The following is a 55,769-nucleotide window of genomic DNA, read 5'->3' on the forward strand; positions in this document are numbered from 1 at the left end:
TTGATGATGGTCTGACCGATAGCGATCCGAAAATTCTGATATACGGTGCCATTTTTGTTCCCGTCATATTTGTATTGCGTGGTTTATTTAACTTCATTTCGACTTATTTTTTGAACTGGGTCGGCTTTCGGGTCGTTACCACCATGCGTCAGCAGTTATTTGACCATATGGTCAAACTACCGGTGTCGTTTCATGATCGCCACTCAACCGGTGACCTGCTGTCGAAAGTAACTTACACCACGCAACAGGTTGCTGAGGCGACCAGTCGCGCGGTACTGATCCTGATCCGCGAAGGCGCCTATGTGATCGGCCTGCTGGCACTGATGTTTTATCATAGTTGGCAGCTGTCGCTGGTGTTTTTGTTGATTGGTCCGGTCATCGCCAAAATTGTCGCGGTGGTATCAAAACGTTTTCGTAAAGTTTCCAGCCGTATCCAGAACGCCATGGGTGATGTTACGACCACCGCCGAGCAAATGCTGAATGGCCATAAAGTGGTAGTGATGTACGAAGGGCAGAAGCGTGAATCCAAGCGCTTTGAGACGGTCACCAATATCACCCGTAATCAAAATATGAAGCTGATCAATGCGCAGACGCTCAGTACCTCTGTGATTCAGCTTATTGCTTCATTCAGCCTGTCGATGGTACTGGTGCTGGCAAGCTATCCGCAAATGCTTGAACAACTGACTGCAGGTGCATTTACCACCATGCTGACAGCGATGATTATGCTGCTGCGGCCGTTAAAACAGTTGACTACAGTGAACAGTGATTTTCAGCGCGGGATTGCGGCGGCGCAAAGTATTTTCAGTATTCTCGATGAAAAAGCGGAAGATGACTCAGGCAAGAAACAGCTAGATCGCGCTCGCGGCGAAATCAGTTTTGAGCATGTCACCTTTCATTATGATGCTACCGAGTCGCCGGCATTAAAAGATGTCAGCTTTCGCGTAGCGCCAGGCAAAACATTGGCGTTGGTCGGGCGCTCGGGCAGTGGCAAGTCGACGATATCGAATTTGCTGGCCCGTTTTTATACCCCGCAACAGGGCGTTATCAAGCTTGACGACACAAATATTTATGACTACAAGTTGAAGTCATTGCGCCGCCAGTTCGCACTGGTGTCGCAGCATGTGACCTTATTCAATGACAGCATTGCCAACAATATCGCTTACGGCGCGCGCGGCGAGGTTACCCAAGAGCGTCTGCGTGAAGTCGCTGAACTTGCCTATGTGACTGAATTTACCGACAACCTGCCCAATGGCCTCAATACCATGGTGGGCGAGAACGGCGTCATGCTATCCGGCGGTCAGCGGCAGCGTATCGCCATTGCCCGCGCGTTGCTGCGCGACGCGCCGATTCTGATCCTGGATGAAGCCACCTCGGCACTGGATACCGAGTCGGAACGGCATATTCAGACAGCACTGCAAACCCTACAGAAAAACCGCACCTCGATTGTTATTGCCCATCGTTTGTCCACCATTGAGAAGGCGGATGAAATTTTGGTGCTGGAGGACGGCGCGGTGATCGAGCGTGGCAACCATCAGCAATTGCTGGAACAGGAAGGTGCTTACTATCAGCTGTACAGTCTGCAATTTAGCGGCGAGCTCGGCTAATGGCTCTTACCCGCGCCTGGTATCGTAAATCAGTCGCTCCGTGGTTGTGGCTGTTATTGCCTCTGCATGCTTTATTTGTGGCGATCAGTACATGGCGACGCAAACGTTTGCAGGCGCAGAACCTACCTAAGTTAGCGGTCCCGGTCATTGTCGTTGGGAATATTAGCGTCGGTGGGACGGGAAAAACACCAGTCACGCTGGCGCTGACCCGTTATCTTAAGGCGCAGGGCCAGCGGCCAGCGATTATTTCGCGTGGCTATGGCGGCAGTGGTCCATTTCCGTTACGGGTGACGCCGGAGACATCGGCGGCAGTCTGTGGCGACGAGCCATTATTACTGGCCCGCCGTAGCGGCGTACCAGTCGTAGTTGCCCCCCAACGTCTGGCGGCGGTGGCGGAAGTTTTGCGAAGCGCACCAGAGACAACGGTAATCATCAGTGATGATGGACTCCAGCATTATGCGCTGCCCCGGCAGTTTGAGATTGCCGTGGTGGATGCCGCACGTGGTCTGGGGAATGGCTGGCGTTTGCCCATCGGTCCGTTGCGCGAGCACAAAACGCGGCTCGAATCAGTCGATGCGGTCATTATCAATGGTAAATTACGTCCTGACACGCTGCCCGGGGTTCGTCCCCCCGCTGTTTATGAGATGCAACTGCAACCGCGGGGTTGGCGCCGGGTCAGTGATGATCAGCCTTGCCCGCAGTTACCCGCAGGGAAAACACTGGCGCTGGCCGGCATTGGTCATCCACAGCGCTTTTTTGATACCGTTGCCACAGTGACGTCACGCGCGTTTGCGACCCGTGCGTATGCTGATCACTACGCATTTAATGAAGCAGATGTGAAGCAAGTGGCAGACTATGAAGTGGTGTTGATGACCGAGAAAGACGCTACCAAGTGGCATGGTTTTGCCCCACAACACTGCTATTATTTACCGGTGGAAGCAGAGCTTCCTGATGCCTTCTGGCAACAACTTGATGCTGCTATTGCGAGGTTCACAAATGACACTTGATGAACGAACGTTGGCGCTGGTGGTTTGCCCTTTGTGCAAAGGGCGGCTGGTGTGGCATGCCGCCACCGCAGAGCTGATTTGCCGTGGTGATCGTCTGGCTTACCCGGTTCGTGACAACATTCCCTATTTACTCAGCAGCGAGGCGCGAGAGTTAAGCGCCACAGATCTGGAGCAACTACCCAAATGAGTTTTACTGTAATTATACCCGCACGTTATGCCTCGAGTCGTCTGCCTGGTAAGCCGCTTGCCATGATCGGGAATAAGTCAATGATTCAGCGGGTTTACGAACGCGCCGCCGCAGCGGGTGCCGCTGAGGTGATTGTCGCCACTGATGACCAGCGCATCGTCGATGCGGTGGAGGCGTTCGGTGGTCGCGCCATGATGACTGCGCAGCACCATCAGTCAGGTACTGAGCGGATTGCCGAGGTCATTGATTATCTGGCGATTGCCGATGATCAGGTGGTCGTTAATGTGCAGGGGGACGAGCCTTTTATTCCACCAGAGATTATTCGTCAGGTGGCGGATAACTTAATGAATCAGCGTGCCGCGCATATGGCGACCCTGGCGGTGCCGATCAGTAACCTCGAAGAGGTCATGAATCCAAATGCGGTGAAGGTGGTTACCGACGCGAATGGCTATGCGCTGTATTTCTCCCGGGCTCCTATTCCGTATGAGCGTGATGCTCTGAATGATGACAAGCTCGGCGCCCGCGCGGCGTATAAACGCCACATCGGCATTTATGCCTATCGCGCCGGTTTCGTCTGGCGTTACGTGGAGTGGGAGCCAAGCCCGTTGGAGGCTATTGAGTCGCTTGAGCAGTTACGCGTGCTCTGGTACGGCGAGCGTATTCACGTCGCCGAAGCCATCGCCAATCCGCCGGCTGGCATTGACACACCAGCCGACCTTGAGCGCGCGAACCAACAGTTACTTACTGAGTCCTAAACGCGTGACCGTCATTCTGGCACGCGCGGTCAGCGCGTGCCAGCGTTCACGCCACCACAATAAGCGAGCATAGACATAGGGAACCAGGAACAAACTGGTCAGAGTCGACAACAATAGCCCGCCAATGATAGCAATCGCCATTGGCGCGTAAGGAGGCCCGTCACCGCCAATCTGGGTGGTGCCAAACGCCAGCGGGACCAGCCCCAGTACCGTGGTCGCCACCGTCATTAAAATCGGTCGCAACCGGCTGACGCTGCCTTCGATGACCGCTTCTTCAAGTGATTTACCGTCAGCCAGCAACTGATTAATCCGATCCACCAGTACAATACCGTTGTTCACCACAATCCCCATCAGTATCAAAATACCGATCATCGCCATAATGGACATCCCCTGACCGGTAAGCATCAGCGCCCAGAACACGCCGACAATGGAGAACAGCAGTGAGCTGATGACCGCGGTCGGCAACAGTACCGACTCAAATAAGGCCGCCATGACGATGTAAATCATCACGACTGCGAGCAATGTATTAATCAGCATTACATTCTCTGCTTCTTGCTGGCGTTGGAAGCTACCATCTAACGACCAGGTATAGCCATCGGGCAGGGTGACCTGATCAAGTAAGACGGTAATTTGCTTACGCGCTTCTGAAACCGTCAGCAGTTCGTTATCAAGGTTGGCCTGGATAGCCAGCGAGGTGCGGCGATCGAGGCGACGAATGGTTCCCAGCCGTGGTTCAATGCGAAAATCTGCCACTGCCGCGAGCGGCACCACACGACCATCTACCTGACTGATGGGCAGGTTTTGTAAGGCCTCCAGCGAGCTTTCCAGATCTTTATCAAAGGCCACGCGCAAAGGTACTTCGCCGGTCGGGTCGCCCCGGAATGAGCGCAGGCGCTGGCCGCGCAGGGCGGTGGCAACCTGCTGGGCCACTGCAGCTGAGCTTAATCCCAGACGATGGACACGCTCGCGGTCAATCTGAATCAGGTACTCATACTGGCCAGCTTCGGTTTCGCTGCGCACATCGTTCAGCCCCTCAATTGAACTCAAAAGAGGAATGAAACGCTGCGCCAGTTGCTGAAGCACTTCAGTGGATTGACCGTTAAGCGTGATGCGCACGCCTTCACCGCCACCACCCCAGCCAAACTGTGGCTCACTGCGTAGCATTTTCGGGAAACGGGTACGCATGTCATCCATCAACGCACTCATTTTAACTGGCCGTTCGGGCTGTAATAGCACTGTTGAGACGGCATAGTTTGGCGTGTAATAGCTGTAAACCGCATCAATATAAAAGTCTTCTGTATTGGCATAGAGAAAGTCTTCAAGCCGTGAAACCTCGTCTTCAACTTCCTTCAGGCTGTACTGTTGATGCAGATTGTAGTTAATAAACAGCCGGTCATTAAAGCCCTGAGGTTCCTGGTCACCACTTACCGCACCCATAGGTACCACGATACTTGCCAGTATCAGCAGTGCGAACAGACCGGTCCAACGCGGGTGTCGCCAGGTCCATTGCAGGCAAGCGCGGTAGCGCGAGGGGCGCTGTTGCTGTTGTTTACGTCCCATGACGTGGGTCAACTTGCTTGCCAGTAACGGAATCAGCGTTTGTGCGATGAGCAGTGAGGCAATCAGTGACAGACAAATTGCAACGGCGGTATGCTCCAGGAAAATCGTGATATCAATTTTTTTGCCAAAGATGTTAGGCAAAAAGACAATAGCGGTAGTCAGGGTCCCGGCCAGTACCGCCAGTGACACGTTGCCCACCCCCTGCAGCGTTGCTTGTTCTTTACTAGCCCCTTGCTCGACTTCGTACTGAATACTTTCGGTGATCACCACCGCATTATCTACCAGCATACCGATCGAGAGCATCAGTCCCATCAACGACAGCACATTGAGCGAGTAACCCAAAAAGTACATGCCACCCAGCGCAATACAGATGGCGATGGGAACCGATAGCACCACTACCAGGGTGGTGACAATATTGCGTAAAAACAGATAGAGCACGATAAACGATAGTAGCGCCCCGATCAGACCCGCCATCAGCAGGTCATGCAGTGAGGTTTTGACGCTGTTCGCGGTGTCGTCCATGATAAACAGGTTGATGCCGTCAAACTGTGGGTCCTGACGGATTTCTTCGACGACGCGCATGACCCGCTCAGAAACCTCAACCAGATTAGCGGAGGACTCTTTAAAGACATCCATTCCAATGGCATAGGTTTGATCCAGATGGCGGCCATCCGTTTTACGCGGCATTTCACGTTGTACCGTGGCAATGTCTCCTAGCTTTAATGTCGGGGTAACAGGAAACTGACGAATTTCGTATTCGCTCTGGAACTCACCGACCGGGTTGACCAGAATCCGCTCATTGGCATTTTCGATGTAACCCGCGGTCAGCGAGAAATTTGCCGCACGCAAGCGCGCGGTAATATCGGCAGCATTAAGCTGATGCTGGAGCAGGCGTTGCTGATCGAGACGAATGACAACCTGCTGCTTCTCAACCCCATATAAAGTGACCTGCGAGACCCCTTCAACGCGCTCAATCGGCCGCCGCAGGCTGCGATCCAGTAAGTCATAAGCGTTATTCAGATCCCGTTGACTGGAAATACGCAACTGAAATACCGGCATATCTTCAGTGTTGAACTGCATTACCTGTACCCGATCGACATCATCGGGCAGCAGGTGCTTGATACCATCGACTTTTTCCCGTGCTTCAATGCTTTTCGCGTTAATGTCTTCATCCCATTCAAATTGCAGGACGACTTCGGCACGATCACCGCTGGAGAAGGAACGCATCCGCTTAATATTAGGGATGGTTGCCAGCGCCTCTTCCAACGGTCGGGTGATCAGCCGCTCGACTTCTGCCGGGGTGGAATTAGGGTATTGGACACTCACCACCATCTCCGGAATTTCAATGCCCGGAAACTTCTCCAGTGGCAGTAGCCGCGAGCTGATCGCGCCAAGCAATAGCATGGACAGAAACAACATACAGATGGTCACCGGACGTCTGAGGGCCAGGCGTGCCAGACTTGCTCCGATTTCGGCCGCGCTCATGCTTTTGACTCCTCTGCGACGGTGGTTACCTGTTTGCGGTCAATCAGCAAGTACAGACACGGAATAAACAGCAGTGTCAGTAACGTCGAGAACAGCAAGCCGGCGATGACACTGATCGCCATCGGTGATCGGATTTCTGCGCCTTCACCTAAGCCCAGTGCCAGAGGTAACAGGCCCAGCACCGTGGTAAACATGGTCATCAGAATCGGCCGTAATCGTTGCTGCGCGGCCTGGAAAACCGCGTCATAACGACTGGCGCCAAGGGCGCGTAATTGATTGATACGATCGACCAGAACAATGGCGTTGTTCACCACAATACCGGCTAACATAATTAAGCCGATAAAGACGATAACACTCAGCTCAGTGTTCAATAGGTATAAACCCAGTACCGATCCCGCACCGGCTAAGGGCACGCTGAACAGAATAAAGAATGGATGAAGCAAGGATTCAAATTGCGACGCCATAATTAAATAGACCAAAAAGACGGCCAACATCAGTGCCATTTGCAACGATTTAAAGGACTGCTGCATTTCTTCATTCTGACCGGCAATCTCAGCATCTACCGTTAAGGGTAGCTGCACATCGGCCAGCGCCTGTTCAGCCGCGATAACAGCTGCGCCCAGGTCACCAAATGCAAGGTTGGCACTGATCACCGCGGTACGCTCCTGATCAATGCGCGTGATTTCGCTGGGTCCGATAATCTGACGGATCTCGGCCACGGCCTGCAACGGAATTTCACGCTCAGCACCGGGGTTGACGACCATCTGTTGCAAATCACGCAGGGAATCACGATCTTGTTGCTGACTACGCACCAGAATATCGATTTTACGATCCTGTAAACTAAACTGCGTGGCAACCCGGCCACCGATCTTGGTCGCTAATAACTCTGACACCGCCGAACTCGTCAGCCCGTACTGTGCCAGGCGCGCATGGTCGAAGAAAATGGCGATTTCCGGCTGGCCTTCCGTCATATTGGTACGGATATCGGTAAAGCGGCTATCTTCAGCCAAAGCTGCGGCCACTTTAAGCGCTGACTGTTGCAACTGGTCGATGTCATAACCTCTGATCTCAATTGCCATCGGACTGCTGAAGCTGAATAACTCAGGGCGACCAAACTTAACGCTGACGCCGGGCAGACGCTGTACGTAGTCGCGCAGGTAGCTTTGCACCTGTTGCTCGGCAAAGACGTCGCTGGCATCCGTCATCACCACATTAAAACGGCCCCACTGATTGCCATTTTGGCCGGGCGCCGCGTTCAGCAGACTGCCGGTGCCAGCAATGCTGTAAGCTTGTTTCACTTTTGCGGCAAGCTGCGGATGACGCTCAAGGTGCTGCGCCAAACCGTTAAGTACAGCGTCGGTTTCCTGAATGGTGGCGCCCGGTTGTAGTTCCACTTCAACGTAGAATTCACCTTGCGCCATACTTGGCAACAAGCTCACCGGTAATAGCGGCACCAGCGCATAGCAGGCGGCGGCAACGAGGACGATGCTTGCCAGCGTCAGCCGGGCATGGGCCAGGGCGAGCTGTAGCAGTTTTTGATAGGTGTTCGCCAGGCGTTGATAGCTCCAGTCAAAGCCGCGCAGAACGGGCCGCATCAGCAGGCCAAGGGTTTTTGCCAGGCTGCGCCAGAGTGCCACTATGATGCTAACTATGGCCAGCGGTAGCCAGCGAAATATCAGTAATATCGGCGTCATTAACCAGAAGCGCCAGCCGCTGCGTTGTTGCGCGGCAGGGAAGTGTTGCCGCGCAGTAATAGCTGCGTCTGCGGTTTTCTGTTTGGCTGACAGCATCGGGATCAGCGTGAGCGCCACCAACAATGAGGCCAGTAAAGAGAAAGTAACTGTCAACGCCTGATCAGCAAACAGCTGACCGGCGAGGCCTTCGACGAAGACCAGCGGAAAAAATACCGCCATGGTGGTCAGCGTCGAGGCGACAATGGCGCCGGTGACTTCACTGGTGCCTTGTTCAGCGGCGGTTGCGGCGTCGCTTTGCTCGCGGTGACGGGCAATATTCTCGAGCACCACAATGGCATTATCCACCAGCATACCCACCGCTAACGCAATACCACCCAGTGACATCATGTTCAGTGAAATCTGATAGCCATGCATCAGGTTAAAGGTGGCGATAATCGACACCGGAATTGCCAGTGAGATAATCACCGTTGGCCAAAGTCGCTGCAGGAACAGATAGATAATGACCATCGCCAGCAGACCACCGACAATGGCTGCATCTCTTACTTCAGCAATCGCTGCTTCAATAAATACCGCCTGATCTGAAATAGGCGTGATTTCAAACTGCGGCGGAATCACCTCGCGCTGTTGCAGATAGGCGAGATGACTCTGAATCGCTTTCGATACCTGAACGGTATTCGCGCCACCTTCTCTATAGAGCGAGACTTCCACCGCCTCACGCCCACTAATGCGGCTAATGGAGTCACGTTCCTGATAGCTATTACGGACCTCGGCCAGATCGCTTAATAAAATCGGGCGACCATTACGGGTGGCAATATAGATAGAGCGGATATCGTCCAGGCTGCTGAACTGATTGATCGTACGCACCAGATATTCAGCGCGCTGGGCCTCCAGACGACCGCCGGAAAGGTTAATATTTTCCTCTTTCAGACGGCTCATGATAAGACTCATGGGAACTTTTAACTGGGTCGCTTTTTGTTCATCGACCAGCACCTGAATTTCGTCTTCCAGACCACCGCCTAAGCGTACTGAGGCGACGCCTTCAACGCTCTCCAGATGGCGTTTTAGTTCTTCGTCGGCAAAGGTGCGTAAGCGCTTAAGTTCGGTCACATTGGGGTTGCTGAGCTCAGCATAACCAAGCGCCAGGCGGAAAATGGGTTCCTCAGCCGGGTTAAAGCGCAGTAGCGCGGGCTTTTCAAGATCAAGCGGCAGGGGAACCAGATCCATTTTTTCGCGCACGTCGAGACTTGCCATGTCCATGTCAGAGCCCCAGGCAAACTCAAGTAATACATCGCTTTGACCAGCACGGGAAATCGATTCGATGCGACGCACGCCTTTCACCGTGCCTAAGGCTTCTTCAATTGGTTTGCTGACCAGCTGTTCAACCTCACTGGGCGCACCACCGGGGTAGTCAGTACGCACAGTCAGCGTGGGGTAGGATAAATCGGGCAGCAAGGTCACAGGAATACGTCCTAATGACACCATTCCGAACAACAACACCGCCAGCGTAAACATAGCGACCGTGACCGGTCGCCGTACAGCTAATTTCGCCAGACTCATGATTGCTGCTCGCTCTCGATAACTTCAACCAAGGCAGCATCTTTCAGGTTCGCCTGACCACTGATAACTAACTGCTCGCCAGCAGTCACGCCGTTGACAATCTCTACATGCGTTTCATCTTCAAAACCCAGTGTCACATCGACCTTGTGCGCCACGCCTTCGCTATCAACAGTAAAAACGCTGTGTTTACCATCGAGGCTTTGCACCGCGTAGCGGGGCACGGTAATGGCATCGTCATGGGTCGCATAATGTAATTTCACATGCGCGAACATACCGGCTTTTAATGCCATTTCAGGGTTGGGCACACTCAGTACCACTTTAAAGGTGCCTGACTCGGTGTCGACCACCGGGCTGATACGCGCCACTTGTGCCATCACCGTGCGCTCGCCAAGGGCACTCACCTTTAATTCGGCCATTTGTCCCGCCCGGACAAACTGTAACTCGCGCTCAGGCAGGTAGACGTTACCTTGCAGTTCGTCCAGCGCAACAATATGGAATAACTTTTGTGGCTGATACTGACTGATCATATTCCCGGTTTTGGCATAGCGGTTCGCTATAAAGCCGGCAATTGGCGCGCGAATCTCAGTTTCAGCCAGGTTCAGCTTCGCCATGTCATAGCGTGCTTGCAGTAAGTCGGCCTGAAATTTAAGTTTGTCGTAAGCGTCGGCGCTGATCATGTCACGCTCGGCCATATCTTTGACGCGCTTAAGTTCTTGCTTGATGCTGTTCAGCTCAGCCTCGGCCTGTGCCAACTGAATGCGATACTCATCATCGCGTAACTTCGCCAGTAACTGACCGGCTTCAACCCATTCACCTTCTTCAGCAAAAATCGCTTCAACAATGCCGTTGGCTTTACTGATTACGTCGGTTTCTTCACGTGCTTCCAGGGTCGCCGTAGTGCGAAAGCTCGAAGTAATAGCACTGCGTTCAACGGTCTGTGTGGCGACCGGAATGCGTACCGCTACTTCTTCTTTGCTTTCTGCTTGATTTGAGGCGCCGGCCTGACCGCAACCGTTTAGCAACAGACTTGAAGTCAGAATTAAAGCAGCCAAGCCGGCAAAGCTTGTTTTAGAACCTAATGTCGTATTCATCTTAAACACCCCAGTTGTTATTTTTCGCATCGGCGTAACAGCTCGCAGCCCCCACGGCTACTTATTACGACGAAGCAGACTTTAAGAAGGTTTATGCAGGGACTGTGCCAAAACTAAAAACAAATTGAAGAGCAGGGCAGTAACGTCAGCCAACAAGCGGTTTATCGGGATGTGGTCATGGATGAGGCGAGTGGCTCAGAGAGGTAAGAAACAACTTTTTCGGATATAAAAAAAGCACGCCGAAGCGTGCTTTTTACCAATAATTAGCGTAATTCGCTATTAGTCGCTCAGCGGTTTGAATTCGCGCTGCGCTTCGCCAGTATAAAGCTGACGCGGACGACCAATCTTCTGGTTAGCTTCACCCATCATTTCGTGCCAGTGCGAAATCCAGCCAACGGTACGCGACAGGGCAAAAATGACAGTAAACATATTGGTTGGGATACCAATCGCTTTCAGAATAATACCGGAATAGAAGTCTACGTTCGGGTACAGCTTCTTCTCAACGAAGTAGTCGTCTTCCAACGCGATACGCTCAAGTTCCATTGCAACATCAAGCAACGGATCGTCAATGTTCAGTTCTTTCAGTACTTCGTGCGCACTTTCACGCATCACCGTAGCACGCGGGTCGAAGTTCTTATAAACGCGGTGACCAAAGCCCATCAGACGGAACGGGTCGTCCTTGTCCTTCGCTTTTTCAATGTAGCGTGGAATATTGTCGACCGAGCCAATCTCTTTCAGCATGCGCAAACAGGCTTCGTTGGCACCACCGTGCGCCGGGCCCCAAAGTGAAGCGACACCTGCGGCAATACATGCGTATGGGTTGGCACCTGAAGAGCCCGCCAGACGAACGGTTGAGGTGGAGGCGTTCTGCTCGTGATCAGCATGCAAAGTGAAGATGCGGTCCATTGCTTTGGCGATGACCGGGTTTACTTTGTAGTCCTCAGCCGGTACCGAGAACATCATGTTGAGGAAGTTCTCTGAGTAGGACAGATCGTTTTTCGGGTAAACGAACGGCTGGCCGATACTGAATTTGTAAGCCATTGCTGCAATGGTCGGCATTTTCGCGATTAAGCGATACGCGCTGCGCAGACGCTGCTTTTCGTCATGAATATCAAGGTCATCATGGTAGAACGACGACAGGGCACCGGTCACCGCGCACAGCATTGCCATCGGGTGCGCGTCGCGGCGGAAGCCGTTAAAGAAGTTGTGCAGGCCCTGATGCACCATGGTGTGTTTAGTTATGGTGGTTTTAAAGTCCCGGTATTGCGATTTATTTGGCGCTTCACCGTGGAGCAGCATGTAACATACTTCGAGATAATCTGCTTGCGTAGCCAGCTGATCAATTGGATATCCGCGGTGCAGAAGGATGCCTTTCTCACCATCAATGTAGGTGATTTTTGATTCACATGAACCTGTGGCTAAGAAGCCAGGGTCAAAGGTAAAGTACCCGTGTTTTCCTAAAGTACGCACGTCAACTACATCATAGCCGGCTGTACCAGATAACACTGGTAATTCAATGGATTGGCCGTCAATCTGCAGGGTGGCTTTACGATCAGCCATAAGGAAATCTCCTTGCTTTAATCTGCTTCATCACTAAAAAAGAGCGCTAGAATTTACTTGATCTTAACCACCAATGTCAATTCAAACGGGTGTTTAATTGCGGCAGTACGACCCAGCTAACGCCAGATAAAAGTTTCATTGTTACGCATAAGTATGGCATTTGGATGACAGATCCGCACACTTATCATGCAAGTTGTTTTGTTTATACGGTGAAACCCCGAAAGTGTGTATACGACTAAGGTAGTGTTGCATCAAGTTCGAGTTTGGAGTCTGTTGATCTAAACCGAAAAAAAACACGTTTTTCTTGGAAAGTCGGCGCCAGAGAATTGTAATTCATAGTCATGGCTTATATACTTTGGCGGCGATCTCACAGGGTCCTCTGCAACGAGGATGTTTGAAGTTCCGAGCATGTTAACAATGCTTTTCCAAAAGGCACAACAATCGTGAAAAAACAAAGACCTGTAAATTTAGAACTTACAACTATCAGCTTTCCAGCTGCAGCCATCAGTTCCATTCTGCATCGGGTTTCAGGCGTTATTACGCTGATCTCCGTGGCATTACTGGTCTGGGCGCTAGCTGTTTCACTGCAGTCAGCCGAGGGCTTTGCAATGGTGCACGACCTGTTCACCAGCTTCATTGCTAAGTTTATCGCCTGGGGCATCCTGACCGCCTTAAGCTACCACTTATTAGCCGGTATTCGTCATATGTGTATGGATTTAGGTTATTTCGAAGAGCTTAATTCCGGCCGTATCAGTGCACAAATTACCTTTGTGCTGACGATCGTGCTTTCAGTCTTAGCAGGGGTATGGTTATGGTAAAAGTAGCTACAACATTTGGCCGTAGCGGCACTACAGATTACGTTCTGCTACGCGCATCGGCAATTATTCTGGCGTTGTACGCCATTTTCATGGTGAGTTTCCTGGTTTCTGCGGAAACCGTTAATTATGCCGTGTGGACGAACCTGTTCGCCGGTCTTGGCATGAAAATTTTCACCATGTTAGCTCTGACCTCTGTGTTAATTCACGGCTGGATCGGTATCTGGCAGGTTCTTACTGACTACATTAAACGGTCGGGTTTACGAGCTTTCATTCAATTCGTTGTATGCGTCATGCTTATCGTGTGCTGGTTCGCCGGCCTGCTGGTAGTGTGGCCTGTGGAGGGTGTGTAAGTGAGCGTACAAACACTCGAATTTGATGCAGTAGTCATTGGTGCCGGTGGCGCAGGTATGCGCGCGGCATTGCAAATTTCAGAATCAGGCATGAGCTGTGCGCTGATGTCTAAAGTTTTCCCGACCCGCTCGCACACAGTGTCAGCACAGGGTGGTATTACCGTTGCCTTGGGTAACGCCCACGAAGATAACTGGGAATGGCACATGTTCGATACCGTCAAAGGTTCGGACTATATCGGTGACCAGGATGCCATCGAGTACATGTGTAAAACCGGTCCGGAAGCTATTTTAGAACTGGAAAACATGGGTCTGCCATTCTCGCGTTTTGAAAACGGCAAAGTCTATCAGCGTCCGTTTGGCGGTCAGTCAAAAGCCTTTGGTGGCGAGCAGGCAGCGCGTACCGCTGCGGCTGCTGACCGTACTGGTCACGCTTTGCTGCATTTGCTCTATCAGCAAAACGTAAAGAACAAGACCACGGTTTTTTCTGAGTGGTATGCGCTTGATCTGGTGAAAAACCAGGACGGCGCAGTGGTCGGTGTGACCACCCTCAATATTGAAACCGGCGAAGTTTTCTATGTCAAAGCCAAAGCCGTCGTGCTGGCGACAGGTGGCGCGGGTCGTATCTATGCCTCAACCACCAACGCTCACATTAACACCGGTGACGGTGTTGGTATGGCGCTGCGTGCTGGCGTTCCTATGCAGGACATGGAAATGTGGCAGTTCCACCCAACCGGTATTGCCGGCGCCGGTACCCTGGTGACCGAAGGTTGCCGTGGTGAAGGTGGTTACCTGTTAAATAAAGACGGCGAACGCTTCATGGAGCGTTACGCACCAAATGCCAAAGACCTTGCCTCACGTGATGTCGTGGCACGCTCAATGATGACTGAGATCCGCGAAGGTCGTGGCTGTGAAGGTCCCTGGGGACCGCACCTGAAACTGAAGCTGGACCATTTAGGCCGTGACGTTTTAGAAAGCCGTCTGCCGGGCGTTTGTGACCTGGCGAAAACTTTTGCTCACGTGGATCCGGCCGAAGAGCCAATTCCAGTGATTCCAACCTGTCACTATATGATGGGTGGTATTCCTACAGATGTGAACGGCCAGGCGTTACAAATTGACGCCGAAGGTAAAGCGACGCCGATTCAGGGCTTGTTTGCCTGTGGTGAGATTGCTTGTGTATCAGTACACGGCGCGAACCGCCTGGGTGGTAACTCACTGCTTGATCTCGTGGTCTTTGGCCGCGCGACCGGTCTGCACCTGGGTGAAGCACTGGCAGCGAACACTGAAGCACGCGAAGCTAGTCAGGATGATATCGATGCGGGTCTGGCTCGCGTCAATCGCTGGGAAAATACCAAGCAGGGTGAAGATCCGGTACAAATCAAGAAAGACCTGCAGAAGTGCATGCAAATGAACTTCTCGGTCTTCCGTGAAGGTGAAGCAATGAATGAAGGTTTGGCGGAGCTGAAAGAAATCCGCGAACGCCTGAAAAATGCCCGCCTTGATGACAATAGTGCCGAATTTAATACCCAGCGTATCGAGTGCCTGGAACTTGATAACCTGATGGAAACTGCCTATTCGACCGCAGTATCGGCTATCTTCCGTACCGAGAGCCGCGGCGCCCATAGCCGTGCTGACTATCCGGACCGTGATGATGATAACTGGCTGGTACATAGCGTTTACCGTCCGGAAAAAGAAGACATGGTAAAACGTGAAGTGAATATGCAGCCGAAACTGCGTGAAGCATTCCCGCCAAAAGCGCGGACTTACTAAGGTTAGGTGACAACGATGAAGAAGTTAGTTATTTCAGTTTATCGTTACAACCCGGATGTTGATAACGCACCTTACATGAAGGACTACGCCCTCGAAGTTGAGGACGGCCAGGACATGATGGTGCTGGATCTGCTGCTTAAACTTAAAGAGCAGGATCCTACGTTAGCATTCCGTCGCTCATGCCGTGAAGGTGTGTGTGGTTCTGACGGTTTGAACATGAATGGTAAAAATGGTCTGGCATGTATCACCCCAATGTCTGCTCTTAAGGGCAACAAAATCGTGATTCGCCCACTACCTGGCTTACCGGTCATTCGTGACTTGATTGTTGATATGACGCAGTTCTATCAGCAGTACGAGAAAATCAAGCCGTATCTGATTAATGACGACAAAACGCCACCTGCGCGTGAGCGTCTGCAGTCACCGGAAGAGCGTGCTAAGTTAGACGGTCTGTACGAATGTATCCTTTGTGCATGCTGCTCAACCTCATGTCCGTCATTCTGGTGGAACCCGGAAAAGTTCATTGGTCCTGCAGGTCTGCTGCAAGCCTATCGGTTCCTTATCGATAGCCGTGACACGGCAACAGAGGAGCGACTTGGTGACCTTGATGACGCATTCAGTGTGTTCCGTTGCCACGGTATTATGAACTGCGTCAGTGTTTGTCCGAAAGGGCTGAACCCGACAAAGGCTATTGGACACATCAAATCCATGCTATTGAGTCGCGCGATTTAGTCTAATCGCGTTGATTTGCTATAGTAGTGGCCGAGCTGTATCGAAATAGCCATCCAGCTTGGATGGCTATTTTTTTATAAAACGAGTGTGAAGGAACAGCGATGCAAGATGGCGTAATGCAAGCCTGGCTAGAATCCTCCCACCTGGCTGGTGGTAACATGGCTTATGTCGAGGAGCTATTTGAAGTTTATCTCGACGATCCTACTGCTGTTGGTGATGAATGGCGCGAGTTTTTCGACCAGTTGCCGCGTGAAGGTAGCGGCCAGGACACCAAGCACAGTGAAATTCGTGAGCAGTTCCGCAAGCTTGCCAAAGACAAGCTGAAGCAAGCTGGAACCGTGGTCAGCGGCGCACCGGATCAACAGCAAGTGCGCGTGTTACAAATGATCAACGCTTACCGTTTCCGTGGTCATCAACATGCGAACCTGGATCCGCTCGATTTATGGAAGCAAGAAGAAGTTCCGGACTTAACGCTGGAGCATCACGAGCTTTCCAAAGACGACTACGACAAAGAATTCAATGTCGGCTCTCTGGCTGTTGGCCAGGAGACCATGAAGCTGGGTGAAATTCACAAGCTTCTGGAACAGATTTATTGTGAGTCGATTGGTGCTGAGTACATGCACATCGTCTCGACCGAAGAAAAACGTTGGATTCAGCAGCGCCTTGAAGGCATGCGTGGTCGCCCGGAGTTTAAGAGCGAGCAGCAAAAGAAAATTCTGAAAGAATTGGTTGCCGCAGATGGCCTGGAAAAATATCTTGGCTCAAAATTCCCGGGTGCGAAGCGCTTCTCCCTTGAGGGCGGCGACAGTCTGATTCCGATGCTTAAGGCGCTGATTAGCCGCGCTGGCGAACAGGGCACCAAAGAAGCCGTGATTGGTATGGCTCACCGTGGCCGTCTGAACGTGCTGGTGAACGTACTGGGTAAGAAACCGCAGGACTTGTTCGACGAATTTGCCGGGAAACATGGCCAGGGCAAGGGCTCAGGCGATGTGAAGTACCATATGGGCTTCTCGTCTGATTTTGCGACCCCGGGTGGCGACGTTCACCTCGCGCTGGCATTCAACCCATCCCACCTTGAGATCGTCAACCCGGTAGTAATGGGTTCCGTGCGTGCGCGTATGGACCGTCTGGGTGATAAAGATGGCTCAAAAGTGCTGCCGATTACCATCCACGGTGATTCGGCGATTGCCGGCCAGGGCGTGGTGCAAGAAACCTTCAATATGTCGCAGACGCGTGCGTTCCAGTGTGGTGGCTCCATTCGTATTGTGGTGAACAACCAGGTTGGCTTTACCACCTCGAAGCGCGAAGACACGCGTTCAACGCAGTACTGTACTGACATCGCCAAGATGGTGCAGGCACCGATTTTCCACGTGAATGCTGATGACCCTGAAGCCGTGGTATTTGTGACCCAGCTGGCGATTGATTTCCGCAACGAATTCAAACGCGATGTCATGATTGACCTGGTCTGCTACCGTCGTCACGGCCATAACGAGGCAGACGAACCAAGCGCGACCCAACCGTTAATGTATGCGAAAGTGAAAAAGCATTCGGTGGCGCGTAGTATTTACGCGAAGCGTCTGGCCGATGCTGGCGTTGTTGATAAAGACCTTGAAGACAAGCTGGTGGATAATTATCGCGACCTGCTTGATCAGGGTGAGATCGTGGTCGACGAATGGCGTGAAATGAAGTCGCACTCGAGTGACTGGTCTCAATACGTCGGTAACGAGTGGGACGTGGAATACGACGCAAAAATCAGTAAGACCCAGTTAGAAGAGCTGGGTGTGAAGATGAGCAGTATTCCTGACGACCACAAATTGCACTCGCGGGTGAAGAAAGTCTACGACGAACGCATGAAAATGGCGAAGGGCGAAAAGAAGGCCGACTGGGGCTTTGCTGAGACGCTGGCTTATGCTTCGCTGGTCGATCAGGGCGTACGCATTCGTCTGACCGGGCAGGACAGTGGCCGTGGTACTTTCTTCCACCGTCATGCGGTACTGCACAACCAGAAAGACGCTTCGACCTACATGCCGCTGAATAATATTCGCGAGGGGCAGGGGCCGATCGAGATTTATGACTCGGTACTGTCCGAAGAGGGCGTGGTGGCGTTTGAGTACGGCTACGCAACCGCAGAGCCGAACGCTTTAGTCTTGTGGGAAGCGCAGTTCGGTGACTTCGTTAATGGTGCGCAGGTGGTGATTGACCAGTTCCTGAGCTCCGGCGAGCAAAAATGGGGCCGTTTATGTGGTTTAACCCTGTTGTTGCCGCATGGTTATGAAGGTCAGGGTCCTGAGCATAGCTCGGCGCGATTGGAGCGCTTCTTGCAGCTTTCCGCGGATCATAACTGGTCGGTGTGTGTACCCACGACACCTGCTCAGGTATTCCATATGTTACGGCGCCAACACCTGCGTCCGGTTCGCCGGCCGCTGATTGTTATGACGCCAAAATCACTGTTACGTCATCCGTTGGCAGTTTCGGAACTGGATGAGTTGACCGACGGTGTGTTCCAAAACGCGATTGGCGAAATCGATTCTTTAGAAGCGAAAAAAGTTAAACGCGTGGTATTCTGCTCGGGCAAAGTTTATTACGACTTGTTAAAAGAGCGTCGTGAGCGAGAGCTGCAAGACGTGGCGATTATTCGCATTGAACAGTTGTATCCATTCCCGGCAGATGAAGTGGCTGAAATCTTAAAAGATTATAAGCACGTGAAGGATTTTGTCTGGTGTCAGGAAGAGCCACAGAACCAGGGTGCATGGTACAGCAGCCAGCATCACTTCTGGGCGGCAATTCCGAAGGGCGCTAACCTGGTTTATGCGGGCCGGGAAGCATCAGCGGCTCCGGCCGTTGGTTACCTCTCTGAGCACAACAAACAACAGCAAAAATTAGTCGATGACGCGCTAACCATTAAATAGGTGATAATTGACCATGGCTATTGATATTAAAGTTCCACAACTCCCTGAATCTGTTGCTGACGCAACAGTCGCTACCTGGCACGTCAAACCAGGTGACAAAGTGTCACGCGATCAAAATCTGGTCGATATTGAAACCGACAAAGTAGTGTTAGAAGTCACTGCACCGGAAGACGGTGTCATGGGCGACATCGTCGCTGACGAAGGCACCACGGTCGGCGCTGAAGAAGTCATCGGTAAGCTGGAAAAAGGCGATGGCAAAGGCGACGGCTCTGATGACAAAGCGTCGAAAGATAAATCTGATAAGTCAGACGACAAGAAGTCAGACGACAAGAAGTCAGACGACAAAAAATCTGATGACAAAAAGTCTGAGAAGTCAGATAAATCAGACAAAAAAGAAAGCAAGTCAGGTTCAGGCGAAAAGCATGAAGTTAAAGTACCGCAACTGCCTGAGTCAGTGGCGGACGCCACCATCGCGACCTGGCATGTGAAAGCGGGTGAAAAGGTCTCGCGTGATCAGAACCTGGTCGATATCGAAACCGACAAAGTGGTACTTGAAGTTGTTGCTCCGGCTGATGGCGTACTTGCTGAAATTAAGCAGGACGAAGGTGCCACTGTAGGTGCTGATGACGTCATCGGTATCGTTGAAGCGGGTGGTGAAGGCAAAGACAGCTCTGCTGATGATAAATCAGCAGACAAGTCGCAAGCAAAAGAGGACGACAGCGGCGATAGCGACGACAGTGATAAAGAAGTCGTGGGTCCAGCCGTACGTCGCTTGCTTGCCGAGCATAACCTGAAAGTAGCGGACGTGAAGGGCACCGGTAAAGGCGGTCGTGTGACCAAAGAAGACGTAGAGAAGCACGTGAAAGAGGGTGGCAAGAAAGATTCTTCTGCTGCTAAAACCGAAAGCAGCGCACCAGCTGCCGCAGGCGACCGTGATCAGAAACGCGTTCCTATGACACGTTTGCGTAAGACCATTGCTAAGCGCCTGCTGGAAGCGAAAAATGCGACGGCGATGCTGACCACATTTAACGAAGTCAACATGAAGCCGATCATGGACTTGCGTTCTAAGTATAAGGATGAGTTTGAGAAGCGTCATGACACGCGTCTTGGCTTTATGGGCTTCTATGTTAAAGCCGTGACTGAAGCACTGAAACGCTTCCCTGAAGTGAATGCATCGATTGACGGTGATGACATCGTTTATCACAACTACTTTGATATCAGCATTGCAGTGTCAACGCCACGTGGCCTGGTGACCCCGGTACTGCGTGACACCGACAAGATGAGCATTGCTGAAATTGAAAATGGTATCCGTGACCTGGCGATTAAAGGCCGTGACGGCAAGTTGACCATGGACGACATGCAAGGTGGTAACTTCACCATTACCAACGGTGGTGTATTTGGTTCATTGCTGTCAACACCTATCCTGAACCCACCGCAGAGCGCGATTCTGGGTATGCATAAAATTCAGGATCGCCCAATGGCGGTCGACGGTAAGGTTGAAATTCTGCCAATGATGTACTTGGCTCTGTCGTATGACCATCGCATTATCGACGGTAAAGAGTCGGTGGGCTTCCTGGTCACCATTAAAGAGTTATTAGAAGATCCACAACGCTTGTTGCTGGACATCTAAGCGGAGTAAGGCCGCATGTTGCATTCTGTGGACATACACATGCGGCTGTCTTTTTTGCGCGCAAAACTGTAAAATATGCGCGAAATTTTCGGGTAAGCAGCATTAGGCTGCTTTTGTTGTTCAAACGAATCGGAAGATCATCATGAATTTGCATGAGTATCAGGCCAAACAACTCTTTAAAGAGTTCGGTTTGCCAGTATCTGAAGGCTACGCAGTAGACACTGCTGACGAAGCCGTTGAAGCTGCCAAGAAGATTGGCGGTGAGCGTTGGGTGGTTAAAGCACAAGTTCACGCCGGTGGCCGTGGTAAAGCGGGCGGTGTAAAACTTGTTTCCAGCCTTGACGAAGTACGTGACTTTGCCAGCAACTGGTTAGGTAAGAACCTGGTCACTTACCAAACGGACGCGAACGGTCAGCCGGTTGCGAAAATTTTGGTTGAGAGCCTGACTGATATCGCTTCAGAACTGTACTTAGGCGCAGTTGTTGACCGTGCTACACGTAAGATCGTGTTCATGGCGTCAACCGAAGGTGGTGTTGAAATCGAGAAAGTCGCTGAAGAAACACCTGAAAAAATTCTGAAAGCAGTTGTTGATCCGACGGTCGGTGCACAGCCGTTCCAGGGTCGTGAGCTGGGCTTCAAATTAGGTCTGAACCCAGACCAGGTGAAGCAGTTCACCAAGATTTTCCTGGGTCTTGCGAAAATGTTCGAACAGTACGACTTCGCACTGCTCGAGATCAACCCGTTGGTCATCACTGAGCAAGGCAACCTGCACTGTCTGGACGGTAAGATCAATATCGACAGCAACGCGCTGTACCGTCAGCCAAAAATCCGCGAAATGCATGACCCGTCACAAGAAGACGAGCGTGAAGCGCAAGCGGCGAAGTGGGAACTGAACTACGTAGCGCTGGACGGCAACATCGGCTGTATGGTTAACGGCGCGGGGCTGGCCATGGGTACCATGGACATCGTTAAGCTTGCAGGCGGTCAGCCGGCGAACTTCCTGGATGTTGGTGGCGGCGCTACCAAAGAGCGTGTTACTGAAGCATTCAAAATCATCCTGTCGGATGACGCAGTACAAGCCGTATTAGTAAATATCTTCGGCGGTATCGTACGTTGTGACATGATCGCAGAAGGCATCATGGGTGCAGTTGAAGAAGTAGGCGTTAAAGTTCCTGTAGTTGTTCGCCTGGAAGGTAACAACGCAGACTTAGGTCGTCAGAAATTAGCAGAAAGTGGCCTGAACATCATCGCAGCAGAGAGCTTATCTGACGCTGCTGATAAAGTGGTTGCTGCGGCAGGAGGTCAATAATGTCTATCTTGATCGATAAAAACACCAAAGTTATCTGCCAGGGTTTCACTGGTGGTCAGGGTACGTTCCACTCTGAGCAAGCTATCGCGTACGGTACGCAAATGGTCGGTGGTGTAACGCCAGGTAAAGGCGGTCAGACGCATCTGGGCCTGCCAGTGTTTAACACTGTGCGTGAAGCGGTTGAAGAAACGGGTGCAACTGCATCTGTTATCTACGTACCAGCACCTTTCTGTAAAGACTCAATCATTGAAGCTGCTGACGCAGGTATCGAACTGATCGTTTGTATCACTGAAGGTATCCCAACGCTGGATATGCTGTATGTGAAAGAATACCTGACGCACAAAGGCGTGCGCATGATCGGTCCTAACTGCCCGGGCGTGATTACTCCAGACGAGTGCAAAATCGGCATCATGCCAGGTCACATCCATAAAGCGGGTAAAGTCGGTATCGTTTCACGTTCAGGTACCCTTACCTATGAAGCGGTGAAGCAAACCACTGACGAAGGCTTCGGCCAGTCGACCTGTGTTGGTATCGGTGGTGACCCGATCCCTGGTTCTAACTTCATCGACATTCTGGAAATGTTTGAAAAAGATCCAGCGACCGAAGCAATCGTCATGATCGGTGAGATCGGTGGTACCGCAGAAGAAGAAGCTGCTGAATACATCAAAAACAACGTGACCAAACCAGTGGTGTCTTACATCGCTGGTGTAACGGCTCCTCCGGGTAAGCGTATGGGTCACGCGGGCGCTATCATCTCTGGTGGTAAAGGTACTGCGGACGAGAAGTTCGCTGCCCTTGAAGCCGCTGGCGTGAAAACCGTCCGTAGCCTTGCCGATATCGGTAAAGCACTGCGCGAGAAAACCGGCTGGTAAGCCACGCGCTGGTTAAAAAGTAAAGTACAAAGGCACCTTCGGCAACGTCGGTGCCTTTTTTATGGCGATTGTCAGAATGATCATAAGTAAAGCTGTACTAACGCTATTGGCGCTGTGTGCGTTTGCCGGCAATTCAGTGCTGTGCCGCTGGGCTTTGGCTGAATACGAAATGGCGCCGGCGAGCTTTACCCTCATCAGGCTGTTAAGCGGCGCGGCGGTGCTGTTCTTTCTGATAAGAGGGCAGTCTGCCAGAATGCGGGCGTCGATGCCGCTGCGTGCCGGACTTTCATGGTGGGGCGCGCTGTGGTTAGCTGTTTATGCCTACGCTTTCGCCTTTGCCTATATTGAGCTGGCGACGGGAGTGGGAGCCTTAGTGCTTTTTACCTGCGTGCAGTTGAGCATGTTACTTATTGGCGCCTGGCGCGGCATGCGCTATAGCGCGATTGAGTTGCTGGGTATTATTATGGCGCTGGCAGGCTTTGGTTATCTGATTGCGCCGCAATTAGCTACGCCTTTTAGCGGCACTGCGGTGCTGTTAATGATGATCGCCGGCGTTGCCTGGGGGGCGTATAGCACGGTTGGACGTGGCGCGTCGACGCCACTTACCGATACGTTTATTCACTTCGCCCGTGCCGCTTTATTAAGTTTACCGTTGCTGCCACTTATCTTTCTGAGTGAGCCCCTGAGCTGGCCGCCGCTGGCACTCGCGGTAGCCTCAGGCGCATTAACTTCAGCAGTCGGCTATGCGATCTGGTTTAAAGTTTTACCGCACTTAAGGGTGAGTAGCGCAGCTGTTGCCCAGTTAGCTGTGCCAGTTCTTGCTGCTTGTGGCGGTATTATTTTTGTAGCAGAGCCGATAACTCAGCGCTTCGTGATCGCATGCGGCGTGATTTTAAGCGGCATTTTGCTGGTAATTCTGCGGCGGGAAAAAAAGATTGACGCAACTAAAACAAAACATATTAATTAACTAGAATTCATCCTTTTACAAATTCTTATAATGCGCTAGGCTATTTCCTGAACAGTGACTACCACACTAAAGTTGTCGCGACGGGGACACACCAATGAAAAAGTGGATTTTGCTCGCTATCTTAGCGCTGGCTGCCTGGAACTACCATCTTAACAAACAGGCAGAGCAGCGGGGCGAAGAGCGCGGGCTGATTAAGGAAATTGTACAGGGGGTACAAGGCGCGGTGTTTAAACATGATCCGCGGTTTCGTTGTGACGGTCGGCGGTTTTGTCATGAAATGCGCTCTGCCGAAGAAGCTTTATTCTTTTTAAGTAATTGCCCGGAAACACAGCTGGACGATAATGCCAATGGTATTCCCTGTGAGGAAGACTTTCCGCCCGAAGAAAATCTTACCGCCGGGCAAAACTAACACTCAGGCTTGGCCTTTGGCACGCTTCGATCGTATGCTGTACCTCATTGACGATCGGGGTAACTTAGTATGCACAAAAAGTTTGTTCTGTTCATTCTCTTAGGCTGCGCCATTGCGATTTGGTTTGCTGCTGAATGGTTGCGCGAGAACTCCCACGCGCAAGTTCAGGTGCAAATGAGCAAGACTGATAAAGATGAGTGGTTTGTTGCCTATGGCTTTGATGAATCGGTCACGCGAGTGACCTTTGTGCGTAATCCTGATCATTCCCGACTTGAGCGCTGGCAGGCCATCGATACCGACTTTTATATTGGTGTCGATAGCGAGACCAATGAAGAATATATCGCGCGTATCGACGGTCTGGCTTTTAACAGCGTAGCTTTCCAGCTTGAACCTACCTATGTCACTTTGCGCAAAGATTATGCGCCATTCTCGCCCTTTAGTGACGGTGGCATGTCCTGGTTTACCGGACGTTTTAAAGTCTGTCCGCAAAGTTGTGCAAGCGCGCTGCGTTTTAGCTATGACTTTTCGATGGAGGCACCGCTGAGTGATTTTGTGCGCTTACCGGAACAAAGTGAACGCGGACAGCTTGAATGGCAGGAATCCGCCAGCGACGGACACGTCGTTTACGTTGGCCCACAGGCACCGGGGCCAACGGCCGAACACGGCTTTGAGACCATTATCGATCCTATTTTGCCGACCTCGTTAAAGCAGCGTTTATTGCGCGACGTGCCACCGTTGACTGCGTTCTTTAATCAACGCATGCCCCATCTTGAAGAGCGTCCAATGCTGTTGGCCTCGTTCAGTCCAACCGATGATGGGCGTTACGGTTATCAGGGCGGGGTCATCGGCAATCAGATGGTGCTGCACTGGTACGGGCACAGTATGGCCGAGCGTATTACCGCACCTTACTTTATTGAAGACACGCTGTGGTTTGTCGCGCATGAGTTTGCGCATTTGTATCAGTCGGGGCAATTTAATAACGAGTCAGCCTGGATTCATGAAGGCGCAGCTGAATTTATGGCATTGGAATATCTGCGCTCTATTCACGCCAACTCAATATATCTGGCGCATCGCGTCCGTAAGGCGCAAGAGCAATGCGCCAACAGTAACGATAAGTTCGAACTACATTATGCCTGCGGCCTGCTGTGGGCCGCGGCAATTGACGAACAAATTAAGCGCGAGTATCCGCATGGCTTATTTTTTCTTTGGTACATGTATGTGCGTGAAATGGCCGAGCAAAGCTTTCCTGAGCCAGTTGATCTCTATTTTGAGCTGATGACTCAACTTACCAGTGAGAGCTTCGTGCAGGAAATGCGGGAAACCATCGCGCAGCGTTTCAATCAGTTACCTGACGAGACGGCTTCTCCGTTATAGCGTAGGTCTGACGGACAAAGTCGATCGTCAGGCGACTTGTCTGCAAAGCTCTTGCGCCAATACCGGCGATATCCGCGGGGCCCGGGATTAAGGTCTGACGGTTAGCAAAGCAAACATCGTTCAGACAAAACGGCTTCGGTACCTGCACCAGTTTTAATTGCGTCTTGCCGCTGGCGATGTGCGCTTCTATGGTTTTGCCTTGCAGTTGCGTTAGCGCTAAGTCTTCTGCTAATGACTGGTGCAAACTAAAGCCCGCCAGATTTCCGGTATCCAAATGTGCCGGAAAGCGTATCCCGTCATACTGCAGCTCAACCGTGATATGTCCATCACTGTAGCTGAAAGGTGTGGAGCCGGCGCCCAAAGCTGACTCGGTCCACTGAGTAATTTGTCACTTTGAGCTTATTGCCTAACATGTCGGCGGTGTAACTGTTACCGGTCGGTTTCAGTCCGATCCGGCGCGCTGCGGCAGGAGCTATATTCAGTGAGCCTGGCGCACCCGTATCAAGGAAAAAGCGTAGCTTATGCCCATTAATGGTTACTGGCATCAACACTGCGTCCTTAAGCAGAGTTGAAGGATTCTGAAAAGTTCTGATGCTGTCATTGAACTATTTAGCTGCAACTGCCATACCTAAACTGTCAGAACCACACCTATCAAGACTTTGTCGGGGAGCAGTTTATGAAATTAATAAAGACACACATTGTGCTCAGCTTATTGCTGGGCGCAGCTCTTTCCAGCCCTGCGACGCAAGCCGCGGAGCATAAGTTCGAGCAGGCGCCGGGGTATTATCATATGAATATCGGTGATTTTCGTATTACCGCGCTGAACGACGGTACCCGCGATATGGCGGCGCACCGGTTGCTGCATTGGGACGAGGAGAAAATTCAGGCGGCGTTGGCAGAGCATTATTTAACGTCACCGGTTGAGGGCTCAATTAATGGCTTTTTAGTCAACACCGGCGAGCAGCAAATACTGATTGATACCGGCATGGGTGACGGGGTCAGTCCTAACCTCGGACAACTGAGCGCGCACTTACAAGCGGCAGGCTACCAGCTTACTGATATTGATGCAGTTTACATTACCCACATGCATGGCGATCACATTAGTGGGTTGTTGACCGACGGTGAACGTACGTTCCCTAACGCCAGGCTTTATGTGCACGAGCGCGACGCCAACTATTGGCTTAGCGAAACAGAAATGAATAAAGCTCCTGAGGGGCGCAAGGGTAGCTTTAAGAATGCTATGCGGCTATTTGCGCCTTATCAGAACGCCAACGCCCTGATAACCTTCAGCGACGGTCAGCAGTTACACGATGGTATTATTGTCAATCCAACGCCGGGACACACGCCGGGTCATAGCGTTTACCGGGTAGAAAGCGACGCTGAGACGATGGTGATTTGGGGGGATACCCTGCATGTTGCAGCAGTACAATTCGCGCATCCAGAAGTCACCATTGCTTATGACAGCAACCCTGACGAAGCGCGCGCTCAACGCTTGCAGTTACTTGAGAAAGTCGCCGCCGAGGGACACTGGGTTGCCGGCGCGCATATTTCGTTTCCGGGCATTGGACGCGTGAAAAAAGAAGCTGACGGCTACCGCTGGGTACCCGCCAACTATACCACGCAAATTGATTAAGCTGAGTCTGGCCTTAAGCCAGTTCTGCTATGGCCTCGTCAGCAGCCTGTAAGGCCTGTTGACGGGGCGCTTCGCCTAAATTCACACCCTCAGCACGAATCACCGTAACATCGGTAATGCCAATAAAGCCCAATGCATTGCGCAGGTAGCTTTCCTGATGATCCATAGCTGCGGCTGCGCCTTCGCTGTAAATACCGCCACGACCCGAGGCGATATATACCTTTTTACCGGTCAGTAGCCCCTGGAGGCCCTGTTCTGTGTACTTAAAGGTCACTCCCGCTTTTAGTACCCGATCAAACCACGCCTTCAGTTGTGTAGGGATGGTGAAGTTGTACATAGGGGCGCCGATCACCACGACATCAGCGGCAAACAGCTCGTCCAATAATGTTTGTGTTAACGGCTGTTGTTCTGCCAGCAGCGTTTCGGCGTCCAGGTGCGGCACCGGATCGGTGACTAAATCACGGTAAACTACTTGATCCGCTTCGCCGGCAATGCGCTCGACAATCTGCTTACTAAGCTTACGGCTGACTGACTGTTCAACAAAAAGACCTGAGTCCAAGTGTAAAATGTTCATAAATGAATTCTCCAGAATTTGTGCGCTGTGAAATTATGAACGACAGTCTACAGGGTTCCAAAAATGGTTGTAGAGGGCTAATATGGAATAAAACGTTCCAAAATTGGAACGAAATCGGTTATCACAAGGAGCCCCTGATGAGTCTGCCCGATTTAACCAACTATCTTATCTTTGCCAGGGTGGTCGCCGCGGGCAGTATCAGTGCCGGCGCGCGTGAACTTGGTATGCCCAAGTCGACGATCAGCCGCAGGCTCAGCGAACTCGAAGAAGAGCAGGGCATCCGGCTGGTGCATCGCACCCGTCGCGGCCTGAAACTAACCGACGTCGGGCAGGCTTTTTTGCAACATTGCGAGGCGCTGGTAAGTGCCGCAGAAGCGGCGCAACAGGTGACGCAACTGGTACGTGAAAAGCCGCGCGGCACCATTCATGTCAGCGCACCCTACGGCCTGAGCCAGAGTTTGCTGACACTGCTGTTGCCACCATTTATGCAGGCGTATCCGGAAGTGGTGATTGAGCTGGTGGTTACCAACCGTCCGGTCAACTTGCTGGATGAAGGCATTGATGTGGCGTTACGCGTGCGCTCGAGTATCGAAGACTCATCATTGATTGCCCGACCGCTGTCCGATGCACCGCTAACCTTGTATGGCGCACCTGAACTTCTTGAACGCCGCGGTATTCCCAAACATCCGTTAGACTTGCTCGATTTCCCGCAACTATCGCTGCATTACACCAGTGGGCGTTATGCCTATCAGTTGACGGCCGATGATGGTGACCAGCTAACCATCAGTTTTCAGCCGCGCCTGATTACCGATGACATGCTGGTGCTACGCGAGGCGGCTATTCAAGGCGAGGGGTTGGTGGCGTTACCGAACTATCTGTGTGTCGAGGCCGTCAGCGCCGGACAACTACAACGGGTGTTGCCCAACTGGCAGTTACCGATGGGCATTATGCACCTGGTGTATCCGCATCGGCGCGGGTTATTGCCGGCGGTACGGGTTTTTATTGATTATCTGGTGGAACATATTCCTGCGGTGGCGCAACGTTCCTTATTGATCGGATAGCCGATGCTCTCTACAATCATTCAAACGATTGTTTGAAAAAGAGCAGAGCAACTATGGACTTTCAACCCAGCGCAAAAACGCTTGAGTACCGTAAGAAACTGATTCAATTCATAAAAGATAATATAGAACCGATTGAATCGAATTATCATAAAGAAAACCGCCGGCTGAATGCCGACGGCAACTGGCGTCACTGGGAAGTCCCCCCCGTGGTTGCCGAGCTGAAGGCCAAAGCGCGTGAGCAAGGGCTATGGAATCTGTTTTTACCGGATGCGGAACTCGGAGCAGGCCTGACCACGCTGGAATACGCGCCGCTGGCAGAGGTAATGGGACATAGCTTACTGGCACCGGAAATCTTCAACTGCAACGCGCCGGATACCGGCAATATGGAAGTGCTTTACCATTTTGGTTCGCAGGCACAAAAGGAACAGTGGCTTGAGCCGTTATTGGCAGGTGAGATTCGCTCAGTTTTTTGTATGACCGAGCCTGATGTTGCTTCCTCAGATGCGACTAATATGCAGACCAAGATCGTCGCTGACGGCGACGAGGTAGTGATTAGTGGCCGCAAATGGTGGTCTACCGGGCTTGGCCATCCTGACGCTGCATTCGCTATTGTCATGGGCCTCACAGACGAGGATGCGCCGAAGCATCAGCGACATTCCATGGTGTTGGTGCCGCTCGATGCCAAAGGAGTAACTATTGAACGCATGTTACCGGCGTTTGGTGAATATGACGCGCCGTATGGCCATGGTGAAGTGGTCTTTGACAAGGTTCGGGTACCCAAAGAAAACGTGATTGGCGAACTTGGTGATGGCTTTAAAATAGCCCAGGGGCGCCTGGGGCCTGGACGCATCCATCACTGTATGCGCGCCCTCGGCGCCGCCGAGAAAGCCATGCAACTGTTTATGAAGCGTGGTCAGGATCGCATCGCCTTTGGTCGACCATTACTGCAGCTTGGTGGCAATTCTGAGCGGGTCGCTGACATGCGTATTGCTATTGATCAGGCACGTTTACTGACCTTTTTTGCCGCCTGGAAGATCGATCAGGTCGGCGCAATGAAGGCGCTGGCAGAAATCTCTGCGATTAAAGTTGTGGCGCCCAACGTACTGCAACAGGTGGTGGATGAAACCATTCAGTTATTCGGCGGTGCCGGCGTCAGTCATGACGTACCGCTGACGCAATTGTTCGCGGTGGCCCGGGCGCTGCGCATTGCCGATGGGCCCGATGCTGTGCATCGTGCCACCATTGCCAAGGTTGAGCTGGCCAAATACCGGGAGCGCTGAACATGACGCAGACAACAGGCGTTGCCAACGCGCAGCTTGAAGATAAGGCCAGTGCGGTGCGCGCGGGCGAGCATTTACCCGTTGCGCAACTGACGTCTTATCTCAAGGAGCAGTTTCCGCAGCTTGAAGGTGAGCTGAAAGTGACGCAGTACAGCGGCGGAGCATCAAACTGGACCTATCGGCTGGAATTTGCCAACGCGGATTGGATTTTGCGGCGCCCGCCGGCGGGTACCAAAGCAAAATCCGCCCATGATATGGGCCGCGAGTACCGTATTCAAAAAGCCCTGGAGCCGGTCTTCCGGTATGTGCCCAAAATGCTCCATTACACCGACGATGAGACGATTATCGGTGCCGAGTTTTATATTATGGAGCGCGTTGCCGGCATTATTCCGCGTAAGAACCTGCCGCGCGAGCTAAAAATATCAGAAGCGCAAACCCGCGAGCTCTGCAAGAATGCGCTGGATTGCCTGATAGAGCTGCATAGCATTGCTATCCACGAGCATGGGCTTGACCAACTGGCCAAGGGCGAGGGCTATACCGAGCGGCAGGTGCTGGGTTGGAATAAGCGCTATCGTCAGGCGAAAACCTGGAATGTGCCGAAAAGTGAGAAAATTATGCGCTGGCTGGAGCAAAACAAACCAGCTAACGAGCGCCTGTGTATGACCCACAACGACTTTCGTTTTGACAACCTGGTTCTGGATAGCGCCGATCCCACTCACATTATCGGTGTGCTTGACTGGGAACTGGCGACCATTGGCAATCCGCTGATGGATCTGGGGAATAGTCTGGCGTACTGGATTGAAGCCGATGACGATGCGGTTGCCCGCTCAACGCGACGGCAGCCGACCCACCTGCCAGGCATGATGACGCGTAAAGAGGTGATTCATTATTACTGTGAACGCATGCAGGTGGATGTTGCCGATTTCACCTTTTACGAAGTCTTCGGGCTATTTCGACTGAGTGTCATTGCGCAGCAGATTTATTATCGGTATCACCATAAACAGACACGCAATCCGGCGTTTAAGAACTTCTGGTTGCTGGTGCATTATTTGCACTGGCGTTGCCGCCGGCTGATAAAACAACAGGGGAAGTCATGACGCATTCTGAGCGTAAAACCATTCTGATCACCGGTGCCAGCTCCGGCCTTGGCGAGGGTATGGCGCGCGAGTTCGCTGCCAAAGGCCGGCAACTGGCACTCTGCGCCCGTCGCACGGAACGGCTTGAACAACTTAAACAGGAATTGGAGCGCGAGTATCCGCAGTGCCAGGTCAGTATTAAGGCATTGGACGTGAATGACCATGATCAGGTTTTTGCGGTATTCAAAGCATTTAAGGACGAGTTTGGCACTATTGATCGGGTTGTGGTCAACGCCGGTATGGGTAAGGGCGCGTCCTTAGGCACCGGTTATTTTTATGCCAATGTGCAAACTGCGCAAACCAATTTCGTTGCCGCACTGGCCCAGTGCGAGGCGGCGCTGGAGATGTTTCGCGAGCAAAATGCCGGTCATCTGGTCACCATCAGCTCCATCAGTGCGCTACGTGGTATGCCCCGCGCGATGACTGTCTATGCCGCAACGAAAGCCGGCCTCTCGGCGTTAACCGAAGGCATCCGCGCTGATCTTATCAAATCGAATTCGCCAATTAAGGTGAGCTGCATTATGCCGGGCTATATTCGCTCGGAGATCAACGAGAAGGTCAAAAACACGCCGTTTATGATTGATAATAAAACCGGTTGTCGCTTACTGGTGAAAGCGATTGAGAAAGAGCCGGTGAAGGCTTATGTGCCCAGTTGGCCCTGGGCACCGATTGGCTTTTTGATGAAGCGCCTGCCACTGAAGTGGGTGATGAAGCTCGGCTAATCGACCGGGCATTCGCTGACACGCTCGGTCGCGATACTGAGCGTGCTGGCGGCGCCTGCGGGCAACTCATAAACCAGTGAGGCGGCGGCGACACTTACGTGCCCGCGTGAACCCTGATGATATACCGTGAGCTTACCCGGTTGCAGCGCAATACTCAGGCAGCCGCTGGCTTGAGGTGCAGTCACCAGTCGCTGCCAGTCGCCTTCAGCAAGCTTTTCCACCCATACCTCGTAACCTTGCCAACTGGGCTCATTACCGCGCTTACAATGGTAAACATAGAGCTGAGCGGCGCTGTCTTCAGTGATCAGAGTTTGCAATGGCGTACAGTTGGCCACCTTGGGAGGATCTGGCTTATAAACGGTGAGCTGATAGATGAGCACGGCGACAAAAAGTACCGCCAACGCCACCACTGCGGCAAGAAACCAAAGTCCGATGCGCCGTAACATTATTGCTCCTTAGTTTTCGATGCGGGCAGCTCAGGTGCCAGCAAACGCTCGCCCCGATAGCTGGCAACCTTACCAAAACGCTCGTGTTCGCCGTTCCATTCGCGTTGGGCAATGCGAATGCGCTCAGCGTCACTACTGACGAAGTTCCACCACATTTGTACCGGCTGGGCAAAGGCTTCGCCGCCAATGACCATGACCAGCGTGTCCGCCGCCAGTTCAATAGTGACTGATTTGCGGCCGCTGCCAAGATAAAGCAGTTCATGCGCCACTGCCGTTTTACCCAGCAGATCAGCACGACCGCTGACGACATAAAGACCATACTCATAGTCGGCTTCCAGTTGCAGTTCAGCCACAGCCACGCGTGGTGTTTTTAACTGCATGGCAAAGGTTGGATGAAACTGTAATGCCGGTGAGTGATAGCGCCGTTCGCCGGCAACATAGTCACCGATCACCAGTGTCGCCTGGCACTCACCAAGCGCGAACTGCGGCAGGTTCTTGTAATGATCAAAGCGCGCTGTAGTTGCTTCATTCGCCTCGGGCAATGCCGCCCAGAGCTGCAGGCCGTGCAATGGATCTTGTACCTGCGCGGCGGCGACTTCTGCATGGGAAATACCGTTGCCGGCGGTCATCAGGTTAAGTTCGCCGGCGCGCAACGGTTGCTCGTAGCCGAGGCTATCCTGATGAAGTAACTGTCCCGACAGCAACCAGGTAATGGTCTGCAGGCCAATATGCGGGTGGGGTGGAATATCAAACTGACGGTAATCAGCCGTGGCCACGGGTCCGAAATGATCGACAAAGCACCAGGGCCCTATCATTCGTAACTGGCGTTGCGGTAAGCTGCGAAAGACACGCATTTGGGGCGTCAGCTGGCGCGCCTGTGCGGGTACCACCAGCGCGTCGCGGCGCAGGTGCGCGGATTCACAAGGTACAGGTTGGTCTTCACTATCGGCACGGGTTCGCGTCATTAGGGGTCTCCATCAGGTGCGCTTGCTCTTGCAGTATGCCAAAGCCAGGCATAAAGGTCGATATACGACTATACGCTGACTTCCTTCTTCGACTAAGATTAGTTAAGGTGAGATATCTTACAAGGAGCCACTATGATTCACGCTATCATATTGATTATCATCGGTATCGCTCTCATGTTGAGCGGCATCTGGGAACAGCGGTTGTTCACTATCGTACTCGGTGCGGTGATTGAATTGGTAGGCTGGGGTTGGTTTTTCCTGAAGTGGCGGGCACTCAAGAAAGAAGAGCGGATGGATAACAATGAATAGCACAGTGGGAAAGCGAATTGCCGCATTGGCCATCATGGTGATCGGTGTTTTAAGCGCGGTATTGGCGCCTGAGGGCGAAACCGTGGTGCGTTGGGTCGGTATCTTTTTGCTGATCGTAGGGGTGTATTTTCTGGTCACGCAGAAAGCCAGTTCGGAACAGCGTCAGCATACCGCACAGCAACGTACTGATGTACCGCCGCTACGCTGGTATCAATCAGCCATTCTGTGGGTACCGGTTGTCGCCATTATCATCGGTATTTTGGCATTTATTCTGTAAACCTCAGCACGGAGTCGCCTGAATGTTGTCACTTACCAAGCGTTTAGTGATTTTGGCCGGACTGGTTGGACTGCTGTTTTATAACGCCACAGTTGAGCAGTTATGGGCAACCATCGTCGATTATCAGCTGAACTGGTATAAATTGGGTGTGCCGCTGGCCTGGGGGCTGATTATTGGCGCGCTTGTTCAGTTGATCGGAATTTCTCAGCTTCGCAAATGGCTGGAACCGTTAACTTTTATCAGCGCTTCGCTGACCACCCTGGGGCTGACAGGTGCGGCCGCCGTTTATGCGGCACATCAGCAGGCGGGCTTGTTATTGCCACCGCTGATGATCAGCGCCATCGGTCTGGGGCTCTACTTGTTGGTCTATAGCTATGCCCGGTTTGGCAAGGCACAAGCGGATAAACCTGAAAACACAGAGTCGTAACCATGGACTTGAACTGTGATTTAGGTGAGGGCTATGGGGTATGGCGTATGGGGGACGACGCCGCAGTCATGCCCTATATTGATCGGGCCAACATTGCCTGTGGCTTTCATGCCGGTGATTTTGCCATTATGCAAGCGACGGTGCGGCTGGCAAAACAACACGGCACTATGATCGGCGCACATCCGAGTTATCCTGACCGCCATGGTTTTGGGCGCCGCTCAATGGTCGTCAGTGCTGATGAGTTACGTGCGCAGCTGCTTTATCAGATTGGCGCGCTGGAAGCGATCTGCCAGGCCGAGCAGGTGCCACTGCTTTATGTGAAACCCCATGGGGCACTTTACAATGACATGCAGGCAGACAGTCAGATTTTCACGACCGTGGTGCGCACTTTAAGCGAACTCAACCGCGGTCGCACTCAACCGCTGCAGCTGATGACGCTGGCGAAACTGCAACGTGAAACTGAATTAGATATCGCGGCGCGGCACGGCGTTGAGTTGATCTTCGAGGCATTCGCGGATCGTTGCTATGAAAGCAATGGCCAGTTACGGGCGCGACAGTTTGAGGGCGCGGTACTACACACGCAGGACGCGATTGTAGCCCAGGCGCTGGCTTTCGCCGAACAACGCTCAATTACCGCCCATGACGGCAGCGAGTTACTGCTTAGTGCCGATACGCTTTGCGTGCATGGTGACAACCCTCAGGCGCTGGCCGCAGTGCAGGCCATTCGCGAGCGTTTGTCATGATGCAATGGCAGTTTCAGACCGCAGCGCCCGACGCGCTGATGGTCAGTTTCGCGCAGCAGATTCAGCTGCAAATTAACCAGAAAGTGCAGCAACTGGCAGCACGCTTGCGTCACGAGGTCGCAGGCGTTTTTGAGGTCGTACCAAGCTATCAGACGCTGCTGGTTTATTACGATATTCTGCAATTGAACGAACGTCAGTTACGCCACCTGCTTGAGCCCATCGTGAATGAGGTGCTTAGCAGCGACACCGAAGCGCAGGACGAGAAGGCGCAGCTACATACCATCGATGTCTGTTATGACCCTGAACTGGCAGCAGATCTCAAGGCTGCCGCGCAGTTTCTTAACAGCAGTGTTGATGAGGTCGCGGCGCTGCACAGCGCCACCACCTATCATGTTTATGCGCTGGGCTTTGCTCCGGGGTTTGCCTATTTGGGTGATGTTCCGCAGGCGTTACGCATGCCCCGCCATGACTCGCCACGCGAGAAAGTACCCAAGGGGAGTGTGGCCATTGCCGGACAGCAAACAGCTATTTATCCGCGCACTTCGCCCGGTGGCTGGCAGATTATTGGCCGTGCCGTTCACTGGCCACGTCTGCAGGCTGGCGATAAGGTCAAATTTCAGTCCATAAGCCGCGCTGATTACGATCGGCAACTGGCCCGACAGAGCGAGCCTGGCCATGACTGAAGTGCTCCAGGTGCAACGCCCGGGACTGCTGGCAACGCTGCAGGATTACGGCCGCTACGGCCACCTTGCTGAGGGCATCACCCATGGCGGGCCAATGGATGAACGCGCCTTTTTGTGGGGCAACAGGTTATTGGGAAATGCGTTCAATGCGGCACAGATTGAAATAACCCTGGGCCAGTTTCAGGCAACCTTTTTGCAGGAGACCTTATTTGTGGTTACCGGCGCCGATTTCCCGCTCAAGCTGAACGGCGCGCCGGTAAAAACCTGGCGCGTAGTGCGCGCGCAAGCCGGCGATCAATTGCAGCTGGGTGTGAATGACCGCGGTTTACGCTGTTATCTGGCTGTTGCCGGTGGTTTTCAGGCAGATCCCGTATTTGGCAGCGTCGCCACCGTGGTACGCGACGAGCTGGGCGGGTTGCGGCAAAATGGCAGTCCCTTGCAAGCAGGCGATAAGCTTACGACCGGCCAGCCGCGCACGAAAACGCTGGAAACCCGACGTCCCAGCAGTCGTCTGAACTTAACCATTGCCAAACAGCCGACCTTGTCAGTAGTGCCTGCTGCGCAGTGGTCGCAGTTTAGCCGGGCGGCGCGCGAGCAATTCGTCGGGCAGTCTTATGAGGTAACCGCCAAACAGGACCGTATGGGCATAAGACTCAGCGGCGCCGAGGCGCTGCCTGACGTGCCCGAAGGGATGATTTCCGAGCCGCTGCCAATGGGCAGTATTCAGGTGCCGGCCAACGGCCAACCCATTGTGATGATGAATGATCATCAGACCCTCGGTGGTTATCCAAAAATAGGTGTACTCAGCTGGACCTCACGCAGTGTGCTGGCGCAATTGCCAGCTGGCCGCAAAGTGCAGTTTCGCTGGCAGGGACTGGAAGAAGCGCAGCGCGAATTAAGACAAGTATGGCGGTTTTTTAATATTACCCGTAACTGAGTGACGACTCGCTGTGGCCAAGCCTTGCCAGAGCGCCAATAAACTGCGATCATAACGCTCTTTTTTGGAACGAGATTGGAGAAGTAACGTCCATGGCAGCCGACGCGCCTCGCAGTAACTTTATTCGCCAAATTATCGATAAGGATCTGGCCAGTGGCAAGCACGACCAAGTGCATACCCGCTTTCCGCCAGAGCCGAATGGCTTTTTGCATATTGGCCATGCCAAGTCGATTGTCCTGAACTTTGGTATCGCTGAAGACTACCAGGGGCAATGTAACTTGCGTTTTGACGACACTAATCCGCTGAAAGAAAAAGTGGATTACGTGAACTCGATCCAGGAAGACGTGCGTTGGCTGGGCTATCACTGGGAAGGCAAGCCACGTTATTCATCAGATTACTTTGATCAGTTACATGCTTATGCAGTGGAGCTGATCGAAAAAGGTCTCGCCTACGTTGATTTCTCAACCCAGGAAGCTATGCGGGAAATGCGCGGCACGCTGAAAGAGCCGGGCGTTAACAGCCCTTACCGTGATACTTCGGTGGAAGAAAACCTTAAGCATTTTGCCGATATGACTGCCGGTAAATACGAGGAAGGTAAGGCTGCGCTGCGGGCAAAAATCGACATGAGCTCACCGTTTATGGTGCTGCGTGATCCGGTCATCTATCGGGTGCGCTTTGCTCATCACCACCAGACCGGTGACAAGTGGTGCGTGTATCCGATGTACGATTTTACCCACTGTATCTCGGACGCACTGGAAGGTATTACGCACTCACTTTGTACGTTGGAGTTTCAGGACAATCGCCGTCTCTATGACTGGGTGCTGGACAATATCAGCATTGATTGTCATCCACAGCAGATCGAGTTCTCGCGCTTAAACCTGCAATACACGGTCATGAGCAAGCGTAAGCTGAACCTGCTGGTGGAAGAGGGCAAAGTAAGTGGTTGGGACGACCCACGTATGCCTACCATTGCCGGTATGCGCCGTCGCGGCTACACCCCGGATTCCATTCGCGAATTCTGTCACCGTATCGGTGTTACCAAGATGGATAACCAGGTCGAAATGAGCATGCTGGAAGCCTGCATTCGTGACGAGCTGAACCAGCAGGCGCCGCGGGCCATGGCGGTCATTGATCCGGTACGTCTGGTAATTGAAAACTATCCTGAAGGTGAAGTAGAGCAGTTACAGGCGCCGAATCATCCGAATGATGAAAGTATGGGCAGCCGTGAAGTGCCGTTTGCGCGCGAGTTATTTATTGAGCGCGAAGATTTCCGTGAGTCAGCGAATAAAAAGTACAAGCGTCTGGTGCTCGATAAAGAAGTACGCTTGCGCAACGCTTATGTGATTAAAGCTGAGCGTGTGGAAAAAGATGCTGATGGCAACATCACCACCATTTTCTGCAGCTATGATGCGGATACTTTGGGTAAAGATCCGGCCGACGGCCGTAAAGTGAAAGGCGTGATCCACTGGGTCGCTGCTGATCATGCCAAGCCGGCTGAGTTCCGACTGTACGACCGTTTGTTCCAGGTACCTAATCCAGGCGCTGAAGAGGACTTTTTCAGCACGCTTAATCCGCAGTCACTGATTGTCAAGCAAGGCTTTGTGGAGCCGAGTCTGGCGCAGGCGGAAGCGGAAAAGTCGTATCAGTTTGAACGTATTGGCTACTTTTGTGCGGACAGCAAGGACAGCTCAGCAGAACAGCTGGTCTTTAATCAGACCGTTGGATTGCGCGATACCTGGAGTGACGAGGCCTGAGCCTCGCCACATCCTGATGGGCGGCGACTGATTAATTCAGCGTCGCCAGTTCAATGCGGGCAGCCGCGCCGTAAAGCGCACTGGAGTCGCCCGCAACTTTCCCTTCTGGCGTAATGGTTGGCCATAGCGGCGGCAGCGACGCCAGAATGGCTTCAACTTCCGCAATTGCCTCAGCATTAGCTTCGCGCTGAACCTCAGTCAGTTCGTCCAGGCGTGAGCGAGCGATGGTGGTAAAGCCGTAAGCGTCCTGAAATTCATGTACGTTAACGACTTCGCCAGATTTGACACCAATGTCGTATTCTTCGCCCGCGGTGAGCAGCATAGTGCTTAAACTCATCAGCACGTCCTTCACCTCTTTGCGCTGCACTTGCTCAGCATCTTTAATAGCAATGATCAGTGCGTCATAGGCAGCGTTTACCGCGTCATCGCCCTGTTCCTGATTCACCGCATCGGCAAGCGCGTTTAAGTGGTCGCCAAACCCCTCGACACCACGGGCGGAAAAGGCGGGAACCAGCGCCGCGTACAGCTCGTCTTCAGGGTGCTTCATATGCGTTTTGGCCATTGCCAGATGACCCTGGTCGTAAAGTTTCTTGCCCACGTAAAGGTGACCGCGAATCAGTCCCAGACGCGCCAGATATGCGCTGTCATTGACGCGCAAATCGACCATGCCTGAACCTTCGCCTTCGCCTTCACCCTCGCCTTCACCGGCGCCGGCAAAAGGTGCGATAATGGTCATGTTGTGTTGCTGATGACCATCTAAGTCATTGCTATTGTTATGGGCATTCGCTGCGGTAGTGGTGCCCAGTACGGCGGCGCCAACCGCCAGCCAGATTTTACGTTTCTCGTGCATTTGTTGACCCTTCAGTTGCTTGTCTCTAGCGGGATTCGATATACTGCACATAATTCCACAAATGAGAGTCATTCTCAATAGCAAGCTTATGATATTACATATCGAACAGGTCATTGATCCCGGTACTTTGTCAGTTATTCGCGAAAAATTAGCTCAGGAAAGCTTCAGCGATGGGACCGAAAGTGCAGGGTGGGCCGCCAGACAGGTTAAGAACAATCAGCAGCTACGCGCACCGCATCCTCTGATTGAACTGTTGCAAAAGCGTCTGGCCGGGCACGAGGTTGTGAAACTGGCCGCGCGGCCTGCGCAGTTCGTTAATGTCATGATTAATCGCTACGACATTGACCAGTCGTATGGTACTCATATGGATGATGCGCTTATGGGGCAGGTGCGCACCGATATGTCGTTTACGCTGGGCCTGACCCCGCTCAGCGACTACGAAGGCGGTGAACTGGTAATAGAAGACAGCTCCGGTGAGCGCTCCTGGCGCTTAGATGCCGGTGATGTGTTACTTTATCCGACGCAGTTTTTACATCGCGTGAATGCTGTCACCGCGGGTTCGCGGGTTGCTATGGTGGGCTGGATCGAGAGCTTGTTACGCGAGCCACAGCAACGGGAAATCTGTTTTGATCTTTATCAGGCCATGCGCAGCGAATTTGACAAGCACGGTAAGTCGGCTAATTTTGACCTGTTAAGTAAAACCTACAACAATCTTCTGCGGCGCTGGAGCAAGCGCTAAGGCTTTCTATGCAGTGTGTTTATCAGGCGGAAAATGTGGTCGAGGCAGAATTAGTCAAAGGTCTGCTCGAGGCGCATCATATTGCCTGTCATAGCGGTGGGTTTTACCTGCAGGGTGCGGTCGGCGATCTGGCTGCCAGTGGTTTTGCCAAGCTGTGGGTGGCCGACGAAGATGCGGCCCGGGCACTCACCCTGATTGAACAATATGAACAAGGCGAGTTTAAGCTCAGTGAAAGTGAGGAGACTGACGCTGATTAATCAGCGTCAGAGTGGTTATACTCGCAGGTTTCGGCGTTCTGGCATTCGCCATACAAGTACAAGCTATGATTGGTCAGCTTGATGTTATTCGCCTGTGCCACCTGTAATTGGCGCTCTTCAATGACGTCGTCCTCAAACTCAAAGACATGACCACAGGTCAGACACACTAAATGATCGTGATGATCTTTCGCGCTTAATTCAAATACTGAGCGGCCACCTTCAAAATGGTGACGGGTGACAATACCGGCATCGTCAAACTGGTTTAAGACGCGGTAGACCGTGGCTAAGCCAATCTCTTCGTTCTTTTCCAGCAGAATTTTATACACGTCTTCAGCACTGATGTGCTGATTTTCGGGATTTTTCAGAATCTCCAGGATTTTGACCCGCGGAGACGTGACTTTCAGCCCTGCTTTTTTAAGTTGTTGTTCGCCGTTGCTGCTCATCTATCTGCACTTTAGTTATCAATACCTGAGGCCATTATAGGCAAAGAATTATAAGAAAGGGAATGACCAGTTAAGCTAACTGGTCAAGCGCCATCTCATCACGTAGTTGTGCGCACCACTGCTGCACACGTTCTTTGGTCAATTCAGGCTGACGGTCTTCGTCAATACCCAAGCCGACAAAATGTTCGTCATCAACCAATGCGCGCGAGGCCTCAAATTGATAACCGGCGGTAGGCCAGTGGCCGATGATAATACCGCCGCGGGCTTCAACGATGTCACGCACCGTACCCATCGCGTCTAAAAAGTATTCAGCGTAGTCTTCCTGGTCGCCGCAGCCAAAAATAGCTACCAGTTTATTATTGAAATCAATTTCTTCCAGTTCGGGGAAGAAGTCGTCCCAGTCACACTGTGCTTCACCGTAATACCAGGTAGGAATGCCGAACATGAGCAAATCGTACCCAGCAATATCTTCTTTGCTCGATTTTGCGATATCGTGCACATCAATCAGATTTTTGCCTAATTCTTTCTGGATCATTTGTGCGACAGCTTCGGTATTGCCCGTATCGCTGCCGAAGAAAATTCCAACACTTGCCATAGCTTTACTACTACCTTTGCGAAAAAAAGTGACGGCGCCAGCTTATAAGCCAGCTTCCCAGATAACTTGAATAATACCTTTAGCGATAAATCCGGCACAGCCCAGAAACAGGACTATCCAGACAAACCAGCGGCCGAATTTCGGCACATCGCCTTTATTGAGTACGTCTTGTATTGCTAAACCAATGAGTACAAACAGGATCGCGATGGCAAAGTTTGTACCAAGAATCTCAATGGTTTCAAAATGCTCTGACAACATAACAGCGCTACCAGTTCGACGTTAAATGAGAATCAATTATAACATGCAAGCCTTCTAGGTGCGAGAATGTTGCTCTAAAAAGGCCCGCACCAGACGGTTAAAAATGCGTGGTTTCTCGGCATGCAGCCAATGCCCGGTGCCTTCAATAATTTTAATATCGACGTTGTTAAAGCGCGAGGTAACAGCCTGACGATGGGCTTCGGTCAGATAATTGGAGTCACCGCCTTTAATAAACAACACCGGGCCGTCAAACGAGCCCTTGCGCACGGCGCCGGAAATCTCATCGTAGCAGGCATCGATGACCGGCAGATTCAAGCGCCACTGATAGCTATCGTCGACGCGCTGCAGGTTTTTCAGTAAAAACTGCCGCACGCCGCGATCATCAACGGCTTGTGCCAGTTGCTGATCGGCATCCTGACGGCTTTTCACTTTGCTGAGGTCAATGCTTTCCAGCGCATCCAGAATATGGCGGTGGCGCGCGTCATAAGCCACCGGCGCAACATCGGCGACAACCAGTACGTGGACTTGTTCCGGGTGACTTAAGGCAAACTCCATGGCCAGCTTGCCGCCCATGGAGTGACCGACAATGCTGACTTTCTTTAGCTTAAGATGAGCCAGCAGCTGTGCAACATCTTCGGCCATGACCTGATAATTCATCTTTTCACTGTGAAAGGAATCACCATGATTGCGACAGTCCATGACAATCACCCGATGATCTTCCTCCAGGTCGCGGGCCAGCCGTTTAAGGTTGTCCAGGTCACCGAACAAACCGTGAATAAGTAACACGGCCGGGCCTTTATTGCCCATCACTTCATAGTTGACGATAGATTCTTGCTGATCAGTCATATTGAATTCCTGTACCCTCGAGGTCGGTTGAGTATAATAGCGTGCATATTGCTAGCTATAAACCCAAAAAGAAGTGAAAGCGCATGAGCAAACGAATTGAAATTGATGACGACATTTATCGTTACCTGGTAAGTCACACGCAACATATCGGCGAAAGTGCATCGTCCATTCTACGGCGTTTACTGGAGCTTGAGGGCACCGCGACCAGTGCTGAAGTGGAACCGGCGGTGGCCGAACAGGCGCATGGGCGGACGATATTTGACACCATGACCGCTGCCGATCTGGCTGGCCAGCGCAGCGTGGTCGCGCGTTTTCTGTATATTCTTGGCATGCTGCATAAGTGTCATCAGCAGACCTTTCCTAAGGTGCTGCAGATCAGCGGTCGTGACCGCCAGTATTTCTCGCGTAGTGCTGCTGAGCTCGAAGCCAGTGGCACCAGTACCAATCCGAAACAGATCCCGGGCTCAGACTTTTATGTGGTGACCAACAACAATACGACACGGAAGAAGTCAATGTTGACCCAGGTGGCACTCGAGTTAGGCTATGATCAGGCGCAGGCAGAAAAAATCAGGGACTTTTTGTAATGGCGATGCATGACCGCGCCGGACATCCGGCTCTACCAGAGGATTTGACGAACGTTGCGCGACTGGTCAGCGCTTATTTTGTCAATGAAGTTGATCCGCGTCAGCGCGCGCAGCAGGTGCAGTTTGGCACCTCAGGCCACCGCGGCTGTTCGTTGACCCATTCATTTAACGAAGCGCACATACTGGCCATCAGTCAGGCGCTGGTGGCATATCGTGAAGAGCAGGGCATCACCGGTCCGTTAATGTTGGGCCGTGACACTCACGCGCTATCTGAAGCGGCCTATATGACTGCGCTGGAAGTCTTTATCGGTAACGGTATTGAAGTGCATGCGCAAAGCGATGATGGGTATACGCCAACGCCGGTGATCAGTCATGCCATTTTGCGCTACAACCAAGGGCGCAGCGATGGCCTTGCCGATGGCGTTGTAATCACACCGTCACATAACCCACCGACCGACGGTGGTTTTAAATATAATCCCCCGCACGGCGGACCGGCAGACAGTAACGCCACCAAGACCATCGAAAAATACGCTAATGCATTGTTGTCGTCTGACCTGTTAGGGGTTAATGCGGTGAGTTACGGTGAAGCCCGCGCCAGCCACTTGTGCAAGCAGGTTGACTGGCGTGCCAGCTATATTGACGCGCTGGAGCAGGTTATTGATATGCAGGCGATCCGCAAAGAACAGCTACGCATCGGCGTGGACGCGATGGGTGGAGCCGGCGCCAGTTACTGGAACCTGATCGCTGAGCGTTATCAGTTGGATATTGACGTTTACCATGACGAAGTCGATCCAAGTTTTCGCTTTATGACCCTGGACCGTGACGGCAAAATCCGTATGGATTGCTCATCGCCGTACGCGATGGCGTCGTTATTGCAACTGAAAGATAAGTACCAGGTGGCGGTGGGGAATGACCCTGACTATGACCGCCATGGCATTGTCAGTCCCAAGCATGGCTTGCTTAACCCCAATCACTTTTTAGCGGTCGCCATTGACTATCTGTGCCGTCACCGCCAGTGGCCGGCATCGGCGGCGATCGGTAAAACCCTGGTTTCAAGTGCCATGATTGATCGCGTGGTGCAAAGTCATGACCGCGAACTACAGGAAATGCCGGTAGGCTTTAAATGGTTCGCGCAAGGGCTACATGAGGGCGCCATCGCTTTTGCCGGCGAGGAGAGTGCGGGCGCGACATTTTTGGACCGCGACGGGCAGCCCTGGAGTACCGATAAGGACGGCATCATTATGGCCTTGCTGGCGGCAGAAATTGTCGCCGTGACCGGTCAGGATCTGGGGGATTATTACCTCGAGTTATGCGCGCGTCATGGCACCAGCTATTATCGTCGGCTCGATGTGGCTTCAAGCGCCGAACAGAATCAGGCGTTTGCCGGTATCCGTGGCTATAAGTTGAAGCTAAGTGAACTTGCCGGGGATCCGGTGCAGGAGATCATGACCAAAGCACCGGGCAACGGCGCGCTGATTGGCGGTGTGAAAGTGACCACGGCAAATGGTTGGTTTGCCGCACGCCCGTCCGGCACCGAGCCGATTTATAAAATCTACTGCGAGAGCTTTGTCAGCGAGGAGCATCTGCAGCAGTTAGCGACCGAAGCACAACAACATGTCAATGAGTGGCTCGCCTAAACCGGCGAGCTCTCTTTTTTCGTGTCTTCAGTTTCACTTTCCTGCCCCGCCAGCGCGACCTGATACTCGTGCTCATCCACCAGCGAGGTCAGTAGCTCGTCAGAGGTCTGTGACGGATTGAGCATAGCGTAACTACTGGTCAGCTGTTCATCCGCCTTCGCACGACGGGTCACGCGATACAGGGAATACAGACAAACGATGATGGTCAGCATCATAATCAGTAAGAAGAAATAATTCACCGCACCAAACTGCATGAGCGCAGCCACAGCTGGCGCACCGATAATCGAACCGACGCCGCCGACCTTAATGATCGCACCGGTGGCACCGACCATTTGATCTTTTTCCAGATAATCATTGGTGTGCGCCATACCGAGCGAATACAACGGCAGTACGCTGGCACCAAACAAACAGACGCATAGATAAATCAGCCAGACCACCGAAGCGCCCAGTTGCGACAGAATAAGCGCCATAACGGAACCTAAACCTGCGCAGACGGCCATAATGACGCGTCGGTCAAAGCGGTCGGAAAGCAGGCCGATAGGAGCCTGGGCTAACATGCCGCCGAGAATAAATGAGGCCATGAACAAGGACACTTCGCCAACGCTTAGGCCGATATAAATGGCATACATGGGTCCAATGCCGTAAAACATGGCATAACAGGCCTGCATGATAAAGGCGTTGACAATTCCCAATGGCACCAGGCGCAGCAAGCTCAGAATAGGAACTTTCTTCGCTTCGTGGGTGGTTGGTTCTACCGTGACGCTAATCAGAATTGGGATCAGCGCCAGGTTAATCAGTAGCGCGGCAATAGCAAAGGCGATAAAGCCTGACGGGTCGGCCACGCCAAGGATTAATTGACCGGCGACCAGGCCACCGTATATCAGCACTAGGTAAACAGAGAGTAAAGTACCTCGGTTTTTGTTGTCGGCCATGGTATTTAACCAACTCTCGACAATGACAAAAATGGCTGAAATGGCAAAGCCGGTGAGAAAACGCATGATAAACCAGACCGTAGGGTCGACCCATATCGCCTGAATAAGAATGGTGGCGGCTGCCAGCGCGGCCAGGCCGCCGAAAGCGCGAATATAGCCGACCCGCCGAATGTCTTTAGGGGCACGGGTGGTGCCAAACAAAAAGCCGATAAAATAGGCGGACATGATGACACCGGTAGTCAGGGTGCCGAAGTTCTCAATCGCCGCTCTTAAACTGAGCAGCGTACTGGTCATGCCTACGCAGATACCGATCAGGGTGATACTGGATAACAGAGAGCTAATGGCGCGTAGTTGTTGTTTGAGCATGCCAACAAATCCTTGCGAGATCGGTGAAAATCAGTCGGTGAATGCAAGAAAGTGTAACACGTCAGATATTTTTCGGAAACGTCAAGAGGTTATCCACAGCTTGTTACTTGCCCAGCGCCAGAGGGCTGTTTATGATGGGCACAGAAGAGGTCAATGAGAAGTTTATGCGACATTTCATTTTGATGTTTGGGCTACTGCTAAGCCTGCTTGTTACCGGCGCGGTATCACCGGGCCATGCAGCGGTGGAGCTAAAAGAGCTGTACCAGTACCGTGTGCAGGTGAACAGCCAGCTTGCCAGTGAGCGTACAGAGGCGCTGCAAGAAGCGCTGCGCGCGACCTTACTGAAGTTAACCGGTGACACCGATATGCTGGACCATCCCGCAGTCGCTGACGCCATGCGAAATGTACGTGATTACCTGGTGCAGTACGGTTATCAGCAGGATGAGCAACTGTGGCTCTGGGCACAATTTGATCAGCCGCAAATTGACCGTTTAATTCAACGTGCGGACTCGGGTATCTGGAGCAATTTACGACCTCAGCTCTTAGTTTGGCTGGTTGCCGAAGACGAAGATTTGCAACGGCAGGTATTTGCTGCCGATAGTGAGGCCATTATTGTGCAACAAATGCGCAATGCTGCGGCGCGGCGCGGCCTGCCAATTCAACTACCACTATTGGATCTGAACGATACGATAACGGTCTCCGTCATCGATATCTGGGCACGGTTTATGGATACCATCAGCTTTGCCAGCACCCGTTACAGTCCTGACGGTATTATCGTCGCACGAATTTATCAGACCGATCCCAGCATGGTGACCGCTACGCAACCCGAGCGCTGGTCCGGCGACTGGACACTGAATTTAGGTGAATTACGCTGGAGCGGACAAGTGCGGGCAATGGATCGCAGCGAGCTTGGCGCTGAAGTGATCCGCGAGGTGACCGAACAATTGGCAGAACGTTATCGGATTGGGGGACAGACCGAAACCATCAATCAATGGACAGTGACGGTTGAAAACTTAACCTCATTGGAAGCGACCATTGCAGCGGAACAATTGTTGGCGCAACTGCCAGCAGTGCTGAAAGTGCAATTGGTGGGATACGGCAATGCCACCGGGCGTTTCGACTTAACCTTACAAACCGACCCCGCACGAATTCGTCAGGCGATGGATTTAAGCAAGCAACTGCAGGCGGTAAGTGCAGCCGAAGACACGCAGCCTGACGCCAGTAGTGCCGTATTCAGGTGGATTGCGCAACCATGACGCTGCAACAATTGCCCTTAAACGTGCAGCTGCCGCGTAATGAGACCTTTGCCACTTTAGTGCCCGGCCCGAACGCTGAAGCGTTGCGGCTGGCGCGTGCTGGCGAACAGGATCTAACCTACCTTTGGGGGCGCGCCGGCGTGGGCAAAAGTCACCTGTTACATGCGCTCTGTAGTGAGGCGCAAAATCAGGTAATTTATCTGCCATTGAATGAGTTGAAAGACAGTGTCGACGCCCGCATTCTGCGCGGGTTGGAAAGTTATGCGCTGATTTGTCTGGATGACATTGACGCGGTGGTGGCAGAGCAGGACTGGGGCTTTGAGCTGTTCGCACTCTTAAACCGGGTGCGCGATCAGGCCACCAGCCGCATGCTGGTAACGGCGTCGACTTCACCGGGGCAGTTGCAGGTGGCGTACGCCGATGTCCGCTCGCGGTTAAGCTGGGGGGTGGTAGTGCAGTTACATGAGCTGAGCGACAGCGACAAAATAACTGCCTTGCAGCAGCGTGCTCATGCCATGGGGCTGGAATTACGCAGTGACACTGCGCAGTTTATGGTACAACGTCTGGGACGTGATATGTTGGAGTTGATCGCCAGCCTCGAGCGTCTTGATAAAGCCTCGATTGCCGCGCAGCGCAAGCTGACGATCCCTTTTATTAAGGTCGTACTGGCAATTTAATTGCCGGATTCCTTCTTCTCATCTTTTAGTTTCTTCAGGCCCAGTCCCAGGGCACGGCCCTGATGCCGGGCAAACCAGGTACAACCGATAAAGGCTAACGTTGTTAATAACAGCTCGATGGCCGCCCACCAGCGCTGTTCAGGAGCCACATAAAGCATGGTCAGGCTGTGCAGGAAGTACCACATCAGAATAAAGTTGGCCCAGGCGTGGGTATAGGGCTTGCCACGGATAATGCCGATTAATGGGAACAGCAAGGGCACCACATACACCAGGGTGCGAAATAACAACGAATGTTCACTATAGCCGGTAGCAAACTGCCACAACAGCACCCATACCAGCAATCCTAAATAACTGACTAAGGCTAACCAACGATAGCGGGCAACCGCAGGACTCATAACTCCGTTCTCCTAACGACCAAGCTGAATGGCGGTGCGCGCCACGCGCTCACCTAATTGCTCAGCAAGTTTATTTTCGTACTGATTAATGGTTGAACCGGCTGCATGCTCAACGTGAGAAGCGCCATAGGGCGAGCCACCGGCGTCGGTCTGCTGCAATTCAGCTGCAGTGTAGGGAATACCGACGATCATCATGCCCTGATGCAGCAACGGCACGGCCATCGACAACAAAGTGCTTTCCTGACCGCCATGCATCGAGCTACTTGAGGTAAAGACTGCCGCAGGCTTATCGACTAACACGCCTTTGAGCCATTCTTTCGACGTTTGCTCCCAGAACTTTTGCAGGCCACTGTACATATGCCCGAATCGGGTCGGACTGCCCATGATCAAGCCGTCGCACTGCTCGAGATCATCCTTATCGACAATCAAATCACGCCGGCAGGCGGCATTCTCATCGCAATCGACCGTGCGCAGCACCGCTTCGGCACCGGCTTTAGTTATGCCAGCGCTGATAGCATCGGCCAATTGTTGCGTAGCGCCATTACGGCTGTAGTACAAAACCAGAATACGGGTTGTGTCACTCATTTGACGATCTCCAGTACTGCCTCCGGAGGTCGGCCTAAACGCGCTTGCGAGCCTTTCACCACAATGGGCCGCTCAATCAGCTTTGGATGCTCGACCATCGCAGTAATCAGCTGTTCTTCATCGCTCACATCTTTTAATTCAAGTTCTTTATAAACATCTTCTTTTGAGCGCATCAGCTCGCGCGCCGAAACAAACCCCAGCTTGCTAAGCAATTCTTTAATTCTTTCGGCACTTGGTGGGTTTTTTAAGTACTCAATAACTTCAGGCTCAATACCTTGTTCCTGCAACAGAGCTAAAGTTTGTCGACTTTTCGAGCAGCGCGGGTTGTGATAAATACTAACTTCAGACATGCTAATACCTCATAAAAAACGATGGCGTTACTGGTTAGTAGTTATTAGTTTAATAACGAACAGCGAACGTAGTGAGCGCTCGAATAACGAATAACGAATATCTAATATCTAATAACGAATAACGATTTTGTATTTACAAAAGCTTACGGGAATTACTATGCGTTGTCGATTGTTACGCCTGGCACAGCTACTGACACTGGCCACTTTTATCGGCGCTTGTGCGCCTGCTGCTGATTTTCAGACCAACCAGGGAAGCGCGCACCGCTGGAGCGAGCTCGAGGGCGGTTACGTGATTGTGAATTATTTCGCTGAGTGGTGTGCGCCTTGTCTGCGTGAGCTGCCAGAACTGAACGAGTTCCACCATAAGCATGGTGACAAGGCGCAACTTTTTGGCGTCAGCTTTGATGGTTTAACGAACACTCAACTGGCGCAGTTACAGCAACGCTATGGCATTGAGTTTCCGCTGATCCTGAACGAGCCTGCGGCACAACTGCCATTTCCAGCGCCGCAAATGCTGCCGGCCACCTATGTGGTGACGCCGGCAGGCGAGGTGAAAGGACCATTGCTGGGCGAACAGACAGAACAGTCATTGTTGCAGGCGATTAACGCTGATTAGCGCATACTTTCGACTTCGCGCTTTTTCGCCATCAACTGCTCAATGCGAGCCTGAATACGACGTTGTTCCAGCCGATTATCGTTGTGGGTATGCGCGTTGTGAAGATGATCAATAGCGCGCTCAAACTGTCCGTAGAGTGCCATCAGTTCAGCATTCGCTTCATGCATACCTGCGGTGTTACCAAGCAGACGATGGGCGTCAATGAGCAGTGAGTACGCGATGGTACTTTGCGGGTTACGGATCAGATAGCTGCGTAATAACTCGATGGCCCGTCTGGCGTCACCACTTTTCACCGCGGCGTTGGCATAATTGAGGGTGACTGTCTGCTCATTGGGCATACGCTGGTACGCCTGCTCCAGCATGCTGAGCGCTTCATCATAACGCTTTTGCGCCAGTAAAATATCGGTCTGGACGTCCAGATAAAACGTATTCAGCGGCTCGGCATTATAGAGCGGAGCCAGTGCCTGCTCTGCGGCATCGGCCTGCTCACTGTCGAGCAGGGCGATTGCCAGACCGTACCGGGCTGCTTTGGCAATGGCCGGGTTGTCGCTTTGCATATCTTGCCGCGCAGCCTGGGCGTTATAGTTACGCAAATGGCGCACTAACACCCGGTACTTAGCCAGCCAGAAAGCCTCTTCGTTACGGTTAAAGTCGCGTTGTTGGCGCAGCTGCTCGGCCCGCAAGCGCGTATCGGCAATGCGCGATTCACTGAGCGGGTGGGTCAGCAGCATTTCCGGTGGCTTACTGACGTAACGGTATTTTTCTGCCAGACGTCCGAAGAAGTCGGGCGCGCCCATGGGGTCAAAGCCGCTGTTGGCTAAAATAGTTAAGCCGATGCGGTCGGCTTCCTGCTCAAAGAGCCGGGTGTAGTTGATGCTGCGTTGTTGCATACCCGCGACGCTGGCCTGCGCTGCTGCCATACCGGCTTCGGGGTTGGCGATACCCACCAGAATGGCGCCTAACAGGGTGACAATGGATAGCGGGCTGGTGCGCTCCATGGCTTCCATATTGCGCACGATGTGCCGCTGCGAGACGTGTGCGATTTCATGCGCAAGTACCGATGCCAACTCCGACTCATTACGGGTTTCGGCTAATAATCCGGTATTTATGCCAATATGGCCGCCAAAGAACGCGAAAGCGTTAATCTGGTCCTGATTCACCCAGAAAAAAGTAAAAGGAAAGCGGACGTCATTGGCGTTGCGCACCAGACGGGTACCAATATCATGCAGATAGGCATCGAGTACCGGGTCGCCGACAATGGGAGCAGACGCGCGAATCTGGCGCATGTACATGTCGCCGACGGCTTTTTCCCGTTCAATGGACATCACACTGCCGCCGGCGGTGCCTATTTCTGGCAGACGCGTCTGTTGTGCGGCGCTGGTTGCTGAAGCGAAGGCAAAAACAGCGGCCAGGCTTAGCGCTGTGAGATGTGATTTGAACGAATACAACATAAAGTCAGGAAACCTACTCGGTACGGCCAGTTTATAGAGTTCACTATAGGGAAAAGGTTCCCTTATTTGAATAGTTTAAACTGTATAATATCAGCAAACACAGTTATTATGAGCGCCAGCACAACCCAATTCAGGAGATGGTTTCGCTATGTGGGATTACTTAAAGGCCTGGTATCAACGTAAATTCTCGGATCCCGATGCCATTACGCTGTTCCTGCTACTTGCGGTGCTGTTTTTACTGATTATCTTTTTTGGCCATTTGCTTGCGCCTATTCTGGTTGCCATCGCGTTGGCATATTTGCTCGACTGGCCCATTCAGCGTTTACAGGCAGTGGGTCTGAGCCGTTTATTAGCCGTGTTAATCGTCTTTACGCTGTTCATTGCTTTGAACGTGTTGCTGATCCTGTTTTTTGTCCCCGTTATCTGGCAGCAGAGTATTGCTTTGATAAGTGAGCTACCGGATATGTTCACTGAGCTCAAGGAGCAACTCGATCGCTTACCGGAGATGTTCCCCGGCTATGTCAGCGAAACCAATATCCACAGGTTCATTGAGAATATCAATCAGCGCGTCTTACAGCTTGGCGAAGTCATTATCAGTCAGTCATTGAGCCGTATTATTGGTTTTATGGCGTTACTGATCTATCTGATTGTGGTGCCGCTGCTGATGTTCTTTATGCTGAAAGATAAAAGCGAGTTATTAGGTCACATCAGCCGTACCTTGCCGGCCAACCGCCGGTTGATTTCGCAGGTCAGCGACGAAATGAACCTGCAAATTATGAATTATATTCGCGGCAAAGCGATTGAAGTCGTGATTGTCGGTGTGGTCAGCTATGTCACCTTTGCGTTGCTTGATTTACGCTACGCGGCCTTGCTGGGCGTACTGGTAGGCTTGTCGGTGCTCATCCCTTATATTGGTGCAGCCGTGGTGACCTTGCCGGTCGCCTTGGTGGCGTTATTCCAGTTTGGCTGGTCGGCAATGTTTGCTTACGTGATGATCGCGTACCTGGTGATTCAGGCCCTTGATGGCAACCTGCTGGTGCCTTTATTGTTCTCTGAAGCGGTGAGCTTGAACCCGGTTTATATTATCGGTGCGGTGTTGATTTTTGGTGGCTTGTGGGGCTTCTGGGGGGTATTTTTTGCGATTCCGTTGGCCAGTCTGGTAAAAGCTGTGATTACCGCACTTTCCAGCGATGCGCCGATCCCTCCGCAGGAAAAACCGGCGCCTTAGCTTAAGCTCGCTGCATTAATCTTCTAACGCGTCGAGCACCACCTGGTGATGGTCTTTGGTTTTGAATTTATCAAAGACCTTCCCGATAGTGCCGTCCTGATCGATCAAAAAACTAATGCGGTGGATACCATCGTATTCACGGCCCATAAACTTCTTCAGTCCCCAGACGCCAAAAGCTTCGGCCACCGAGTGGTCTTCATCACTTAGCAGGGTAAAGTTCAGCTCATCGCGCTCAGTAAACTTCGCCAGACGCTTAGGCGCGTCGGGGCTAATACCGATAGTCACGACATTGTGGCGGGCCAGTTCCTGCTGGTGGTCACGCAGTTGTTGTGCCTGCACGGTGCAGCCAGGTGTCATCGCTTTTGGATAAAAATAAACCAGCACTTTACCTTCTTTAAGCAAATCGGTGAGTGCTACCTGCTCCTCATTAGCGTCAGGTAACTTAAACTCTGGAGCCTTATCTCCGGCTTTCAGGGTATTCATAGTGGACCTCTTTATCAGGGTTATATCAGCTTCATTGAAACGCTGCCTATCTTAGGCAAACTAATCGCCAAACGCAAAGCGACAGGCCTTGTGTTTAACCGCGTTCAAAAGTACCATTGTCGACTTAAAAAAGATCAGGAGTAGCAATGTTAACAGGTAGTATCGTCGCGTTAGTGACACCTTTCACCGAGCATGGCAACGTCGATTACGCAGCCCTCGAAGATTTAGTCAACTGGCATGTCGAGCAAGGTAGTGATGCCCTGGTGATTATGGGTACCACCGGTGAATCAGCCACCATGAGCCACGATGAGCACGTGCTGGTGGTGAGTGCTGCCTGTGAATTGGCTGATGGTCGTATTCAGATTATTGCCGGCAATGGCTCCAACTCTACTGCCGAGGCGGTGCACCTGACCGAGCGTATGGCTAAGCTGCCTGTTGCTGGTTTTCTGAATGTAAATCCCTATTACAACAAGCCTTCTCAGCGTGGCCTGCTGGCGCATTATCGCGCCTGCTGTGACGCCAGTGATTTGCCGCAATTACTTTATAACGTACCTGGGCGCACCGGTGCCGATGTGCTACCGGAGCAGGTCGCTGAACTGGCGGAGATTCCGAATATTGTCGGTATCAAAGAAGCCACCGGGGATCTGAGCAGAGTCGCTGAGTTACGTCGCTTATGCGGCAGTAACTTCATTCTGCTAAGTGGCGATGACCCTACCGGCTGTGACTTTATGCTGCAGGGTGGCGATGGTGTTATCAGCGTTACCGCCAACGTTATGCCTGCTGTTATGAAGCAAATGGTAGATGCTGCAGTGCGCGGTAATAACGAAGAAGCAAAAGCGCTGGATGAAAAAATGCAGGCCGTACACGAAGCAATGTTCGTCCAGGCCAACCCCATTCCAGTGAAATGGGCACTGGCGTGCATGGGCAAATTAGAACCTAATTACCGGTTGCCAATGACGGAGCCGGAACTTCCGCAACAACAACATATCGAACAAACATTACAACAAGCTGGAATTCTAAGCGCGGAGTCATAATGAACGTTTTTTCTAAGGGAATTATCTGTCTGTCGACGCTGGCCCTGGCGGCCTGTAGCTTTACCCCGCGCGAGCGCGCCGAGGGTGGCTTCGACTATACCAACGTCGAGCGGACCGGCAAGTTACAGCCAGCACCAGGTAAGCAACTGCCTGCTAGTTCGCGGCAATTTGAAATACCGGACACCCAGGTGCAGGGCGCGGTCGGTCGTGACATGAATGTGTTGCCCCCGGTTCTGGTGCGCGGTACAGCGGCGGGGAGTCGCGCCAGCGATGCCAGCGAACTGACCGCCGTCGACTTTTCTGAACTGGATGGTATGGATGACTTGCCGGCCTTTACCTGGGACGGTATTAAAGCGACGTTAGCGCGTAAGAATATTGACATTGTCAGTGAGACCGAAGAACAGTCACTGACCACCGGTTGGGTGGCCGAACAGATGCTGGTCGGTGAAGACGAACTGGAAGCAACGGTCAAACGTCGCTTCGAGGTGACCATGGAAGTTCCTGATCATCGCCGAACCGCCACGGTAGTGGTCGATATGGTTGACAAGCAAGTCAGCGGACCGGGCGCGGCAATGGCGCCGGCGGGCGTCAGTGACGGCAATGCCGAAGCCAACTTGCTGAACAGCATGATTAATGAAATTGCGGTGCGCCAGCAGGGGGTCTTTGAAGCTGCGGAAGCCGCTGCCACGGTTGAAGTCAAACCGACCTTTAATGACGCCGGTTACCCTGCCTATGAGTTGAATATTGGCTTTGACGTGGCCTGGCCACTGATGGCTGATGTACTGGCTGGCCTTGGTTTTGAAATTGATGATTTAAACCAGACGGCGGGTATGTACTATCTTGAGTATATGCGTGATCCGGGCTTTAGCCTGACTTTCTGGAACAACCGTGAAGAAGGTAAGCTGGATATTCCAGATGGCTCGTATCAGTTGAATGTTAAAGGTGATGATGACACTACCACCATCACCTTGTACCAAGGCGATGAACCTTTATCCGCTGCAGATGTGGACCGTTTATACGGACCCATCGCTGCAGAAATTCGTCAGCGTAGCGCGCTGTAACTTGTGATTTAGCTGGAGAACCTGCTGCTCATGGAAAAACGTACTGAACTTTATCGTGGAAAAGCCAAAACGGTTTTTACAACTGATGATCCGGAGCGTTTGATCTTGCACTTCCGTAACGATACCTCGGCTTTTGACGGCGAAAAAGTTGAGCAACTTGAACGTAAGGGCATGATCAATAATAAGTTTAATAACTTTATTATGGCCAAGCTTGAGGCAGCAGGGGTAGCAACGCAAATTGATCGCGTACTAAGCGATACGGACACCTTGGTCAAACGCCTGGACATGATCCCGGTAGAATGCGTCGTGCGTAACTTTGCTGCAGGTAGTCTGGTGCGCCGGCTCGGAGTAGAAGAGGGCAAAGAACTGACGCCACCAACCTTCGAGTTGTTTCTGAAAAACGATGCCCTGCATGACCCGATGATTAACGAAAGTCATGCAGTGGCGTTTGGCTGGGCTTCAGCTGAGCAGCTAGGCACCATGAAGCAGCTAACCTTTAAGGTCAACGACGTGCTTAAGCAGCTGTTTGCTGATGCCGGCATGCT

At 52.3% G+C, this 55,769-nt stretch carries 58 protein-coding genes (2 of these 58 running past the window's edge); 38 read left to right on the top strand and 20 right to left on the bottom strand.

The features are described 5' to 3' along the window. The 4 genes in view from msbA to kdsB are tightly spaced (each overlapping or abutting the next) and all read left to right on the top strand, a layout consistent with a single transcriptional unit that may run on beyond the window. Positions 1 to 1,604, top strand: the 3' portion of a protein-coding gene (gene msbA, locus CWI71_RS04510; RefSeq protein WP_126754080.1) for a lipid A export permease/ATP-binding protein MsbA. It extends 148 nt beyond the left edge of the window; the window shows 1,604 of its 1,752 coding nt (coding positions 149–1,752); its start codon lies beyond the left edge, outside the window; the stop codon is at positions 1,602 to 1,604. Then, positions 1,604 to 2,611, top strand: coding sequence for a tetraacyldisaccharide 4'-kinase (lpxK, locus tag CWI71_RS04515; RefSeq protein ID WP_126754081.1), 1,008 nt, complete (start codon positions 1,604 to 1,606; stop codon positions 2,609 to 2,611). Before msbA ends, lpxK begins: the two co-directional genes overlap by 1 nt. Next, on the top strand, positions 2,601 to 2,798 hold the full coding sequence (locus CWI71_RS04520) for a Trm112 family protein (RefSeq protein ID WP_126754082.1): 198 nt from the start codon (positions 2,601 to 2,603) through the stop codon (positions 2,796 to 2,798). Before lpxK ends, CWI71_RS04520 begins: the two co-directional genes overlap by 11 nt. Further along, complete coding sequence (gene kdsB / locus CWI71_RS04525; RefSeq protein WP_126754083.1) at positions 2,795 to 3,553, top strand: 3-deoxy-manno-octulosonate cytidylyltransferase; 759 nt, start codon at positions 2,795 to 2,797, stop codon at positions 3,551 to 3,553. Before CWI71_RS04520 ends, kdsB begins: the two co-directional genes overlap by 4 nt. Here the strand turns inward: kdsB and CWI71_RS04530 are convergent. The 4 genes from CWI71_RS04530 to CWI71_RS04545 all read right to left on the bottom strand — a co-directional run bounded on the left by CWI71_RS04530 (position 3,536) and on the right by CWI71_RS04545 (position 12,500). Next, positions 3,536 to 6,598 (bottom strand): efflux RND transporter permease subunit, encoded by a 3,063-nt coding sequence (locus CWI71_RS04530; RefSeq protein WP_126754084.1) that lies wholly within the window; start codon positions 6,596 to 6,598, stop codon positions 3,536 to 3,538. The genes kdsB and CWI71_RS04530 overlap by 18 nt on opposite strands. Further along, complete coding sequence (locus tag CWI71_RS04535) at positions 6,595 to 9,849, bottom strand: efflux RND transporter permease subunit (RefSeq protein WP_126754085.1); 3,255 nt, start codon at positions 9,847 to 9,849, stop codon at positions 6,595 to 6,597. Before CWI71_RS04535 ends, CWI71_RS04530 begins: the two co-directional genes overlap by 4 nt. Beyond that, the gene (locus CWI71_RS04540) at positions 9,846 to 10,940 is read right to left on the bottom strand and encodes an efflux RND transporter periplasmic adaptor subunit (RefSeq protein WP_157981055.1); all 1,095 of its coding nucleotides are present in this window, start codon (positions 10,938 to 10,940) and stop codon (positions 9,846 to 9,848) included. Before CWI71_RS04540 ends, CWI71_RS04535 begins: the two co-directional genes overlap by 4 nt. Before the next feature lie 279 nt (positions 10,941 to 11,219). Beyond that, positions 11,220 to 12,500 carry a citrate synthase gene (locus CWI71_RS04545; RefSeq protein ID WP_126754087.1) on the bottom strand — a complete coding sequence of 427 codons (1,281 nt, stop codon included), beginning with the start codon at positions 12,498 to 12,500 and terminating at the stop codon, positions 11,220 to 11,222. 443 nt (positions 12,501 to 12,943) lie between these two features. On the opposite strand from CWI71_RS04545, the gene sdhC reads away from it, so the two are divergent. The 11 genes from sdhC (at position 12,944) to CWI71_RS04600 (ending at position 25,634) form a co-directional block, all read left to right on the top strand. Further along, positions 12,944 to 13,318, top strand: coding sequence for a succinate dehydrogenase cytochrome b556 subunit (gene sdhC, locus CWI71_RS04550; protein WP_126754088.1), 375 nt, complete (start codon positions 12,944 to 12,946; stop codon positions 13,316 to 13,318). Further along, entirely contained in the window at positions 13,312 to 13,668 is a 357-nt protein-coding gene (sdhD, locus tag CWI71_RS04555) for a succinate dehydrogenase, hydrophobic membrane anchor protein (RefSeq protein ID WP_126754089.1), read from the top strand. Before sdhC ends, sdhD begins: the two co-directional genes overlap by 7 nt. After that, complete coding sequence (sdhA, locus tag CWI71_RS04560; RefSeq protein WP_126754090.1) at positions 13,669 to 15,435, top strand: succinate dehydrogenase flavoprotein subunit; 1,767 nt, start codon at positions 13,669 to 13,671, stop codon at positions 15,433 to 15,435. Between the two features lie 15 nt (positions 15,436 to 15,450). After that, complete coding sequence (locus CWI71_RS04565) at positions 15,451 to 16,164, top strand: succinate dehydrogenase iron-sulfur subunit (RefSeq protein ID WP_126754091.1); 714 nt, start codon at positions 15,451 to 15,453, stop codon at positions 16,162 to 16,164. A 101-nt stretch (positions 16,165 to 16,265) separates the two neighbouring features. Further along, positions 16,266 to 19,073, top strand: coding sequence for a 2-oxoglutarate dehydrogenase E1 component (locus tag CWI71_RS04570; protein ID WP_126754092.1), 2,808 nt, complete (start codon positions 16,266 to 16,268; stop codon positions 19,071 to 19,073). A 13-nt stretch (positions 19,074 to 19,086) separates the two neighbouring features. After that, positions 19,087 to 20,703, top strand: a complete 1,617-nt coding sequence (gene odhB / locus CWI71_RS04575; protein WP_126754093.1) for a 2-oxoglutarate dehydrogenase complex dihydrolipoyllysine-residue succinyltransferase — start codon at positions 19,087 to 19,089, stop codon at positions 20,701 to 20,703. A gap of 142 nt (positions 20,704 to 20,845) precedes the next feature. Beyond that, the gene (sucC, locus tag CWI71_RS04580; protein ID WP_126754094.1) at positions 20,846 to 22,012 is read left to right on the top strand and encodes an ADP-forming succinate--CoA ligase subunit beta; all 1,167 of its coding nucleotides are present in this window, start codon (positions 20,846 to 20,848) and stop codon (positions 22,010 to 22,012) included. Next, positions 22,012 to 22,884, top strand: coding sequence for a succinate--CoA ligase subunit alpha (gene sucD / locus CWI71_RS04585; protein ID WP_126754095.1), 873 nt, complete (start codon positions 22,012 to 22,014; stop codon positions 22,882 to 22,884). The genes sucC and sucD overlap by 1 nt, the downstream gene beginning before the upstream one ends. Before the next feature lie 61 nt (positions 22,885 to 22,945). Further along, positions 22,946 to 23,851, top strand: coding sequence for a DMT family transporter (locus CWI71_RS04590; protein WP_198678729.1), 906 nt, complete (start codon positions 22,946 to 22,948; stop codon positions 23,849 to 23,851). A gap of 94 nt (positions 23,852 to 23,945) precedes the next feature. Then, positions 23,946 to 24,260: an excalibur calcium-binding domain-containing protein gene (locus tag CWI71_RS04595; RefSeq protein WP_126754096.1), complete on the top strand. Its 315-nt coding sequence runs from the start codon at positions 23,946 to 23,948 to the stop codon at positions 24,258 to 24,260. Positions 24,261 to 24,329: 69 nt separating this feature from the next. Next, positions 24,330 to 25,634: a hypothetical protein gene (locus CWI71_RS04600; RefSeq protein ID WP_126754097.1), complete on the top strand. Its 1,305-nt coding sequence runs from the start codon at positions 24,330 to 24,332 to the stop codon at positions 25,632 to 25,634. Here the strand turns inward: CWI71_RS04600 and CWI71_RS04605 are convergent. Both CWI71_RS04605 and CWI71_RS04610 read right to left on the bottom strand, forming a co-directional pair. Further along, complete coding sequence (locus CWI71_RS04605) at positions 25,597 to 25,995, bottom strand: pepsin/retropepsin-like aspartic protease family protein (protein WP_126754098.1); 399 nt, start codon at positions 25,993 to 25,995, stop codon at positions 25,597 to 25,599. The genes CWI71_RS04600 and CWI71_RS04605 overlap by 38 nt on opposite strands. Further along, entirely contained in the window at positions 25,961 to 26,179 is a 219-nt protein-coding gene (locus CWI71_RS04610) for a retropepsin-like aspartic protease (RefSeq protein WP_126754099.1), read from the bottom strand. The genes CWI71_RS04605 and CWI71_RS04610 overlap by 35 nt, the downstream gene beginning before the upstream one ends. A gap of 131 nt (positions 26,180 to 26,310) precedes the next feature. On the opposite strand from CWI71_RS04610, the gene CWI71_RS04615 reads away from it, so the two are divergent. Continuing rightward, positions 26,311 to 27,267, top strand: coding sequence for an MBL fold metallo-hydrolase (locus CWI71_RS04615; RefSeq protein WP_126754100.1), 957 nt, complete (start codon positions 26,311 to 26,313; stop codon positions 27,265 to 27,267). A 13-nt stretch (positions 27,268 to 27,280) separates the two neighbouring features. Here the strand turns inward: CWI71_RS04615 and CWI71_RS04620 are convergent, their stop codons facing one another. Continuing rightward, complete coding sequence (locus tag CWI71_RS04620; protein ID WP_126754101.1) at positions 27,281 to 27,841, bottom strand: FMN-dependent NADH-azoreductase; 561 nt, start codon at positions 27,839 to 27,841, stop codon at positions 27,281 to 27,283. Positions 27,842 to 27,978: 137 nt separating this feature from the next. Between CWI71_RS04620 and CWI71_RS04625 the strand changes: the two genes are divergently transcribed. From CWI71_RS04625 to CWI71_RS04640, 4 genes are read left to right on the top strand one after another with little or no spacing between them, the layout of a single operon-like run. Then, on the top strand, positions 27,979 to 28,902 hold the full coding sequence (locus tag CWI71_RS04625; protein WP_126754102.1) for a LysR family transcriptional regulator: 924 nt from the start codon (positions 27,979 to 27,981) through the stop codon (positions 28,900 to 28,902). Positions 28,903 to 28,955: 53 nt separating this feature from the next. Next, positions 28,956 to 30,182, top strand: a complete 1,227-nt coding sequence (locus CWI71_RS04630) for an acyl-CoA dehydrogenase family protein (RefSeq protein WP_126754103.1) — start codon at positions 28,956 to 28,958, stop codon at positions 30,180 to 30,182. A gap of 2 nt (positions 30,183 to 30,184) precedes the next feature. Then, the gene (locus CWI71_RS04635; protein WP_126754104.1) at positions 30,185 to 31,279 is read left to right on the top strand and encodes a phosphotransferase family protein; all 1,095 of its coding nucleotides are present in this window, start codon (positions 30,185 to 30,187) and stop codon (positions 31,277 to 31,279) included. Beyond that, entirely contained in the window at positions 31,276 to 32,040 is a 765-nt protein-coding gene (locus CWI71_RS04640; RefSeq protein WP_126754105.1) for an SDR family oxidoreductase, read from the top strand. The genes CWI71_RS04635 and CWI71_RS04640 overlap by 4 nt, the downstream gene beginning before the upstream one ends. On the opposite strand, the gene CWI71_RS04645 is transcribed toward CWI71_RS04640, so the two are convergent. Then, positions 32,037 to 32,486 (bottom strand): hypothetical protein, encoded by a 450-nt coding sequence (locus tag CWI71_RS04645; RefSeq protein ID WP_126754106.1) that lies wholly within the window; start codon positions 32,484 to 32,486, stop codon positions 32,037 to 32,039. The two genes, CWI71_RS04640 and CWI71_RS04645, sit on opposite strands and share 4 nt — an antisense overlap. Then, positions 32,486 to 33,451 carry a pirin family protein gene (locus tag CWI71_RS04650; RefSeq protein WP_126754107.1) on the bottom strand — a complete coding sequence of 322 codons (966 nt, stop codon included), beginning with the start codon at positions 33,449 to 33,451 and terminating at the stop codon, positions 32,486 to 32,488. Before CWI71_RS04650 ends, CWI71_RS04645 begins: the two co-directional genes overlap by 1 nt. Positions 33,452 to 33,583: 132 nt before the next feature. Between CWI71_RS04650 and CWI71_RS12025 the strand changes: the two genes are divergently transcribed. The 7 genes from CWI71_RS12025 (at position 33,584) to glnS (ending at position 38,581) form a co-directional block, all read left to right on the top strand. After that, the gene (locus CWI71_RS12025; RefSeq protein WP_157981057.1) at positions 33,584 to 33,760 is read left to right on the top strand and encodes a hypothetical protein; all 177 of its coding nucleotides are present in this window, start codon (positions 33,584 to 33,586) and stop codon (positions 33,758 to 33,760) included. Next, a complete protein-coding gene (locus CWI71_RS04655) occupies positions 33,753 to 34,037 on the top strand; it encodes a hypothetical protein (protein WP_126754108.1) in 285 nt (94 codons plus the stop codon). The genes CWI71_RS12025 and CWI71_RS04655 overlap by 8 nt, the downstream gene beginning before the upstream one ends. 22 nt (positions 34,038 to 34,059) lie before the next feature. Next, entirely contained in the window at positions 34,060 to 34,464 is a 405-nt protein-coding gene (locus CWI71_RS04660; protein ID WP_241967622.1) for a hypothetical protein, read from the top strand. A gap of 2 nt (positions 34,465 to 34,466) precedes the next feature. Then, on the top strand, positions 34,467 to 35,207 hold the full coding sequence (locus tag CWI71_RS04665; RefSeq protein ID WP_126754109.1) for a 5-oxoprolinase subunit PxpA: 741 nt from the start codon (positions 34,467 to 34,469) through the stop codon (positions 35,205 to 35,207). Then, complete coding sequence (gene pxpB, locus CWI71_RS04670) at positions 35,204 to 35,890, top strand: 5-oxoprolinase subunit PxpB (protein ID WP_126754110.1); 687 nt, start codon at positions 35,204 to 35,206, stop codon at positions 35,888 to 35,890. The genes CWI71_RS04665 and pxpB overlap by 4 nt, the downstream gene beginning before the upstream one ends. Then, positions 35,883 to 36,827 carry a 5-oxoprolinase subunit C family protein gene (locus CWI71_RS04675; RefSeq protein ID WP_126754111.1) on the top strand — a complete coding sequence of 315 codons (945 nt, stop codon included), beginning with the start codon at positions 35,883 to 35,885 and terminating at the stop codon, positions 36,825 to 36,827. Before pxpB ends, CWI71_RS04675 begins: the two co-directional genes overlap by 8 nt. 92 nt (positions 36,828 to 36,919) lie before the next feature. Beyond that, positions 36,920 to 38,581, top strand: coding sequence for a glutamine--tRNA ligase (gene glnS / locus CWI71_RS04680; RefSeq protein WP_126754112.1), 1,662 nt, complete (start codon positions 36,920 to 36,922; stop codon positions 38,579 to 38,581). A gap of 31 nt (positions 38,582 to 38,612) precedes the next feature. Here glnS and CWI71_RS04685 read toward each other — a convergent pair whose 3' ends face one another. Next, positions 38,613 to 39,431, bottom strand: coding sequence for a hypothetical protein (locus tag CWI71_RS04685; protein WP_126754113.1), 819 nt, complete (start codon positions 39,429 to 39,431; stop codon positions 38,613 to 38,615). 88 nt (positions 39,432 to 39,519) lie between these two features. Here CWI71_RS04685 and CWI71_RS04690 point away from each other — a divergent pair, with 88 nt between their 5' ends. Both CWI71_RS04690 and CWI71_RS04695 read left to right on the top strand, forming a co-directional pair. Next, on the top strand, positions 39,520 to 40,170 hold the full coding sequence (locus tag CWI71_RS04690) for a Fe2+-dependent dioxygenase (RefSeq protein ID WP_126754114.1): 651 nt from the start codon (positions 39,520 to 39,522) through the stop codon (positions 40,168 to 40,170). Between the two features lie 8 nt (positions 40,171 to 40,178). Next, complete coding sequence (locus CWI71_RS04695) at positions 40,179 to 40,427, top strand: putative signal transducing protein (RefSeq protein ID WP_126754115.1); 249 nt, start codon at positions 40,179 to 40,181, stop codon at positions 40,425 to 40,427. On the opposite strand, the gene fur is transcribed toward CWI71_RS04695, so the two are convergent. The 4 genes from fur to CWI71_RS04715 all read right to left on the bottom strand — a co-directional run bounded on the left by fur (position 40,424) and on the right by CWI71_RS04715 (position 42,569). Then, positions 40,424 to 40,870 (bottom strand): ferric iron uptake transcriptional regulator, encoded by a 447-nt coding sequence (fur, locus tag CWI71_RS04700; protein ID WP_126754116.1) that lies wholly within the window; start codon positions 40,868 to 40,870, stop codon positions 40,424 to 40,426. The two genes, CWI71_RS04695 and fur, sit on opposite strands and share 4 nt — an antisense overlap. Before the next feature lie 70 nt (positions 40,871 to 40,940). Then, positions 40,941 to 41,465, bottom strand: a complete 525-nt coding sequence (gene fldA / locus CWI71_RS04705; protein WP_126754117.1) for a flavodoxin FldA — start codon at positions 41,463 to 41,465, stop codon at positions 40,941 to 40,943. Positions 41,466 to 41,507: 42 nt separating this feature from the next. Then, positions 41,508 to 41,723 (bottom strand): DUF2788 domain-containing protein, encoded by a 216-nt coding sequence (locus CWI71_RS04710; protein WP_126754118.1) that lies wholly within the window; start codon positions 41,721 to 41,723, stop codon positions 41,508 to 41,510. Positions 41,724 to 41,777: 54 nt separating this feature from the next. Continuing rightward, complete coding sequence (locus tag CWI71_RS04715) at positions 41,778 to 42,569, bottom strand: alpha/beta fold hydrolase (RefSeq protein ID WP_126754119.1); 792 nt, start codon at positions 42,567 to 42,569, stop codon at positions 41,778 to 41,780. Positions 42,570 to 42,652: 83 nt separating this feature from the next. Between CWI71_RS04715 and CWI71_RS04720 the strand changes: the two genes are divergently transcribed. Both CWI71_RS04720 and pgm read left to right on the top strand, forming a co-directional pair. After that, positions 42,653 to 43,153: a replication initiation regulator SeqA gene (locus CWI71_RS04720; RefSeq protein WP_126754120.1), complete on the top strand. Its 501-nt coding sequence runs from the start codon at positions 42,653 to 42,655 to the stop codon at positions 43,151 to 43,153. Continuing rightward, a complete protein-coding gene (gene pgm, locus CWI71_RS04725; protein ID WP_126754121.1) occupies positions 43,153 to 44,790 on the top strand; it encodes a phosphoglucomutase (alpha-D-glucose-1,6-bisphosphate-dependent) in 1,638 nt (545 codons plus the stop codon). Before CWI71_RS04720 ends, pgm begins: the two co-directional genes overlap by 1 nt. Here pgm and CWI71_RS04730 read toward each other — a convergent pair. Then, entirely contained in the window at positions 44,787 to 46,088 is a 1,302-nt protein-coding gene (locus CWI71_RS04730) for an MFS transporter (RefSeq protein WP_126754122.1), read from the bottom strand. The two genes, pgm and CWI71_RS04730, sit on opposite strands and share 4 nt — an antisense overlap. Before the next feature lie 164 nt (positions 46,089 to 46,252). On the opposite strand from CWI71_RS04730, the gene CWI71_RS04735 reads away from it, so the two are divergent. Both CWI71_RS04735 and hda read left to right on the top strand, forming a co-directional pair. Next, positions 46,253 to 47,344 carry a DUF2066 domain-containing protein gene (locus tag CWI71_RS04735; RefSeq protein WP_157981058.1) on the top strand — a complete coding sequence of 364 codons (1,092 nt, stop codon included), beginning with the start codon at positions 46,253 to 46,255 and terminating at the stop codon, positions 47,342 to 47,344. After that, entirely contained in the window at positions 47,341 to 48,021 is a 681-nt protein-coding gene (gene hda / locus CWI71_RS04740) for a DnaA regulatory inactivator Hda (protein ID WP_126754124.1), read from the top strand. The genes CWI71_RS04735 and hda overlap by 4 nt, the downstream gene beginning before the upstream one ends. Here the strand turns inward: hda and CWI71_RS04745 are convergent. From CWI71_RS04745 to arsC, 3 genes are read right to left on the bottom strand one after another with little or no spacing between them, the layout of a single operon-like run. Continuing rightward, positions 48,018 to 48,416 carry a DUF2069 domain-containing protein gene (locus tag CWI71_RS04745; RefSeq protein ID WP_126754125.1) on the bottom strand — a complete coding sequence of 133 codons (399 nt, stop codon included), beginning with the start codon at positions 48,414 to 48,416 and terminating at the stop codon, positions 48,018 to 48,020. The two genes, hda and CWI71_RS04745, sit on opposite strands and share 4 nt — an antisense overlap. 12 nt (positions 48,417 to 48,428) lie before the next feature. Next, on the bottom strand, positions 48,429 to 49,001 hold the full coding sequence (gene wrbA / locus CWI71_RS04750; RefSeq protein ID WP_126754126.1) for an NAD(P)H:quinone oxidoreductase: 573 nt from the start codon (positions 48,999 to 49,001) through the stop codon (positions 48,429 to 48,431). Beyond that, positions 48,998 to 49,351, bottom strand: coding sequence for an arsenate reductase (glutaredoxin) (gene arsC / locus CWI71_RS04755; RefSeq protein ID WP_126754127.1), 354 nt, complete (start codon positions 49,349 to 49,351; stop codon positions 48,998 to 49,000). The genes wrbA and arsC overlap by 4 nt, the downstream gene beginning before the upstream one ends. A 157-nt stretch (positions 49,352 to 49,508) precedes the next feature. Between arsC and CWI71_RS04760 the strand changes: the two genes are divergently transcribed. Continuing rightward, complete coding sequence (locus tag CWI71_RS04760; protein ID WP_126754128.1) at positions 49,509 to 49,967, top strand: TlpA family protein disulfide reductase; 459 nt, start codon at positions 49,509 to 49,511, stop codon at positions 49,965 to 49,967. On the opposite strand, the gene bepA is transcribed toward CWI71_RS04760, so the two are convergent. After that, positions 49,964 to 51,418 (bottom strand): beta-barrel assembly-enhancing protease, encoded by a 1,455-nt coding sequence (bepA, locus tag CWI71_RS04765; RefSeq protein ID WP_126754129.1) that lies wholly within the window; start codon positions 51,416 to 51,418, stop codon positions 49,964 to 49,966. The genes CWI71_RS04760 and bepA overlap by 4 nt on opposite strands. Before the next feature lie 148 nt (positions 51,419 to 51,566). Between bepA and CWI71_RS04770 the strand changes: the two genes are divergently transcribed. Next, positions 51,567 to 52,646 carry an AI-2E family transporter gene (locus CWI71_RS04770; protein WP_126754130.1) on the top strand — a complete coding sequence of 360 codons (1,080 nt, stop codon included), beginning with the start codon at positions 51,567 to 51,569 and terminating at the stop codon, positions 52,644 to 52,646. Positions 52,647 to 52,661: 15 nt separating this feature from the next. Here CWI71_RS04770 and bcp read toward each other — a convergent pair whose 3' ends face one another. Beyond that, positions 52,662 to 53,129 carry a thioredoxin-dependent thiol peroxidase gene (bcp, locus tag CWI71_RS04775; RefSeq protein WP_126754131.1) on the bottom strand — a complete coding sequence of 156 codons (468 nt, stop codon included), beginning with the start codon at positions 53,127 to 53,129 and terminating at the stop codon, positions 52,662 to 52,664. A 146-nt stretch (positions 53,130 to 53,275) separates the two neighbouring features. Here bcp and dapA point away from each other — a divergent pair, with 146 nt between their 5' ends. The 3 genes in view from dapA to purC are tightly spaced (at most 30 nt apart) and all read left to right on the top strand, a layout consistent with a single transcriptional unit that may run on beyond the window. Continuing rightward, on the top strand, positions 53,276 to 54,163 hold the full coding sequence (dapA, locus tag CWI71_RS04780) for a 4-hydroxy-tetrahydrodipicolinate synthase (protein ID WP_126754132.1): 888 nt from the start codon (positions 53,276 to 53,278) through the stop codon (positions 54,161 to 54,163). Beyond that, complete coding sequence (gene bamC, locus CWI71_RS04785) at positions 54,163 to 55,224, top strand: outer membrane protein assembly factor BamC (protein WP_126754133.1); 1,062 nt, start codon at positions 54,163 to 54,165, stop codon at positions 55,222 to 55,224. Before dapA ends, bamC begins: the two co-directional genes overlap by 1 nt. Positions 55,225 to 55,254: 30 nt before the next feature. After that, a protein-coding gene (gene purC, locus CWI71_RS04790; RefSeq protein WP_126754134.1) for a phosphoribosylaminoimidazolesuccinocarboxamide synthase crosses the window boundary here: on the top strand, positions 55,255 to 55,769 show its 5' portion. It continues 199 nt past the right edge of the window; only the first 515 of its 714 coding nucleotides appear in the window; its start codon is at positions 55,255 to 55,257; the stop codon falls past the right edge of the window.

This window comes from Pseudidiomarina insulisalsae (assembly GCF_003987065.1).
Classification (GTDB): Bacteria; Pseudomonadota; Gammaproteobacteria; order Enterobacterales; family Alteromonadaceae; genus Pseudidiomarina; species Pseudidiomarina insulisalsae.

Bases quoted from the DNA above. Each gene is read 5' to 3' on its own strand.
- CWI71_RS04570 (WP_126754092.1), top strand. From the start codon at position 16,266: ATGCAAGATGGCGTAATGCAAGCCTGGCTAGAATCCTCCCACCTGGCT.
- CWI71_RS04650 (WP_126754107.1), bottom strand. From the start codon at position 33,451: ATGACGCGAACCCGTGCCGATAGTGAAGACCAACCTGTACCTTGTGAA.
- CWI71_RS04625 (WP_126754102.1), top strand. From the start codon at position 27,979: ATGAGTCTGCCCGATTTAACCAACTATCTTATCTTTGCCAGGGTGGTC.
- CWI71_RS04595 (WP_126754096.1), top strand. From the start codon at position 23,946: ATGAAAAAGTGGATTTTGCTCGCTATCTTAGCGCTGGCTGCCTGGAAC.
- sucC (WP_126754094.1), top strand. From the start codon at position 20,846: ATGAATTTGCATGAGTATCAGGCCAAACAACTCTTTAAAGAGTTCGGT.
- glnS (WP_126754112.1), top strand. From the start codon at position 36,920: ATGGCAGCCGACGCGCCTCGCAGTAACTTTATTCGCCAAATTATCGAT.
- CWI71_RS04730 (WP_126754122.1), bottom strand. From the start codon at position 46,088: ATGCTCAAACAACAACTACGCGCCATTAGCTCTCTGTTATCCAGTATC.
- CWI71_RS04545 (WP_126754087.1), bottom strand. From the start codon at position 12,500: ATGGCTGATCGTAAAGCCACCCTGCAGATTGACGGCCAATCCATTGAA.
- CWI71_RS04610 (WP_126754099.1), bottom strand. From the start codon at position 26,179: ATGCCAGTAACCATTAATGGGCATAAGCTACGCTTTTTCCTTGATACG.
- CWI71_RS04565 (WP_126754091.1), top strand. From the start codon at position 15,451: ATGAAGAAGTTAGTTATTTCAGTTTATCGTTACAACCCGGATGTTGAT.
- CWI71_RS04660 (WP_241967622.1), top strand. From the start codon at position 34,060: ATGTTGTCACTTACCAAGCGTTTAGTGATTTTGGCCGGACTGGTTGGA.
- CWI71_RS04685 (WP_126754113.1), bottom strand. From the start codon at position 39,431: ATGCACGAGAAACGTAAAATCTGGCTGGCGGTTGGCGCCGCCGTACTG.
- bamC (WP_126754133.1), top strand. From the start codon at position 54,163: ATGAACGTTTTTTCTAAGGGAATTATCTGTCTGTCGACGCTGGCCCTG.
- CWI71_RS04620 (WP_126754101.1), bottom strand. From the start codon at position 27,841: ATGAACATTTTACACTTGGACTCAGGTCTTTTTGTTGAACAGTCAGTC.
- odhB (WP_126754093.1), top strand. From the start codon at position 19,087: ATGGCTATTGATATTAAAGTTCCACAACTCCCTGAATCTGTTGCTGAC.
- arsC (WP_126754127.1), bottom strand. From the start codon at position 49,351: ATGTCTGAAGTTAGTATTTATCACAACCCGCGCTGCTCGAAAAGTCGA.
- bcp (WP_126754131.1), bottom strand. From the start codon at position 53,129: ATGAATACCCTGAAAGCCGGAGATAAGGCTCCAGAGTTTAAGTTACCT.
- CWI71_RS04520 (WP_126754082.1), top strand. From the start codon at position 2,601: ATGACACTTGATGAACGAACGTTGGCGCTGGTGGTTTGCCCTTTGTGC.
- pxpB (WP_126754110.1), top strand. From the start codon at position 35,204: ATGATGCAATGGCAGTTTCAGACCGCAGCGCCCGACGCGCTGATGGTC.
- CWI71_RS04530 (WP_126754084.1), bottom strand. From the start codon at position 6,598: ATGAGCGCGGCCGAAATCGGAGCAAGTCTGGCACGCCTGGCCCTCAGA.
- fur (WP_126754116.1), bottom strand. From the start codon at position 40,870: ATGAGCAGCAACGGCGAACAACAACTTAAAAAAGCAGGGCTGAAAGTC.
- CWI71_RS04745 (WP_126754125.1), bottom strand. From the start codon at position 48,416: ATGAGTCCTGCGGTTGCCCGCTATCGTTGGTTAGCCTTAGTCAGTTAT.
- sdhD (WP_126754089.1), top strand. From the start codon at position 13,312: ATGGTAAAAGTAGCTACAACATTTGGCCGTAGCGGCACTACAGATTAC.
- CWI71_RS04675 (WP_126754111.1), top strand. From the start codon at position 35,883: ATGACTGAAGTGCTCCAGGTGCAACGCCCGGGACTGCTGGCAACGCTG.
- CWI71_RS04770 (WP_126754130.1), top strand. From the start codon at position 51,567: ATGTGGGATTACTTAAAGGCCTGGTATCAACGTAAATTCTCGGATCCC.
- CWI71_RS04655 (WP_126754108.1), top strand. From the start codon at position 33,753: ATGAATAGCACAGTGGGAAAGCGAATTGCCGCATTGGCCATCATGGTG.
- hda (WP_126754124.1), top strand. From the start codon at position 47,341: ATGACGCTGCAACAATTGCCCTTAAACGTGCAGCTGCCGCGTAATGAG.
- lpxK (WP_126754081.1), top strand. From the start codon at position 1,604: ATGGCTCTTACCCGCGCCTGGTATCGTAAATCAGTCGCTCCGTGGTTG.
- CWI71_RS04590 (WP_198678729.1), top strand. From the start codon at position 22,946: ATGGCGATTGTCAGAATGATCATAAGTAAAGCTGTACTAACGCTATTG.
- CWI71_RS04635 (WP_126754104.1), top strand. From the start codon at position 30,185: ATGACGCAGACAACAGGCGTTGCCAACGCGCAGCTTGAAGATAAGGCC.
- CWI71_RS04695 (WP_126754115.1), top strand. From the start codon at position 40,179: ATGCAGTGTGTTTATCAGGCGGAAAATGTGGTCGAGGCAGAATTAGTC.
- CWI71_RS04665 (WP_126754109.1), top strand. From the start codon at position 34,467: ATGGACTTGAACTGTGATTTAGGTGAGGGCTATGGGGTATGGCGTATG.
- bepA (WP_126754129.1), bottom strand. From the start codon at position 51,418: ATGTTGTATTCGTTCAAATCACATCTCACAGCGCTAAGCCTGGCCGCT.
- CWI71_RS04640 (WP_126754105.1), top strand. From the start codon at position 31,276: ATGACGCATTCTGAGCGTAAAACCATTCTGATCACCGGTGCCAGCTCC.
- CWI71_RS04630 (WP_126754103.1), top strand. From the start codon at position 28,956: ATGGACTTTCAACCCAGCGCAAAAACGCTTGAGTACCGTAAGAAACTG.
- CWI71_RS04690 (WP_126754114.1), top strand. From the start codon at position 39,520: ATGATATTACATATCGAACAGGTCATTGATCCCGGTACTTTGTCAGTT.
- CWI71_RS04710 (WP_126754118.1), bottom strand. From the start codon at position 41,723: ATGTTGTCAGAGCATTTTGAAACCATTGAGATTCTTGGTACAAACTTT.
- CWI71_RS04720 (WP_126754120.1), top strand. From the start codon at position 42,653: ATGAGCAAACGAATTGAAATTGATGACGACATTTATCGTTACCTGGTA.
- fldA (WP_126754117.1), bottom strand. From the start codon at position 41,465: ATGGCAAGTGTTGGAATTTTCTTCGGCAGCGATACGGGCAATACCGAA.
- CWI71_RS04535 (WP_126754085.1), bottom strand. From the start codon at position 9,849: ATGAGTCTGGCGAAATTAGCTGTACGGCGACCGGTCACGGTCGCTATG.
- CWI71_RS04735 (WP_157981058.1), top strand. From the start codon at position 46,253: ATGCGACATTTCATTTTGATGTTTGGGCTACTGCTAAGCCTGCTTGTT.
- CWI71_RS04615 (WP_126754100.1), top strand. From the start codon at position 26,311: ATGAAATTAATAAAGACACACATTGTGCTCAGCTTATTGCTGGGCGCA.
- wrbA (WP_126754126.1), bottom strand. From the start codon at position 49,001: ATGAGTGACACAACCCGTATTCTGGTTTTGTACTACAGCCGTAATGGC.
- sucD (WP_126754095.1), top strand. From the start codon at position 22,012: ATGTCTATCTTGATCGATAAAAACACCAAAGTTATCTGCCAGGGTTTC.
- CWI71_RS12025 (WP_157981057.1), top strand. From the start codon at position 33,584: ATGATTCACGCTATCATATTGATTATCATCGGTATCGCTCTCATGTTG.
- CWI71_RS04645 (WP_126754106.1), bottom strand. From the start codon at position 32,486: ATGTTACGGCGCATCGGACTTTGGTTTCTTGCCGCAGTGGTGGCGTTG.
- dapA (WP_126754132.1), top strand. From the start codon at position 53,276: ATGTTAACAGGTAGTATCGTCGCGTTAGTGACACCTTTCACCGAGCAT.
- pgm (WP_126754121.1), top strand. From the start codon at position 43,153: ATGGCGATGCATGACCGCGCCGGACATCCGGCTCTACCAGAGGATTTG.
- CWI71_RS04540 (WP_157981055.1), bottom strand. From the start codon at position 10,940: ATGAATACGACATTAGGTTCTAAAACAAGCTTTGCCGGCTTGGCTGCT.
- kdsB (WP_126754083.1), top strand. From the start codon at position 2,795: ATGAGTTTTACTGTAATTATACCCGCACGTTATGCCTCGAGTCGTCTG.
- CWI71_RS04715 (WP_126754119.1), bottom strand. From the start codon at position 42,569: ATGACTGATCAGCAAGAATCTATCGTCAACTATGAAGTGATGGGCAAT.
- CWI71_RS04760 (WP_126754128.1), top strand. From the start codon at position 49,509: ATGCGTTGTCGATTGTTACGCCTGGCACAGCTACTGACACTGGCCACT.
- CWI71_RS04600 (WP_126754097.1), top strand. From the start codon at position 24,330: ATGCACAAAAAGTTTGTTCTGTTCATTCTCTTAGGCTGCGCCATTGCG.